Source organism: Pedobacter sp. ISL-64 (assembly GCF_018613605.1).
Taxonomy (GTDB): Bacteria; Bacteroidota; Bacteroidia; order Sphingobacteriales; family Sphingobacteriaceae; genus Pedobacter.
On record NZ_JAGGPU010000021.1, the window covers coordinates 1 to 57,671 of the forward strand.

50 protein-coding genes, 1 tRNA gene and 1 pseudogene (1 of these 52 running past the window's edge) are annotated in these 57,671 nt (G+C 38.2%); 32 read left to right on the forward strand and 20 right to left on the reverse strand.

Going from position 1 to position 57,671, the window contains the following annotated elements; genetic code table 11:
- Nucleotides 1-61: 61 nt before the first annotated feature.
- From J7E57_RS22625 to J7E57_RS22645, 5 genes are all read left to right on the forward strand, one after another.
- Entirely contained in the window at nt 62-892 is an 831-nt protein-coding gene (locus J7E57_RS22625) for a universal stress protein (RefSeq protein ID WP_215125760.1), read from the forward strand.
- Nucleotides 893-996: 104 nt separating this feature from the next.
- Nucleotides 997-1,386, forward strand: a complete 390-nt coding sequence (locus tag J7E57_RS22630; protein ID WP_086545265.1) for a Spy/CpxP family protein refolding chaperone — start codon at nt 997-999, stop codon at nt 1,384-1,386.
- A gap of 69 nt (nt 1,387-1,455) precedes the next feature.
- On the forward strand, nt 1,456-2,022 hold the full coding sequence (locus J7E57_RS22635; protein ID WP_215125759.1) for a Maf family protein: 567 nt from the start codon (nt 1,456-1,458) through the stop codon (nt 2,020-2,022).
- Between the two features lie 94 nt (nt 2,023-2,116).
- On the forward strand, nt 2,117-3,595 hold the full coding sequence (locus tag J7E57_RS22640) for a hypothetical protein (protein WP_215125758.1): 1,479 nt from the start codon (nt 2,117-2,119) through the stop codon (nt 3,593-3,595).
- A gap of 56 nt (nt 3,596-3,651) precedes the next feature.
- Nucleotides 3,652-4,332, forward strand: coding sequence for a hypothetical protein (locus tag J7E57_RS22645; RefSeq protein WP_215125757.1), 681 nt, complete (start codon nt 3,652-3,654; stop codon nt 4,330-4,332).
- A 36-nt stretch (nt 4,333-4,368) separates the two neighbouring features.
- Here J7E57_RS22645 and J7E57_RS22650 read toward each other — a convergent pair whose 3' ends face one another.
- The 9 genes from J7E57_RS22650 to J7E57_RS22690 form a co-directional block, all read right to left on the reverse strand.
- On the reverse strand, nt 4,369-5,283 hold the full coding sequence (locus J7E57_RS22650; protein WP_215125756.1) for an exopolyphosphatase: 915 nt from the start codon (nt 5,281-5,283) through the stop codon (nt 4,369-4,371).
- A gap of 358 nt (nt 5,284-5,641) precedes the next feature.
- Nucleotides 5,642-6,358, reverse strand: a complete 717-nt coding sequence (locus tag J7E57_RS22655) for a DUF72 domain-containing protein (protein WP_215125755.1) — start codon at nt 6,356-6,358, stop codon at nt 5,642-5,644.
- 671 nt (nt 6,359-7,029) lie between these two features.
- The gene (dnaJ, locus tag J7E57_RS22660) at nt 7,030-8,193 is read right to left on the reverse strand and encodes a molecular chaperone DnaJ (RefSeq protein ID WP_215125754.1); all 1,164 of its coding nucleotides are present in this window, start codon (nt 8,191-8,193) and stop codon (nt 7,030-7,032) included.
- A gap of 89 nt (nt 8,194-8,282) precedes the next feature.
- On the reverse strand, nt 8,283-8,864 hold the full coding sequence (locus J7E57_RS22665; protein WP_215125753.1) for a nucleotide exchange factor GrpE: 582 nt from the start codon (nt 8,862-8,864) through the stop codon (nt 8,283-8,285).
- Between the two features lie 128 nt (nt 8,865-8,992).
- Complete coding sequence (locus J7E57_RS22670; protein ID WP_190327992.1) at nt 8,993-9,676, reverse strand: cell division ATP-binding protein FtsE; 684 nt, start codon at nt 9,674-9,676, stop codon at nt 8,993-8,995.
- Between the two features lies 1 nt (nt 9,677).
- Nucleotides 9,678-9,881, reverse strand: coding sequence for a fructose-6-phosphate aldolase (locus tag J7E57_RS22675; protein ID WP_215125752.1), 204 nt, complete (start codon nt 9,879-9,881; stop codon nt 9,678-9,680).
- A gap of 51 nt (nt 9,882-9,932) precedes the next feature.
- The gene (locus tag J7E57_RS22680) at nt 9,933-11,549 is read right to left on the reverse strand and encodes a gliding motility-associated C-terminal domain-containing protein (protein ID WP_215125751.1); all 1,617 of its coding nucleotides are present in this window, start codon (nt 11,547-11,549) and stop codon (nt 9,933-9,935) included.
- Nucleotides 11,550-11,605: 56 nt separating this feature from the next.
- The gene (locus tag J7E57_RS22685; protein WP_215125750.1) at nt 11,606-11,833 is read right to left on the reverse strand and encodes a hypothetical protein; all 228 of its coding nucleotides are present in this window, start codon (nt 11,831-11,833) and stop codon (nt 11,606-11,608) included.
- Nucleotides 11,834-11,892: 59 nt separating this feature from the next.
- Nucleotides 11,893-12,909: an acyl-CoA reductase gene (locus J7E57_RS22690; protein WP_215125749.1), complete on the reverse strand. Its 1,017-nt coding sequence runs from the start codon at nt 12,907-12,909 to the stop codon at nt 11,893-11,895.
- Between the two features lie 78 nt (nt 12,910-12,987).
- Between J7E57_RS22690 and J7E57_RS22695 the strand changes: the two genes are divergently transcribed.
- Entirely contained in the window at nt 12,988-13,338 is a 351-nt protein-coding gene (locus J7E57_RS22695; protein ID WP_025143125.1) for a 4Fe-4S dicluster domain-containing protein, read from the forward strand.
- A 92-nt stretch (nt 13,339-13,430) separates the two neighbouring features.
- On the forward strand, nt 13,431-13,646 hold the full coding sequence (locus J7E57_RS27525; RefSeq protein WP_215125848.1) for a GNAT family N-acetyltransferase: 216 nt from the start codon (nt 13,431-13,433) through the stop codon (nt 13,644-13,646).
- 76 nt (nt 13,647-13,722) lie between these two features.
- Here the strand turns inward: J7E57_RS27525 and J7E57_RS22705 are convergent, their stop codons facing one another.
- Nucleotides 13,723-14,175: a universal stress protein gene (locus J7E57_RS22705; protein WP_108200692.1), complete on the reverse strand. Its 453-nt coding sequence runs from the start codon at nt 14,173-14,175 to the stop codon at nt 13,723-13,725.
- Between the two features lie 110 nt (nt 14,176-14,285).
- On the opposite strand from J7E57_RS22705, the gene J7E57_RS22710 reads away from it, so the two are divergent.
- Nucleotides 14,286-15,071 carry a C40 family peptidase gene (locus J7E57_RS22710; RefSeq protein WP_215125748.1) on the forward strand — a complete coding sequence of 262 codons (786 nt, stop codon included), beginning with the start codon at nt 14,286-14,288 and terminating at the stop codon, nt 15,069-15,071.
- Between the two features lie 149 nt (nt 15,072-15,220).
- On the opposite strand, the gene J7E57_RS22715 is transcribed toward J7E57_RS22710, so the two are convergent.
- The 10 genes and pseudogenes from J7E57_RS22715 to hisG all read right to left on the reverse strand — a co-directional run bounded on the left by J7E57_RS22715 (nt 15,221) and on the right by hisG (nt 24,148).
- The gene (locus J7E57_RS22715) at nt 15,221-16,120 is read right to left on the reverse strand and encodes a WD40 repeat domain-containing protein (protein ID WP_215125747.1); all 900 of its coding nucleotides are present in this window, start codon (nt 16,118-16,120) and stop codon (nt 15,221-15,223) included.
- 74 nt (nt 16,121-16,194) lie between these two features.
- Nucleotides 16,195-16,797, reverse strand: a complete 603-nt coding sequence (gene hisIE / locus J7E57_RS22720; protein ID WP_215125746.1) for a bifunctional phosphoribosyl-AMP cyclohydrolase/phosphoribosyl-ATP diphosphatase HisIE — start codon at nt 16,795-16,797, stop codon at nt 16,195-16,197.
- A 109-nt stretch (nt 16,798-16,906) separates the two neighbouring features.
- Entirely contained in the window at nt 16,907-17,704 is a 798-nt protein-coding gene (gene hisF, locus J7E57_RS22725) for an imidazole glycerol phosphate synthase subunit HisF (RefSeq protein ID WP_317196570.1), read from the reverse strand.
- A 9-nt stretch (nt 17,705-17,713) separates the two neighbouring features.
- A pseudogene (locus J7E57_RS27185) lies at nt 17,714-18,103 on the reverse strand (endonuclease domain-containing protein); the annotation flags it as partial.
- 42 nt (nt 18,104-18,145) lie between these two features.
- Entirely contained in the window at nt 18,146-18,895 is a 750-nt protein-coding gene (gene hisA / locus J7E57_RS22730; RefSeq protein ID WP_215125745.1) for a 1-(5-phosphoribosyl)-5-[(5-phosphoribosylamino)methylideneamino]imidazole-4-carboxamide isomerase, read from the reverse strand.
- Between the two features lies 1 nt (nt 18,896).
- A complete protein-coding gene (gene hisH / locus J7E57_RS22735) occupies nt 18,897-19,490 on the reverse strand; it encodes an imidazole glycerol phosphate synthase subunit HisH (RefSeq protein WP_215125744.1) in 594 nt (197 codons plus the stop codon).
- Between the two features lie 193 nt (nt 19,491-19,683).
- Nucleotides 19,684-20,817 carry a bifunctional histidinol-phosphatase/imidazoleglycerol-phosphate dehydratase HisB gene (hisB, locus tag J7E57_RS22740; protein ID WP_215125743.1) on the reverse strand — a complete coding sequence of 378 codons (1,134 nt, stop codon included), beginning with the start codon at nt 20,815-20,817 and terminating at the stop codon, nt 19,684-19,686.
- A gap of 1 nt (nt 20,818) precedes the next feature.
- Entirely contained in the window at nt 20,819-21,859 is a 1,041-nt protein-coding gene (hisC, locus tag J7E57_RS22745; RefSeq protein ID WP_215125742.1) for a histidinol-phosphate transaminase, read from the reverse strand.
- Nucleotides 21,860-21,909: 50 nt separating this feature from the next.
- Nucleotides 21,910-23,247, reverse strand: coding sequence for a histidinol dehydrogenase (gene hisD / locus J7E57_RS22750; RefSeq protein ID WP_215125741.1), 1,338 nt, complete (start codon nt 23,245-23,247; stop codon nt 21,910-21,912).
- A 49-nt stretch (nt 23,248-23,296) separates the two neighbouring features.
- Nucleotides 23,297-24,148: an ATP phosphoribosyltransferase gene (gene hisG / locus J7E57_RS22755; protein WP_029278663.1), complete on the reverse strand. Its 852-nt coding sequence runs from the start codon at nt 24,146-24,148 to the stop codon at nt 23,297-23,299.
- A 274-nt stretch (nt 24,149-24,422) separates the two neighbouring features.
- Here hisG and J7E57_RS22760 point away from each other — a divergent pair, with 274 nt between their 5' ends.
- The 24 genes from J7E57_RS22760 to J7E57_RS22875 form a co-directional block, all read left to right on the forward strand.
- Nucleotides 24,423-25,985: a L,D-transpeptidase family protein gene (locus J7E57_RS22760; protein WP_215125740.1), complete on the forward strand. Its 1,563-nt coding sequence runs from the start codon at nt 24,423-24,425 to the stop codon at nt 25,983-25,985.
- Between the two features lie 226 nt (nt 25,986-26,211).
- Entirely contained in the window at nt 26,212-26,754 is a 543-nt protein-coding gene (locus J7E57_RS22765; protein WP_215125739.1) for an RNA 2'-phosphotransferase, read from the forward strand.
- Nucleotide 26,755: 1 nt separating this feature from the next.
- Entirely contained in the window at nt 26,756-27,487 is a 732-nt protein-coding gene (locus tag J7E57_RS22770) for a metallophosphoesterase family protein (RefSeq protein ID WP_215125738.1), read from the forward strand.
- A 231-nt stretch (nt 27,488-27,718) separates the two neighbouring features.
- Nucleotides 27,719-28,135, forward strand: coding sequence for a hypothetical protein (locus tag J7E57_RS22775; RefSeq protein WP_215125737.1), 417 nt, complete (start codon nt 27,719-27,721; stop codon nt 28,133-28,135).
- Between the two features lie 60 nt (nt 28,136-28,195).
- On the forward strand, nt 28,196-30,235 hold the full coding sequence (locus J7E57_RS22780) for a BatA domain-containing protein (protein ID WP_215125736.1): 2,040 nt from the start codon (nt 28,196-28,198) through the stop codon (nt 30,233-30,235).
- Nucleotides 30,232-31,488 carry a dihydroorotase gene (locus J7E57_RS22785; protein ID WP_215125735.1) on the forward strand — a complete coding sequence of 419 codons (1,257 nt, stop codon included), beginning with the start codon at nt 30,232-30,234 and terminating at the stop codon, nt 31,486-31,488. The genes J7E57_RS22780 and J7E57_RS22785 overlap by 4 nt, the downstream gene beginning before the upstream one ends.
- A gap of 90 nt (nt 31,489-31,578) precedes the next feature.
- Complete coding sequence (locus J7E57_RS22790) at nt 31,579-32,247, forward strand: hypothetical protein (protein WP_215125734.1); 669 nt, start codon at nt 31,579-31,581, stop codon at nt 32,245-32,247.
- 11 nt (nt 32,248-32,258) lie between these two features.
- Complete coding sequence (locus tag J7E57_RS22795; protein WP_215125733.1) at nt 32,259-32,795, forward strand: DUF4199 domain-containing protein; 537 nt, start codon at nt 32,259-32,261, stop codon at nt 32,793-32,795.
- A gap of 183 nt (nt 32,796-32,978) precedes the next feature.
- On the forward strand, nt 32,979-33,929 hold the full coding sequence (locus J7E57_RS22800; protein ID WP_215125732.1) for a glycosyltransferase family 2 protein: 951 nt from the start codon (nt 32,979-32,981) through the stop codon (nt 33,927-33,929).
- Between the two features lie 78 nt (nt 33,930-34,007).
- Nucleotides 34,008-34,976 carry a glycosyltransferase gene (locus tag J7E57_RS22805; RefSeq protein ID WP_215125731.1) on the forward strand — a complete coding sequence of 323 codons (969 nt, stop codon included), beginning with the start codon at nt 34,008-34,010 and terminating at the stop codon, nt 34,974-34,976.
- On the forward strand, nt 34,973-35,761 hold the full coding sequence (locus tag J7E57_RS22810) for a hypothetical protein (RefSeq protein ID WP_215125730.1): 789 nt from the start codon (nt 34,973-34,975) through the stop codon (nt 35,759-35,761). Before J7E57_RS22805 ends, J7E57_RS22810 begins: the two co-directional genes overlap by 4 nt.
- Nucleotides 35,762-35,771: 10 nt before the next feature.
- Nucleotides 35,772-35,999 (forward strand): hypothetical protein, encoded by a 228-nt coding sequence (locus J7E57_RS22815; RefSeq protein ID WP_215125729.1) that lies wholly within the window; start codon nt 35,772-35,774, stop codon nt 35,997-35,999.
- Between the two features lie 98 nt (nt 36,000-36,097).
- Nucleotides 36,098-37,597, forward strand: coding sequence for a GH3 auxin-responsive promoter family protein (locus tag J7E57_RS22820; RefSeq protein WP_215125728.1), 1,500 nt, complete (start codon nt 36,098-36,100; stop codon nt 37,595-37,597).
- Nucleotides 37,598-37,861: 264 nt separating this feature from the next.
- Nucleotides 37,862-39,022, forward strand: a complete 1,161-nt coding sequence (locus J7E57_RS22825) for a 1-deoxy-D-xylulose-5-phosphate reductoisomerase (protein WP_215125727.1) — start codon at nt 37,862-37,864, stop codon at nt 39,020-39,022.
- 28 nt (nt 39,023-39,050) lie between these two features.
- Entirely contained in the window at nt 39,051-40,439 is a 1,389-nt protein-coding gene (locus tag J7E57_RS22830; RefSeq protein WP_215125726.1) for a site-2 protease family protein, read from the forward strand.
- Between the two features lie 83 nt (nt 40,440-40,522).
- On the forward strand, nt 40,523-41,059 hold the full coding sequence (gene hscB / locus J7E57_RS22835) for a Fe-S protein assembly co-chaperone HscB (RefSeq protein ID WP_215125725.1): 537 nt from the start codon (nt 40,523-40,525) through the stop codon (nt 41,057-41,059).
- A 270-nt stretch (nt 41,060-41,329) separates the two neighbouring features.
- Nucleotides 41,330-41,626: a DUF3817 domain-containing protein gene (locus J7E57_RS22840; RefSeq protein WP_215125724.1), complete on the forward strand. Its 297-nt coding sequence runs from the start codon at nt 41,330-41,332 to the stop codon at nt 41,624-41,626.
- A gap of 47 nt (nt 41,627-41,673) precedes the next feature.
- Nucleotides 41,674-42,873 carry an aminotransferase class V-fold PLP-dependent enzyme gene (locus J7E57_RS22845; protein WP_215125723.1) on the forward strand — a complete coding sequence of 400 codons (1,200 nt, stop codon included), beginning with the start codon at nt 41,674-41,676 and terminating at the stop codon, nt 42,871-42,873.
- A 69-nt stretch (nt 42,874-42,942) separates the two neighbouring features.
- Nucleotides 42,943-43,022 (forward strand) — tRNA-Leu (locus J7E57_RS22850).
- Nucleotides 43,023-43,409: 387 nt separating this feature from the next.
- Nucleotides 43,410-44,828, forward strand: coding sequence for a glycoside hydrolase family 28 protein (locus J7E57_RS22855; protein ID WP_215125722.1), 1,419 nt, complete (start codon nt 43,410-43,412; stop codon nt 44,826-44,828).
- Nucleotides 44,829-44,840: 12 nt separating this feature from the next.
- The gene (locus J7E57_RS22860; protein ID WP_215125721.1) at nt 44,841-48,236 is read left to right on the forward strand and encodes a DUF4450 domain-containing protein; all 3,396 of its coding nucleotides are present in this window, start codon (nt 44,841-44,843) and stop codon (nt 48,234-48,236) included.
- Nucleotides 48,237-48,331: 95 nt separating this feature from the next.
- The gene (locus tag J7E57_RS22865; RefSeq protein ID WP_215125720.1) at nt 48,332-52,654 is read left to right on the forward strand and encodes a hybrid sensor histidine kinase/response regulator transcription factor; all 4,323 of its coding nucleotides are present in this window, start codon (nt 48,332-48,334) and stop codon (nt 52,652-52,654) included.
- Between the two features lie 382 nt (nt 52,655-53,036).
- Entirely contained in the window at nt 53,037-55,316 is a 2,280-nt protein-coding gene (locus tag J7E57_RS22870; RefSeq protein ID WP_215125719.1) for a fasciclin domain-containing protein, read from the forward strand.
- Between the two features lie 83 nt (nt 55,317-55,399).
- Nucleotides 55,400-57,671 carry the 5' portion of a SusC/RagA family TonB-linked outer membrane protein gene (locus tag J7E57_RS22875; protein ID WP_251030012.1) on the forward strand. 953 nt of this gene lie beyond the right edge of the window, so the window shows 2,272 of its 3,225 coding nt (coding positions 1-2,272); its start codon is at nt 55,400-55,402; its stop codon lies off the right edge, out of view.

Sequence of the window (57,671 nt, forward strand, 5' to 3'; positions counted from 1 at the left end):
TTAACAAATTAATCAATCGATTGATTAATTTGTTAACGTAAAAAATGTTAAATTTAATCATATGAGCACATACCTTGTACCAGTAGATTTTTCGAACACAGCAGATCACGCAGCCCAATATGCCGCCAGGCTGAGTTTTGCGATGACGAACTCAAAAATTATACTGCTTAATGCCTATTATGTTTCAGAATACGAAAGCATTTTACCAACACCCGATTTAATTATTACCACGGATGTTCATATCGCGGATGAAATTACGAGAAGGTTCGAAGCACTGGAAAAACTTAAGGTAAAAATGCTCGGGATCAATCCCAATGCTGAAATAGAAATTTACCTCACTAGAGAAACACTCCTGCGTTCTATCATCGATCGGGTAAATAGGGAAGAGATCGAACTCATTATTATCGGTAGTAACGGTAAAAAAGCGAAAGACGAAAGTGATATCGGCTCTAATGCGATCAAAATTTCTAAATCAAGCCCGGTTCCGGTTTTGGTTGTTCCGCCTAAGGCCGATTATCAATCAATCCGTAAAGCCATTTTGGCCTGCGATTTTAAAAAGGTTAAAGAGGTGATTCCCATGCACGCACTTAAAAATATTTTAAGCAAACATGCTTTAGAACTTTTGGTGCTTAATATTAATTCTGGCCATGTAATTGATTCGCAGGAAGAACACTTTTTGCAAGAAATGCTCAAAGATTTTTCTCCCGCTTATCACTATGCTGATCATCCTGATACGATTAAAGGAATAGTAAAATTTGCTAAAAGTGAAGAAGCGCAGCTGATTATCGCATTGCCCAAAAAATATAGTTTTTTCGAAAGCTTGTTGCATGAAAGTGTATCTCAAAAATTGACTATTAAATCGCATGTGCCCGTGTTATTGTTGAAAGATTAATATATTGGAATTTGCAACAGCTAAGTTACATACGACGCGTTAAACTTTTATTTTCTTTTGCACTCCAACTAGCTCAATTTTCAACCAAAAACAACAAAAACAACATGAAAAAATTAATGATGATTTGCGGATTAATGCTAGGTATAGCTGGTTTCGCTAACGCGCAACAAGGTGGTGGGCAAGGCAGAATGATGATGAAACCTGAAGAAAGAGTAAAACAGTTAGACGAAAAATTAAAGTTATCTGATGATCAAAAAACAAAGTTAACCACTGTTTTTACTGAGCAGGCAGAAACCATGAAAAAAATGCGTGAAGAAATGCAAGGTGGTGGCGATCGAGATGCAATGAGAGAGAAAATGCAAAAAATGCGTGCTGATAATGATGCAAAAGTAACTGCAGTATTAACAGACGATCAGAAAAAAACTTACGAAGCTTGGCAAAAAGAGCAACGTGCTGAAATGGAAAAACGTAGACAAGGTGGTGGAAATAACTAATCTTGGTAAAATATCAAATAAGAAAAGCGGCTTTATGTCGCTTTTCTTATTTTAGCAGAAAAATAAAATATGCCTGCCAATTTCCCTCCCATTATTTTAGCATCTAAATCGCCACGTAGACAAGAGCTTTTAACGCTTATGGGCTTAAATTTTAAAGTCGAACTAAAAGATGTAGACGAAAGCTACCCATCAGATTTATGCCCCGCAGAAATTGCCGTTTACATTTCAGAACAGAAAGCTAAGGCTTTTACTGCTAATGGTGAAATAGTGATTACAGCTGATACCATTGTAGCCTTAAACGGAGAAATTTTAGGTAAACCTGAAGATAGGGCGCATGCTCAAGAAATGTTAAAAAAGCTATCTGGAAGCAGGCATGAAGTTTTTACAGGTGTAACACTTGTTAAAGGCAATAAAATTCATTCGTTTTACGATAGGACAGAGGTTTACTGTAAATCTGTTACAGCCGAGGAAATTGATTTCTACATTGATAATTATAAACCCTTTGATAAGGCCGGGAGTTATGGCGTGCAAGATTGGTGGGGTATCGTAGTGGTACAACGCATTGAGGGTTCTTATACTAACGTAATGGGCTTGCCAACAGAAAAGCTATATAATGAACTGTTGAAGTTCTCCTAAAAAAATAATCAACATCATTTATTGAGGTTATTTATGGAAAATAACTGAGTCATTCATCATCTGTTTCAAATGCCTAACCCAAAATATAGCCATTATGAAACAGATATTTATCTTATTTATTTCTATTTGTTCAATTAACTGCTTTGCCCAAAATGAATTTGGTAAACAAAGTAATGAACTTATTTATTCAGATCAGACTGTAAAACAACTAAAGTTTATCGTTGATTCACTAAATCTTAAATTTAAGTCTTGTGATCTTAATAAAATTTATAAAGCCAAATCTCAGACAATAGGCAACTATATTTCTCTTTCTGGTAAACAGGCAGAAGCAGCAAAAAGAGATCTTGATGCAAATATTTCATTTGATAATTTTATTGAAAAATATCCTGCTTCTGAAAAGCAAAAAGATTTGCTGGTTGTGAGATTTAAATACAAGAATTATAAAGATGTACCGGTATTAGAATTCAATAGTGTCGAATTGAATGGTAAATACAATCATCGTATCACTTTCACTGGTGATTATATCAAATATGAAGAACCGTTAAAACAGTCATGGGTTATAAATTACGAATCTGGTTCCAAATCTAATGAAGCGTTTCTAAATGCCTTCTACATCAAAGATTCATTTAAACAAAACCCACTTCCTGCAATTTATGCCAAAATGATTCAATATTCAGATTGTATGGTAGATACTTCCACTCAGGTGTTTTTTCAGAAAGCAGCAAAAACAGGTGTAAGGTTTTCTAATAAAAAGCAAAAAAAAATGGAGGAATTAGAAAATTATATTGCTCAAAAAACATTGAGACCTGCCTATAATAAAGGTGAAGATGATGAGGTTTTTTATAAAAAAGTGGAAGAGTGGAGAATAATTAGAGGAATAAAAATAGATAGTTTGTATAAAAAGGACTCATACTTTGTTTTGCTCTTTAATGAAGCAGTGAAAGAAGCAATGGAAAATGGTGGAGGAGACGATGATTTTGAGGAACTGGTAGGATTGTATTATGCTAAGAAAACAGCGCTTGAATTAAAACGGAACAGAATTGTAGTTGGCGGATGCAGTATGGATGATAGTCCTAGGATCCATGCAATGAATATAGCAAAACTATCTGCCGAAACCGCTAACTGGGAAATTTTTCTACGTTCCCATCTGGATATCATGAACGATAGATTTGATCGGATGAGTGATGGCAGTTACGCACAATCAGGACGGAAGACTTATATCAAAGAATTAGAAGTTTTAGATATAAATGTTTTAGACCTACTATTGGGGATCAGTTTAAGGGTAGAAAATGCAAGTAATAACCATTATTACGGTAATATTGGTAGACTTGGCAGGGCACTAGCTGAAACAAAAAATGCAAGTTTAATTGAAGAGAAGATGTTGAATATGATCATCGATCATGATTTGGACGATTACAATCGGATACTGATTTACTATTTGTTCTTAAACTACAATTACAATTTAAGCGACAAAGAGATTCAAAGCGATAATGTTGAAAAGCTAAATAAAGCAGTTAAAACTTTGCCTAATTATTTGGTCAGTAAGTTGGTTCCTGAAGAAAAAGGCAAATAACAGCCTTGGTGTTATGGAATTTTTCATGTGTTGTCATCATTTTTAAAACTACTACCATGAAAAACAAAATTAACGAAGTTACCATAGCCGAGCCATGTTTGCAGAACTGGGATGAAATGGATAAAGGAGAAGGCTCTAATTTCTGTAAAGCCTGCAGCAAGAATGTAATTGATTTCTCAGGTTATACCAATGCCGAAATCATCAGCGTATTGGCTGGCGCCAGTTCTTCTGTATGTGGCCGCCTAAGCAATACTCAATTAAATCAGCTTAACTACCATTTAGCTATTGTGCCAACAACAAATAGGAATTGGATGAAATATTTGGGCGTACTGGCTATAGGAGTAAGTGTTTTTACCCATAATGCGAGTGCCGTGTCCATTAAAAAATCTGTGGAGATTGTTCACGCAAAGGAAATTCATCAATTAAATAAAGCAGATGAACCAATAATTTTGAGAACATTTTATGGCTATATGTTCTTAAGGAATAATAAAGTGCCAATGGCCGGTTTAAAACTTAGGTTAAAAGGCACAAATATTACGGCTGTAACTGATAAAAATGGACGTTATGAATTCAAAATAGATGATAAACTAAATTGGAAATACAATGAGCTAATTGCTGATGACAGCAATTATGTAGTATCATTTAGATTAGATGCAAAAACAGTTAAGCAAAAAGACTATTATCCTTACAGGGCAGAAGATACAATTTTAGGTAAGATTGCGGTTTCATTCAAATAAACTTCTATTTATCAACCCTATTAAATAACTACTATTTTATAATTTACTGGCCAAAACACCCATTTTCAAATCATAGGTAGAGAGTGTTAACCGGTTTATTTTTGCTCTGCCCAATACATAGTTGGTAATTAGGGCCGCAATCACAATCATATCTATCCTTAAAGGGATCATTCCTGGCATTTCGGCCCGTTCTTTATGCGTAGCATTGAGTAGTTTGATCGAAGTTGCAATGTAGTCGTCGAAATTGAATGCGAAGGTTTTGACCGTATTAATATCTGCTTTTAAGTTGTTTTTTCTAATAATGAGCTCGGCAAATGTTTCGAATGCTCCGGCAGATCCGATTAAAATTTCAGGGCGGTATTTTTCACAGATATCAAAAAGATCGCCCAGTTGATTTTGAATGTGAAATAAAATGGCATTCTTCTCCTCGTCGGCTATGGGATCTGATTTGAAGAACTGTTGCATTAAACGCGCTGCCCCAATGTTATAACTTTTCTTCCAGATCAGTTTTTCGGGATCGCACAGGATAAATTCTACACTGCCACCACCGATATCTATAATCAAAGATATCTCTTTAATTGCGCCGCTCAGTTTTACACCTTGGTAAATTAATTCAGCCTCTTCGTCACCGCTAATCGTTTCGATGCTTATTCCGGTTCTTTCTTTTACAGCATCAACAAAATCTTGCCCGTTTTCTGCGCTTCTAACTGCCGAAGTGGCCATAGCCCTTACCTCACTAACCTGATATTCAGCAATTGTATGGCTAAACGTTTCAAGGCAGTTCACACCTCTTTCAAAGGCTGCAGGAATAATAATATTATCGTTAATTCTTCCTTCGCCCAATTTAACAGGCACATTGGTTTTGTATAAAATTTCCGGCTGGTTTGCCTTTGTTTCAGCAATAAGTAAATGGAAGGTGTTCGTACCCAGGTCGATAACTGCAATGCGCATAGTTTATATTTTTGTGTTTTGGAAAGCTTTGCAGTGGTTCTTTGGTAACTGTTTCCTGCTATCCATTAAATTTCGTTATTGTGAGTGCTAAATTAAGGGTAGTAGAGCGAAATACCATCGCCATCAGGTTTTTTTAGTTCGGGTTTGTGTTTTTTGCCAAATAGTAAGGCGCTTAGGTTTCCCCCATAAATCGTAGTAGTAGCCACTGTTAATAAACGGGATAGCAGCGGCAGCCTCAGATTTAAGCACTATTTTTTGCTTTTTTTTATGGTGTGCTTGCTTGTTTCACAGGTTTTCATCTAAGCTATAGCGTATAGCCCGACTAACTTTAATATGTGCACTAAATTGCTTTCCAAACCTATTTTACTAAATCTTGTAATTGTTTTGCATTATGCAATGCCCCAACTCCCCAGGTATTGTTAAAATAAACAAATACCTCACTAACATCATCTTTAATCTGATTTTTGAAAGCTTTAATAACATTGATATCGTATTCTGATTTGTAAAGCACAGGTTTCCCGTGAAAACGGTAATAAACGGTTGATGTATTCTGGATCACCTCATCAGGTAAGGAAGAAGGATAGCTTTGACCGCTAAATATGATGTTGTTTTGAGCGAGGTTTTTATAAATTTCTTCATCAAACCAACTGATGTGACGAAACTCTACCACATTTTTAAAATCAGATCTTAAATTTTCGATCAACAGATTTAACCGTTCTACACTATAATCGAACTTTGGTGGAAACTGAAACAATACACAGCCCAATTTCTCTTTTAACCCGATTTGAATGGCCTCGTAAAAATCGTTTATGAGTTGCTCGCATTCATTGAACTGTTTGTAATGTGTAATTAACCGTGGTGCCTTGACCGTAAATAAAAAATCATCCGGACTTTCATCGTACCATTTATCGAACGATTTTTGAGTTGGCATTTTATAAAAGGTAGAATTGATCTCTATTGTATTAAAATGTTTGCAATAATATTTAAACCAATCTTTTTGTACCAAACCTTTTGGGTAGAAAATCTCTTTCCATTCGCGATAATAGAAGCCTGAGCAACCAATTCTCCATTTCATGTATAGAAAACAGGTTGTAGAGGGAAAGGTTTACTATCCGTTATAGATTGCGGCGAAAATAATCAATGTGATACCAATGTAGCCAGATAGCTTTAAATAAATATTACTTTTCTTATTTAGAAATCCTAATGTCACCATCGTTAATAAATAAAGGATTGAGAGTGTTAAAAATCCGGTAAATGGTGATTGATGGTTTTTTAATTGCGACTCATTTTTTGTCGACACAAAGAAAACCTCAATTAAGACTGGTGAAATCCAACCGATTAAATACAATGCAAATATTACTGATGCTATTGGGTACTTTCTGAAAGCGGTAGTGAGTTCGTCCATATTTTGAAATTAATACCGGTTTTATTGATATGGTAACCCCAAAAACAAACTAAAATACCAGTGGTGTCAGATGTTACCATCTGATACGGCGAAAAATCAATTATCCAAGTTTATGGTATAGTTCTAATAGTCAGATGGTAACATCTGACTTCACTAAAATAATGCATGCTTAGCTGATCTCAGGTGACTGAGGTGGTCAATATTTTATGGGAAAGAATTTACGGTTATAAATGAATGATCGATTGGCTAATAGTTGTAAACTTGGGATTTATACGATGAAGCATTATAAAACAAAAAAACCGATGCTTGCGACATCGGTTTTTCAATTTATATTTAATTAATTACTCGAAGTATTCTTTCATTCTTTCGAAGAAACTCTTATCATTTTTACCCGGTTGAGGCTTAAAGTTAGGCGATTCACGTAATTTCTCTAAAGCATCACGTTCGTCGCTACTTAAAGCTTTTGGTGTCCAGATGTTGATGTGGATAATCTCATCACCTCTATGGTAAGAATTCACTTCTGGTAAACCTTTACCTTTTAAGCGCAATAATTTTCCGCTTTGGGTACCTGGTTCGATTTTTATTTTTGCTTTACCATCAATAGTTGGTACTTCAATGCTCATCCCTAAAGCAGCATCAACAAAACTTAAGTGTAAATCATATACAATGTTATTGCCTTCACGTTTAAGTGTTTCGTGTGGGGTTTCTTCAATTAAGATAATTAAATCGCCTGGAATACCGCCATTAGGTGCAGCATTTCCTTTTCCACTCATGCTTAACTGCATACCTTCACTTACGCCTGCAGGAATATTGATGGTAATGGTTTCTTCGCCACGTACAACACCATCTCCATGACAAACTGTACATTTAGAAGTAATTTGCTGGCCGCTACCGTTACAAGTAGGGCAGGTAGATGCCGTTTGCATCTGGCCCAAAATGGTATTGGTTACTCTACGCACCTGGCCGCTGCCACCGCAGGTACCACAGGTACTTACCGATGATTTATCTTTTGCGCCAGAGCCATCGCAGGTTTTACAAACGATTAGTTTATTAACCTTGATTTTCTTTTCTGCACCATGTGCAATTTCCTCTAGTGTTAATTTAACTTTTATGCGCAGGTTAGAACCTTTGGCTACCCGACGGCCACCGCGTTGCTGGCCACCACCACCGCCACCAAAAAAGCTTTCGAAAGGATTGTGACCGCCAAATACATCGCCGAAATTGCTAAAAATATCGTCCATGTTCATGCCGCCACCGCCGTAGCCACCGCCACTAGCGCCACCAACACCCGCATGACCGTATTGATCATAACGTTGTTTTTTATCGGCACTGCTTAAAACTTCGTAAGCTTCGGCAGCTTCCTTAAATTTATCTTCAGCGGCTTTATCTCCTGGGTTTTTATCTGGATGATATTTAATCGCCATCTTGCGATAAGCTTTCTTTATCTCATCAGCGGCTGCGCCCCTAGTTACGCCTAATACGTCGTAATAATCTCTTTTACTCATCTTCTTTATAAAATGATTGAATGATTGAGTGATTGAATGAGAGAATGTTAATTCAATCATTCAAAATTCAATCATTCAATAATTATTTTTTACGCTCCAACTACAACTTTAGCAAAGCGGATTACATTATCATTTAAGGTATAACCTTTTTCAACTTCGTCTATCACTTTCCCTTTAAGATCATCGCTAGGAGCAGGGATATTGGTAATTGCTTCGTGGAAATCGGTATTGAAAGGTTGACTGATGCTTTCTACATCTTTCAATCCTTTTTGTGCTAAAGTGTTTTTTAGCTTTGTGCTTACCAATAAAATGCCTTCTTTAACCGGGGCAACATCAGCAGCAGTTTCCATTGCTTTTAATGCACGGTCGAAATCATCTAAAACAGGTAAAAGCGAAACAATTACATCTTTACCAGCCGTTTGCAATAATTCTACGCGTTCTTTTTGTGTACGACGTTTATAATTATCGAACTCAGCGTATAAACGTAAATATTTGTCATTAAGTTGTTGAACTTCCGCTTGCAATTTTTCTTCTGCAGATAATTCGGGCGCCTGCTCAGCTTCAGCGATAGGAGCATCAGTATTCTCTACATTCTCAGCAGTATTTTCTGATGTATTTTCAGGATTCATTATATTTTCTTCTTTATCGTTATTTTTCTTCTTATTAAACATAATACTGGGCTGAATTTTTTTGTGTTGATCTCAACTATTTTGCCATAAACGGAAATCAGCCAAGCTGTCAGATTTATTTGTATTTATCTGAACAGATTGGCTGATTAGCTGACGGATGTCAGAATTTTTTATACGATTTGTGCATCTTCGTGCACAATTCCATTTTCACATTTAATAATGCGCGAAGGGAAAGTACGGATGATATGGTAATCGTGTGTGGCCATTAAAACCGCAGTTCCGGCCTGGCTAATTTGTTTTAAAAGGGTTACAATTTCTTCTGATGTTTCCGGATCTAAATTCCCTGTAGGCTCATCAGCAAGAATAATTTCTGGATCATTTAACAAAGCTCTTGCAATAACAATACGCTGCTGCTCGCCACCAGAAATTTCATGCGGCATTTTTTTGATTTTAGAACGCAAACCAACTTTGTCTAAAACATCTTTAATGCGTTCGTTAATTAGTTTTTCGTCTTTCCAGCCTGTTGCCTTAAGCACAAATTCAAGGTTTTTTTCAATCGTTCTATCGGTAAGCAATTGAAAATCCTGAAAAACTACACCCAATTTACGGCGTAAAAACGGCACCTGACTTTCTTTTAGGTTTTTAAGGTCAAAACCAGCAATATTGCCTTCGCCATTACCAATATGTAAGTCGCCATATAATATTTTAAGCAAACTGCTCTTTCCCGAACCTGTTTGACCGATCAGGAAGACAAATTCGTCCTTTTCGATGTGTAAATTTACGTTTGAGAGGACTAGATGTTTCTGTTGAAAAACATCAACATTGCTTAAATGAATTACTGAGTTGCCTGCCATATTATATTTCTAATTTTGCAATCTGCCCGAAAGGCAAATCTTTAACCATTTCCATAATGTATTCTTGCTTATCTCCAAGTCCGATTTTTTCCAGCGATTTATCAGGTCTGTCAACCCTAAAATAAGCTAAAAGTGTAAACTTGTCATCTCTTAACTGTACGTAATCTGGAATTTTGGCTATGCCTTTAACTTTAACGATATACATTGTGTCCAAAAATAGCATTTCCAAATGATAAGCGGAAGTAAGAAGTCCTTTTTATCTTATTAGCATTACCCAGCCAGTATAGGTTTTAAAATCTTTGTTTAAATAAATGCTGTAATAATATATTGCTGGTGGAAGATCTTTCCCATTCATTTTTCCGTCCCAGGCTTTAAAAGTTCCGGTACTCTGGTAAACAAGCTGGCCATATCGGTTGGTTACTTTCACAATTGAATTTGGGAAAGATGTAATAGATGGAATATTCCAGCTATCGTTTACATTATCACCATTTGGCGTGAAGGTATTGGGGATTATCACTTTTGGATAAACCTTGATGAAAACCTCATCAATGCTACTGTTACAGCCTAAATTTGAGCTGGCATGTAACGTATAGGTAATGTCTTCAGTTGGTGTAACAATGGGATTGAGTTTGGTGGGGTCATCGAGATAATCTGATGGTGTCCAGAAATAGGTAAAATCATCTCCACTCACTTTACCGTTTAAAATTGCTGATTGTCCGGTAACGATTGTTTGATCCGCACCTGCATCGGCCATTACATTTTTATTCACATTGACGGTGATTTCTGTTTCGGCCGAACATCTTCCGTCCGAAACCTGAACAGTATACGTCGTGGTTTCAGTTGGTGTGGCGATTGGATTAGCGATTTGAGGATCTGACAAACCTTTTGATGGACGCCAAAGATAGGTAGAGCCACCCGATGCTGCTAATTGAACAGACTTGCCTTCACAAATGATTGCCCTTTGGACGTTGATTATTGGGATCACTGGATCTAAAACCGCAACCGTTGTTGTAGCTGACGATGTACATCCATTTGCAGTCACCTGAACAGTATAAGTGCCTTCCATCGCTTTAGTTGCATTGGCAATAGTTGGGTTTTTCTCTGTTGATGTGAATTGATTTGGCCCTGACCATTTATAACTTGTTCCACCAGAAGCAATTAGTTGAATGGTGCTACCAACGCAGATAGGACCAAAGTTTTCAGCTATTGGGATGGGCTGCGGATTTACTGTAACCGTTAGTGGCGATCCTGCTATCCTACAATTTGCTGAGTTGATATTATTTCCATCTCCAACCAATAATCTGTATTGATACACACCTTTAACAGCGTTTTGGAATTGGACGTTAATTTCTGGCGTTTGTTCATTAGGCAGATCTGTAAAGCCATTACCTGTATTTAACTGCCATTGGTACCTTGGATTTTGATATATCCTAGGGCTAACATCAGTTTTAAAATGGAATGTTGCACTATTTCCTTCGCACAATTGCGCAGTTGTTAAGGCGTTGCCCACAATTGATGGTATAAGGGTTGGGCCACAGGCACTAAAAGTAATATCATCTAGTGCCAGATCATTTCCTCCTCCACCAGGGTTTTGATTGGTCATTTTTAAGGTGATAACACCTAAGTTAGTTGGTGTAACAAATGTTCGGGCATATTTAATCCAGCCTGTATTTTCTAAAATATCATTGGTTGAGAATTGGAGTATTTCTACGCCATTATTCTCTATAGTAAATCTAACATTTGGTTTGATTCCTGTATTTTTTAAAATATTAATAATCCATGCAGAAAACTCATATGTGGTGTTTGGGCAGAGATCGGTAATAGTGGCTTGATAAAATATTCCAGGACTATTTGACGCATTCACAACCATCATATAGCCGTTTAGATCATTAGGGGTATGATTTATAATATCTTGAATCCAACCAACATTTAATCCAGAGATTGTCTTGGTATGGTATATTGTCCATCATTTGGAGAACGGGTAGCATAGGTATAATTGGTAACACCATTGGGGAGAGAAGAACCGAAGGTGTTTATTCCTGATCCAAATGTTTCATTTTTGATTGGATCTCCTAGTGTTCCGTTACATTGAGCAAATAAGTGATCACCACAACAGAGGATAAAAAAGAGAATTAAAAATATTGGGAGATAACGCATTGCTTAAAGGGGCATTTAGCGAATATCTAAATAAAAAACTGTAATTCAATTTGTTGAAATTAATTCAATTCATTCAAAAACTCAATGGTATTTACATTATCTGCATAGTCCCAAAGTTTGGGGTGCTGGCTTTGGCCAAAACCGAAAGTGTTTAAACTTAAAGGCGATTTGCTAATCACACATTGAATGTTTTCTGATTGGTTTTTCAGTTTATCTTCAAGCGCTTGCAGCTGCTCGTATTCTTCATAAAAAAGAACAGCCAAAGGCGATGTCAGGCGCTCATCTTCTTTTAATAACAGGAAACCATTGTCGAAGTGTTTAGCAGCATTAACCAGATAAATAGATTTATTGTAATCGTAATTGTTATTGTATTTAAAGTGGTTGATAATAGGTTGAAAACTTTCTACGCCTTCGTAAAAATTTGCAATATCATATCCTTTTGGAAAATAGATTTTAGATACATTTCTACAGCCTAAGCCAAAATAATCGAAAATATCGGCACCTAGCTTTTGGATATCCTCGAAACTTTCAGAACCATCTAAAACCGCTACACTGTTCCTGTTTTTTCTGATAATGTTGGGCACTTTACTAAAATAATAGTCGAAATAACGGGATGAATTGTTGCTCCCGGTTGCAATAACAGCATCAAAATCTTTTAAGCGCTCTACATATTCTATTTTATCCTCAAAAGCAGGTTCTATTTTAACGAGTTCTGCAATTACGGCTTTAACTAATTTATCATCAGCCGAAGAAAGTTTGATTAAAGCAATATTACCTGTGGCCAGTACACTTAAAACATCATGTAAACCCACCAATGGGATATTCCCTGCCAGGATTAAACCAACCTTTTTTGGAGCGGTACTAAACTTGATCGATTTGAACCAAATGGCCAAATCGGCCTCATTTAACATCTCAGCAAAAGATAAAATAGATTTTTTTATGTTTTCTGCAGTAAACCATGCATTAGTGCTTTCAGCGGTATAAAATGCATTTCCTAGTATGTCAGTAGGGTTTGTAAGCAATTTACCTAGTTTGTTGAACGCGATTATTACTTTTTCTTGAGTTAATGCTGACATATTTAGAATTATTATTAAGTGATTATATCTTATATTTGCAGCGCAAAGGTAAACTAAGCAAAAGAATTAGACGAAAACATGGCGATTAAAATAACAGATGAGTGTATAAATTGTGGGGCTTGCGAACCAGAATGTCCTAATAACGCAATTTACGATGCCGGTACTGCATGGCGTTTTTCTGATGGTACAAATTTAAATGGTATCATTGATTTTGGTAATCAACAAATTGAAGCTGATGCAGCTCAAGAAGCAGTTTCGGATGAAGTTTATTATATTGTATCCGATAAGTGTACAGAGTGTAAGGGCTTTCATGATGAGCCTCAGTGTGCGGCAGTTTGCCCGGTTGATTGTTGCGTAGATGATGAAGATATCCGCGAAACAGAAGAAGAATTATTAGCGAAGAAAGCTTGGTTACACCAGGAAGGATAAGCTTTATTAGATATTTACAAAAAAGTCCCGCTTAAAGTGGGACTTTTTTAGTTATAGGAAGTTTTTTATAGATCAAAATATAATCATGACCAATAGATGAGTATAGAAAGGAAGGAATAGGTACCCAGAGTTTAAAATATATTGAAGACGTTGCAAAATCAAAAGGAGTAACAGTTGCTATGCTTGATACTTTTGACTTTCAGTCAGAAAAGTTTTATCTAAAGAACGGATATGTGGCAATCGGAGAGATACAAAACTTTCCTAAAGGGCACAAAAGAATTTACTTTTCGAAAACATTAGACCTTTAAATTAGTGTCTGATATCTTCTGAAAACTATTATTACGTTCTTCAGTTTCCCCTAAACCCTAAACCCTAAACCCTAAACTAATCTACATCACATTTATTAGGAATAATCAAAACCGGACAAGCAGATTTTCTCGCCACGTGTTCGGCAACGCTTCCCATTAAAAAATGGTACAAGCCTGTACGTCCGTAAGTGCCTATAACAATTAAATCAGATCCCCACTCGTCCGATTGTTGGATAATACCATGCGCTGCGGTATCGACAACACTTAAATAAGTGGTTTTTGCACCTTTGCTATATTTCGTCTCCATTTCTTTAAGCAAAATGTGGCTGTTTTCTTCGCTATTGTCATATGTTTCTAAAAACACTGGTGCCAAGGTTAAATCGGGGTTTACATTAGCCGGAATAGGCTCGATAATGTTAACCAATGCTACTTCTGCTCCAAATTTTTCAGCCATGTCGTAACCGGCTTTTGCCGCTTTTTCTGAGCAGGTACTATTATCAACGGCAATTAATATTTTTTTAAAATTCATGGCGAGCATATTTAAAGGGTGATCATCATAAAAATAACAAATTTGTACGTAAAATGTTAGGCAATGGATGTATTTTATTAGTTTTACAATAGTTTCACGAGCATATTTAAATGGAAAATCAATACGGTATTTGTAGAGTTGCGGTGGCACCCTTAAGAGCTGATGCAACAGATAAAGCAGAAATTGTTTCGCAGCTTTTATTCGGCGATCATGTAGAAATTATTCAGAAGGAAGACCGCTGGTGGCTCATTAAAAATGGCTACGATGGTTACGAAGGCTGGATGGATTTCAGACAATTGGCCCCGATTAGCCAAAGCCAGTTTGCAAAAATGCACGATTGTAAATTGCTTGCTCCATTAAGTTTCAATAATGTGCTAACAGCAGCCGATGGAAGTTCGTATCATTTGAGTCCGGCAAGTAATCTTCCTTTTTTAAAAGACGGTTTTTGTTATGCTGGCGAGGAAAAATTTAAACTGAATTTCGAAGCATACAACAATATTGCAGTGGATTTTACCGATAGAGTTACCGAAACGGCAAAATTTTTTCAAAATATCCCGTACTTATGGGGCGGAAGACATTTGTTTGGCTTAGATTGTTCTGGTTTTGTACAAACCGTATTTAAAATGTTAGGTATTAAGTTAAATCGTGATGCCTCACAGCAGGCCGAACAAGGCGAATTGGTCGGCTTTTTGGCAGAATGCAGGGCTGGTGATGTTGCTTTTTTTGATAACGACGAAGGCAGAATTACTCACGTAGGCATTATGCTCAGTCCAAATGAAATTATCCATTCCTCAGCCAAAGTAAAAATTGATCCAATTGATGACCAAGGGATTTTTAATAAGGAATTGGGTAAATATTCGCACAAATTGAGAATTATCAAACGTTTTGTGGAATAGTAGCCGGGAAAGCGAGCGTCACCCTGAATTTATTTCAGGGTCGTTTATATTAAGAAAGATGCTGACCACGTAGTAGCTACAAGACAAGTGAAAATACTATTTCTACTTGTAAAATAAATTCAGCATGACGAAGCTTAATTACAATAAAATTAATCTCCCATCTCCCAAACCATCACCTGCCGATCATCTCCTGTAGAAATGAGGTATTTACCATCGTGGCTCCAGATAATCTTATTAATGGAGTGGGTATGGCCGGTTCCAAGTTTCTCTAAGCTTAATATTTTATACAGTTTAAAGTTTTCTGCATCCCAGAGTTTAATGCTTTTATCCTGACTGCTTGTAGCAAAATAAGGCAGGCTAGGGTGAAAGGCAATATCATATACGGTAAACATGTGTGCCGGAACCGTTTCCCTAAGCTCATAATTTGGCAGATTCCATATTTTTAACTGTGCATCCCTACTGCCCGAGATTAAGTATTTACCAATAGGATGATATGCCAAAGAGGTAACAGGTAATGAATGCCCTTCCAGAGATTGTTTGAGGCTATAATCAGCCAGGTTATAAATCCTGATCAGGTGATCTTTACAACCAAAGGCCACTTCACTTTCGTTAGGTGCAATTGCAATAGCCCTAACCGTATCGTAAGCCACCTGAAAACGGTAAATCTCTGTAAAGTCTACCAACGACCAAACCGCAACCGTTCCATCTTCGCCAGTGGTTAAAAGCTCATTTTTGCCTTTTACCGTTTGTATGTTGAAAATCGGCTTGGTATGTGCATTTATTCTGGTAATTACTTTCTGATCATTAAAGTCGTAAACACTAAACGCACCACTCCTTTCCCCAACAAATAATTGATTGTTGTAATAATGCAGACAATAAACTGAACTTTGTACCGGCATTTTAACCTTTACAAAAGCCATCGTATGTAACGACCATTCTACAACACCTTTATCATTTCCTGCACTGAAAAATATACCATCTTCATCTGAGTTGGCAAGCGCATAAACAGGGTTTTGGTGTCCGGGAAGAGTTTGTAGGTGTTTGAGCATTTCTTGAGGTTTTGGGTTTAGGGTTAGGGGTGTAAGGTTAGGCATCTGGCACCTTACGCCTTTTACCTCAAACCTTATTGATGTCTTTTCTCTAAATTCTTCGCTATATCCTGAATCGATAACCCTTTTTCTTTCAATAAAAACAATAGGTGAAAAACAAGATCCGATGCTTCTCCAATTAACTCTTCTTCTGTTTCGGCAAGCGCTGCGATTACCGTTTCTACACCTTCTTCACCAACTTTTTGAGCAATCTTATTTAATCCCTTGTTACGCATTTTGTTGATATAAGAACCCTCAACCGGGTTTTCATATCGATCATTAATGATGTTTTCGAGCTCGAAAATAAAGTTTTGGTTAAAATCTGTTTTAAAACAGCTACGGCTACCGGTATGGCAGGTTGGACCAACGGCATCCGCTTTGATTAGAATGGTGTCGTTATCACAGTCTACAAAAAGTTCTTTAACAAACAAAAAGTTATTGCTGGTTTCACCTTTTGTCCAAAGGCGGTTTTTAGCGCGCGAAAAGAAAGTTACCTTGCCTTCGGCCTGCGTTTTCTCGAGTGCTTCAGCATTCATATAGCCTAGCATCAAAACCTCTAAAGTTTTGTAATCCTGAATGATTACTGGAAGTAAGCCAGCTGTTTTATCCCAATCAAGGGAGTTGGTATCGATTGTCATTTTTATGATGTTTCCGTCATTGCGAGGCACGAAGCAATCTTACTACTTTTGCAGGTTTCGAACCCGTAGCATTAGGATTGCTTCGTGCCTCGCAATGACGAGTTAACTATTATATTCTAACAGGAATATTGTTTCTTTTTAGTTCTTGTTTTAAATCAGGTATCAAAATTTCGCCATAATGAAATACCGAAGCTGCCAGTGCGGCATCAACATTGGCCTTTTGAAAAACCTCAGTAAAATGCGCCATACTACCCGCTCCGCCTGATGCTATAATCGGGATATTAATCATTTGGTTTACTTTACTGAGCAACCCACAATCAAAACCTGCTTTGGTGCCATCGTGGTCCATCGAAGTTAATAAAATCTCTCCCGCACCTAAATCTTCGGCCTGTTTAATCCAGTTTTCGGTTTCCAGTTCGGTAATTAGTCTTCCTCCATTTAAGTGGACCATATTTTTACCGTTTACATATTTGGTGTCGACTGCCAAAACCACAAACTGCACCCCAAAGGTTTTAGCCAGGTCTTCAATTAGCTTTGGATTTCGGACAGCTGCAGAATTGATACTGATTTTATCTGCACCTGCATTTAATAATGCTTCGGCATCAGCAATTTCTGTTATTCCCCCGCCAATGGTAAAAGGAATATTTAATTGACGAGCAACCGATTTAACCATTTCAATCATCGTTTTACGACGCTCGTGAGTAGCCGTAATATCCAGGAAAACCAATTCGTCGGCACCTTGTTGTGCGTATTGGGCGGCCAGTTCAACAGGGTCACCCGCATCACGTAAATCAACAAAGTTTACACCTTTTACCGTACGGCCGTCTTTAACGTCTAAACAAGGGATTATTCTTTTACTTAGCCCCCCGCCCCCTAAAGGGGGAGATGCAAATTGCTTAGCTTGTATGGTTTCTTTTATTTTTTTCAAAACTGAGTCTAAATTATTGTAAAGGTCAGCGTTTTTAAATCTAATTACCTTAATCCCAAATTCTTCGATAGCTTTTTGTCTTTCAATATCGTTATTCATAACCTCTGGTAGATCATGAATACTTCCATCTAATTCGATTATTAATTTCGCTTCATGACAGTAAAAATCAGCTATAAAGTATGAAATTGGGTGTTGTCTTCTAAATTTAACACCTAGTTGCTTGTTACTGATTACTTGCCACAGTAAATTTTCTGCTTCAGTGACATTGTTTCTTAAGCGTTTCGCATTCTCAAAAATTATATTTGATGCACCATAAAACATATTGGGTTCATTGACGTGTAAAAAATCAAAATCATCCTCATTTATTTTATAGGTCATTTTTAACTATGCTATTAACTCCCCCTTTAGGGGGCTGGGGGGTTAGATACTGGACAAGGCTTTCAAATTCCACTCTTTAATTTCTTCGATGGTAATGCGGTCTTCGTAAATCGCTTTTCCAACCACCACACTTCTAATTGGATATTTAGCCAGATCATAAATATCCTGCATCGAACTTACACCACCTGAAGCAATCAGTTTGATCATAGGAGAGTGTTCAAGCAGTTTTTGGTATAAATCGACCGCTGCGCCACCCAATTTTCCATCCTTACTGATATCGGTACATAAGAAACGGAAAAACCCCAGTGAAAGACATTTGTCAACGTAGTCCATCAGTTTAATCGGCGAGCTTTCCATCCAGCCCGAATATTTGATTACTTCATCTAAAACATCAATTGCAATTACTATGCGGTTAGCGTAATCGTCTTTTTTAGCAAAAGCTTCGCTTAATTGAGGTAAGAAATCAGGGTTGGTAATGGCCTGTGTACCTACAATTACACGATGAATGCCGGCATCAAGCAAATTGGTCACCTGCTCAATGGTTCTGATGCCACCACCGTACTGCACTTTCATTTCGGTTTTTTTGATGATCTCGAAAAGTGCTTTTTGATTGCCAAAATCGCCTTTGGCTCCATTTAAATCAATAATATGGATGAAATCTGTACCATTTGAACGGTATTTTTCTATCATTTCGGGGATTGAAACATCATATTCCGTTTTTTGGTTGTAATCGCCTTCACGAAGACGGACAACTTTTCCATCCAAAATATCAATAGCAGGTATTATGTACATTTTATAAGCTTAAGTTTGAAAAATTTTTTAATACTAGTTCGCCGGCTTTGCCCGATTTTTCGGGGTGAAATTGAACGCCGTAAAAATTATCTTTTTGCACTGCTGCCGAAAACTTTAAACCATAATCAGCAGATGCGATGTCAAAAGTAGGGTTATATTCAATAAAGTACGAATGCACAAAGTAAAATTGTGTATTATCTTCAACACCTTCAAATAGTGAATTGTTTTTTGGGTTCACTGCATTCCAACCCATATGTGGTATTTTGATATTCAGCGACTTATCGAATTTTTTTGTTTTAACCGGAACAATATCCAATAGTGCAGCATCACCCTCTTCTGAGTGTTCGGTAATGAGCTGCATGCCCACACAAATCCCGAGGACTGGTTTTGTTAGTTTTTTAATCGCCTCAACCAAACCCGTTCCTTTTAGTTTTTCCATGGCAGCACCGGCGTGGCCAACGCCAGGGATGATGATGTGACTATATTTTTCGAGATCATTTTCAGTATTTACCATACCATAGGTTACGTTTAAACGATCTAAAGCTGCGGTAAGGGAGAAGATGTTGCCTGCTCCGTAATTTATAATTCCAACCATAATTTTATATTTCAGATTCTTTATTTATAAGGTTTGAAAATGAATATCAGTTTTTCATGGGTACTGAAGTCCCGCTATCGCTTATAGCCCTTTCCCGATGAAGAATCGGGATGCGGGCTATTCCGCTCTATCGGGTTTATTAACAGCGGATTGGCGTCAAACCCCTCCGCCTTAGACCTTTCAACCCTCCGCCTTACAACATACCCTTTGTGCTCGGCAATACCATTTTCTCGGCATCGCGCTTAATTGCCATTTTGATTGCTTTGGCGAATGCTTTAAAAATAGCCTCAATTTTATGGTGTTCGTTATCGCCTTCTGCTTTTACGTTTAAATTGCATTTTGCAGCATCGCTAAACGATTTAAAGAAGTGATAAAACATCTCTGTAGGCATATCGCCCACTTTTTCACGTTTAAATTCAGCATCCCAAACAATCCAGTTCCTTCCTCCAAAATCAATGGCCACCTGTGCCAGGCAATCATCCATTGGTAAGCAAAAACCATACCTTTCGATGCCTAATTTGTTGCCTAAACCTTTGGCAAAGGCTTCTCCAAGCGCAATACCAGTATCTTCTATCGTGTGGTGTTCATCAATATGTAAATCGCCTTTTGCAATTACTTCCAGATCTACACTTCCATGTCTGGCAATCTGATCAAGCATATGATCGAAAAAGTTTAAACCGGTTTCAATCTTGGCCTTTCCTATTCCATCCAGATCAAGGTTAATGGTGATATCGGTTTCATTGGTTTTGCGTTCGTGGTGAATTTTTCTGCTTCCTGCTTTTAACAGGTTGTAGATATCTTCCCACTTCTTGGTTTCTAAAATAATAATATCTAAAAGCGTTTCGTGTTTATCCAAAGCTTCGGTAGAGCCCAATGCATCATTCTGACGAAGAAAGATGGCTTTAGCACCTAAATTTTTAGCTAAAACAACATCATTCAAGCGATCGCCGATAACATAGGAATTTTTGAGGTCGTAATCTTCGCTGAAATATTTAGTTAATAAAGCTGTTCCTGGTTTGCGGGTAGGGGCATTGTCTTTCGCAAAAGTCCTGTCGATAATAATCTCACTAAAATGAACGCCCTCACCTTCAAAAGTATCCAGCATAAAATTATGAATCGGCCAGAAATTTTCTTCAGGATTAGACAATGTTCCCAATCCATCCTGGTTGGTCACCATTACCAGTTCGTAATCCAGTTCGGCAACAATTTTAGATAAATAATATAATGAGCGTGGATAAAATTTAAGCTTTGCAAAACTATCTACCTGTTCATCATCAGGCTCGATATTTAATGTCCCATCACGGTCTATAAACAATACTTTTTTCATCTTAAAAATTTTCTAGAACAGTTAATAGTTTGTCGTTTTCTTCTTTTGTACCTACTGTAATCCTTAAACATCCTTCGCATAAAGTTACTTTAGAACGGTCGCGGACAATGATGCCCTGATCTACCAAAGTATCGTAGATTTTTAAGGCATCGGTAACTTCCGTCAGGATAAAATTAGCATCAGAAGGATAGACTTTTTTAACAATATTTAATGCATTTAATGCCATGCTTAAACGGTCTCTTTCTGCCACAGATTCTTTAATCCAATCGTTCACCTGGGCGATGTTTTTTAGCGCTTCAAAAGCTAAATCCTGCGTGGCCTGATTGATGTTGTAAGGTGGTTTAATTTTGTTCAGAACATCGATCACTTTTGTCGAAGAAAAAGCCATGCCTAAACGCAATGCGGCAAGCCCCCAAGCTTTCGAAAAAGTTTGCAAAACCACCAGGTTTCCGTATTCGGTTAGCTCTTGAATAAAGGTCTTCTGACGGGCGTAATTAATGTACGCTTCATCAACCACAACGATGCCATTAAAGTTGGCTAAAATTGTTTCAATATCTTCGCGATTTATCGAATTTCCAGTCGGATTATTTGGCGAACAAATGAAGATTAATTTTGTGTTTTTATCGATCGTTTCTGCGATCTTTTCCATATCCAATTGGAAGTTTGGAAGCAGGTTAACTTTGCGTATTTCTACATCGTTTATGTTGGCCGAAACCTCGTACATTCCATAGGTTGGTGGCAGCACAATTACGTTGTCTTTTCCAGGATTACAAAAAGCACGGAACAATAAATCTATCGCCTCGTCGCTGCCGTTGCCTAAAAAAGTATTCTCGATTGGCACACCTTTTATTTTGCTGATTGCATCTTTCAGATCAAGCTGCAATGGATCAGGATAACGGTTGTAATTTGCCGGAAGTGGCGAACCATAACTGTTTTCATTCGCATCTAAAAAAACTGATGCCTGACCTTTAAATTCATCCCTAGCGGTAGAGTAGGGACGAAGGTTTTTTATATTTTCTCTTACTAAATCGTTAATGTCCATTTTAATGGTTTGTTGGTTTCCTTCGGTTTGATTACACAGATTAGGTGATTTCACCGATTGTTAGTTCTTATTTTATGCTCTGCTATCTTTGGACTTCCGACCTCGGACTCAAAGTTCAATCTAATACTCACCGCATTCTTGTGCGCGTGTAACCCTTCTGCTTCTGCAAGTATTTCAACCGTATTGCCAATGTTGCTCAACCCTTCGTGGGATAAATGCTGGAAAGTGATTTTTTTCAGAAAAGCATCTGTTGAAACGCCCGAATAAGCCTTAGCAAAACCACTGGTTGGTAAAGTATGATTGGTTCCAGAGGCATAATCGCCAACACTTTCTGGTGTAAAGTTGCCTAAAAACACCGATCCAGCGTTGATAATCGATGGAATAAGGCTTTGGAAATGTTCGGTAGTCAATATTAGGTGTTCTGGTGCATATTCATTTGAAAATTGCATCGCCTCATCCAGGTTTTCAGCAAAAACTGCATAAGAATTGGCTATTGCTTTTGCTGCAATGTCCTTCCGTGGGAGGATATTGAGCTGATTTTCAATTTCTTTTAACGTATCAGCAATGATCTGATTTGAAGTAGCCACTAAAATAGCCTGACTATCAGTTCCATGTTCCGCCTGTGCGAGTAGATCTGCAGCAATAAATGACGGATTGGCAGTCTCATCAGCAATAACCAATACCTCTGATGGTCCTGCAGGCATATCAATGGCTACTTTGTTTTGAACCATTGTTTTTGCCGTAGTTACATAACGGTTACCTGGACCAAAAATCTTATATACCTGTGGTACACTTTCCGTTCCGAAAGCCATTGCTGCAACAGCTTGTGCGCCCCCAATCAGGAATACTTTTTCGATGCCCAGAAGCACCGCACAGTAGGCCAGATAACAATTAGTTCTGCCATCACTTTGCGGGGGAGAACACACCACAATTTCTTTACAGCCTGCGATGATCGCGGGAGTGGCAAGCATTAAAAAAGTACTCGGTAAAACGGCTGTTCCTCCTGGGATATAAAGTCCCACTTTTTCAATTGCCCTCGATTCGCGCCAGCACACAACGCCTGGCATCGTTTCGATTTTATCTTCAGTTTTTAACTGCGACTGGTGAAAAGTTTTGATGTTTTGGTAAGCTGTATCAATCGCCTTTTTTGCTTCTGCGGGAATGGTAGATGCAATCGCTTTTAATTCTTCAGTATCCAAAAACAGTTTCTCTAAATCAACTTTATCAAATGCTTTTGCAAAGTTAAAAAGTGCTTGGTCGCCATCTTTTTTTACGGTGCTGATGATGTCGGTCACCCGTTCTTCAACCAGTTTATCGTCTTCAATCTGCCTCGAACAAAGTTCTTCAATTTTTGATTTAGATAAATCTGTATAATTGTAGATTTTCAATGTTTTATAATTTTAAATTAACTAATAGTTAATGTGAATTTAAACGATTTTACTTGATTATTTTCTCGATTGGCATTACCAAAATACCTTCAGCACCTGCTGCTTTTAAACTATTTATTTTATCCCAGAAATCTTCCTCGGCAATTACAGAGTGAACAGCCACCCAGTTCGGTTCGAAGAGTGGAACTACTGTTGGACTTTTAACACCCGGCAATAAATCGACTACTTTTTGAAGGTTATCTTTTGATACATTTAGTACCACGTATTTATTAGATTTTGCGCTAAGTACAGAGCGGATGCGTTGAAGCAATTCTGCAACTTCAGGATTATCAGCTATTGATTTATTTCCGATTAAAACGGCTTCCGATTGCATCACATCAGCGAAAGGTTTTAGTCCATTGCTTTTTAGTGTTCCACCTGTTGATACGATATCAAAAATAGCATCACTTAAGCCTAAGCCCGGACCAATTTCTACCGATCCTGAAATGGTTCTGATATCAGATTTTATGCCTTTTTCCTGTAAGAATTTTTCGAGGATTACCGGGTAAGAAGTAGCAATCGCTTTGCCATTTAACTCTTCCAGTTTTTGGATATTACTGGTGGCCTGAACAGCGATTTTTAAGGTGCATTTTCCGAAGCCTAATTTTTGTAGATAATCTACTTCGGCTTTGGTTTCTACAATTACGTTTTCTCCAACTATACCTAAATCTGCAATGCCATCCTGTACATATTCAGGAATATCATCATCCCGGAGGAAAAGAATTTCTAAAGGAAAATTGGTAACGGTTGAGATGAGTGAGCTTTTGTAGTTTTCGAAAGATAAACCACAGTTTTTAAGTATTTCTACAGATTTTTCGTTTAACCTACCCGACTTCTGGATAGCGATTTTAAGTGTTTTCAAAGTATTGAATATAGAGTGAACAAGAAATTATTTACGGAAAAAAGTTTTGAAGTACAAAACAAACATATCATATCGCCTATCGGCGATGGTGTAAATGTAAGTGATGGTTCAAAGTTAAATTCATAAATTATTTCTGCCAGTATCAATGCTTTAGCTGATAAGCGCTGGCAAATATAGTGTTTGAAATGGTAAAACAAAAAATAATGGCACTTAATTTGCCATTATGCTGTTTTTATTGTCAATAACCCTTATTTTGTATTAAAATTTTACTCTTTTGAAAAAGTTTCGCTTTCTAATTCTGCCCTTTATTTTGTTCATTTCTGCCTGTGGATGGTTTAAAAGCCCACCTGAGATCGGGAAAGTGCTGTCTGAACATTTCAAGAATAAAATTTATAAAGATTTCGATACTGTAGCTTATGATAGCATTTTTGTAAAGACTTTGGATAGTCTTTCAGACAAATTTGTAAATCCGAAAACAATTAAAGGTTATTATGCCGATAATCATCGTCAGCCTGTGCTCGTTACCAGATTTTATATTAATGGAAACTTAGATTCGCTGGTAAGCTATTTAAACGAAAGTAAGGTTCATGGCTTCAATCCGAAGATTTTTAAAGGAGATGAGATTAAAAGCTTATTAGATGAATTAACGGCAAACAAGTTTAAAAAGGTAGAGGAAAGTTATCCGGTTATAGCGAAACTAGAATTACTATCGGCCAATGCCTATTTAAATTATACAAACTATTTAAAATTTGGGGTAGTAAATCCCCGCAATATATTTTCGCGCTACTACATTAAAGTTAAACGTCCGGACAGCGCTGGGATGACCAATCTTTTGAATAGTGTAAGCCTATTGGACACACTCAGATCTGTTCAGCCCAAATCGGCTCAATATAAAGCTTTGCAGGCTGCATATTTGAATGCAGATGCAGAGGATGAGAAACGGATTTTACTGCTAAATATGGAGCGATTCCGTTGGAAAATGCCAGAGACTGGCGATAATTATGTGCAGGTAAATATCCCTGATTTTAGGTTAACCTGGCTGGATAAACAAGATACGGTAATTACAATGAAAGTTTGCGTTGGTGGGAGGCGGGAAAACGGTTACGAAGAGAAGCTTAAGGCCTTTGCAAAATCAGGCAATTTGGATGATAAACCGAAGAACCATGAGACACCTTTATTGTTCAGTAAAATCAATTCCATTCAGGCCAATCCAATCTGGAATATTCCGGTAAGTATTGCGCAAAGTGAGATCTATTGGATGGCCAGAAAAGATCCTTTTTATTTGTCGAACAGTAACATCAAAGTTTACTATAAAGATAAGCTGATTGGTGAGCCTGATACCATCAATTGGAATAGGTATTCGCGTGATAAATTACCCTTTAAATTTAAACAAGGATCTGGCGGTGGAAACGCTTTAGGAAAGTTCAAATTCATCTTCGATAATAGCTCGAGTATTTACCTACACGATACCAATAATAAGAACGGATTTAACCTGACCAACCGGGCTATAAGTCATGGTTGCGTACGTATCGAAAAACCATTAGAATTTGCCGAACTTTTGGTTAAAGATACTTATACTTATGATAAACTTAGGGCTGAAGTAGATTTGCCGCCGATTGATAGTACACATGTAAAATGGTATAAAAAACGCATGGCCCAAAAGGCAGATACCACCAGAGCATTTCAATTAAAACCAGCTTGGTTTGCCCCAAAGAAAAATGTTCCATTAATTATCACCTACATTACGGCCTGGTCGCAAAACGATAAGATTGAATACAGACCTGATGTTTACGGTATGGACGAAAAACTTTGGGCTGCGATGAAGAAATTCAGGTAGAATTTAATCAATAGTTTAGCGCTTGCAGTTGTAAATAATGTTAAGGTTTCCCCTAACAGCAGCACAGCTATTTAATCATTTTCCTGAAGGTAAAGCAGCAGATACTGGCATTGTCATCTTAATTTCGTTGACAAAGAAAAAATTGAAAAGGTAATTTTTGTGTGTTTCGAAAATGAAAATTATGAACGCTACCTACAAAAGTCAATGAATTAATATTAAGATCATCATGGACAATAAAATAACCAAAGGAATCAGTAAGCTGCTAAGTTATATTTTGAGACATTCGCCAGAAACCATAGGCTTAAAGCTCGATGAAAATGGCTGGGCTGATGTAAATGAACTGATTACCAAATTCGACCTCTATGATAAGAGAATAGATTTTGAACAACTTGAATTCATCGTTGAAAATAACGATAAAAAGAGATTTGCCTTCAATGATGATAAAACTAGAATAAGGGCAAGCCAAGGACATTCTATTGCTGTTGAATTAAACTTAAATCAAGCCGAACCCTTAGCATACCTGTATCATGGTACAGTTGAAAAGTTCCTGTCGGATATTAAATCGCAGGGACTTCAAAAAATGACCCGGCAGCATGTGCATTTAAGTGCCGATAGAGAAACGGCCAATAAAGTAGGTGGCAGGAGGGGAAAACCGGTTATCCTCACCATTAATAGTAGAGAGATGCACAGGGCAGGCTATAAATTTTATTTATCAGCTAACAATGTGTGGCTTACAGATGTTGTGCCCGTTGAATATATAACTTTTTAACATGGGCAGAACATTAGTAATAGGTGATATACACGGAGGATTAAAAGGTTTAACTCAGCTATTCGAGCGTGCAGAAGTAACAAAAGATGACAAACTGATTTTCCTTGGCGATTATGTGGATGGATGGAGTGAATCGGCGCAGGTAATCAATTACCTGATACAATTAGAAGAAAACCAGCAGTGCATTTTTATCAAAGGAAATCACGATGCCTGGTGTATCGATTGGTTAGAAAAAGATATTGTAGATGATGTTTGGTTTGTTCATGGTGGTAAATTAACCATCGAAAGCTACCAAAACATGCCTGATTCAGTGAGGCAAAAACATTTAAATTTCTTTGAGCACATGAAAGACTACTACGTGGATGAGCAGAACAATCTCTTTATCCACGCGGGTTTTTCTTCTATGCACGGTCCTGAGAAAGAACGTTATTCTTCCAATTATTCGTGGGATAGAACGCTTTGGGAAATGGCCCTGACTATGGATAAGAGGATCAAAAAAGATTCAGCGATTTATCCGAAACGTTTATTGCTTTATCACGAAATCTACATTGGCCATACCCCAACGCTCTATTATAACATGAACGTGCCCATGCAGGGTTGTAACGTTTGGAATATTGATACTGGTGCTGCATTTACTGGGAAATTGACCTGCCTGGATATCGAAACAAAAGAATTTTGGCAAAGCGATACCTTGCAAAGCTTGTACCCAACCGAAAAAGGAAGATGTAAATAGTTAAGTTATTGATCGATTATTCTCTTGCTGAAATTAGAGAAAGGCTAAAGAATAGTTAACTTCGCCAAGTTTTTGGAGTGGTATCATTAATATGGAATTGTCATCCTGTCCAAAGGACTCCTACGGAGGGCCGTCCGATAAAAGGCGGGACAAGTAGTCGAAGGAGCATAATAAAGCGTTCGACGTGCTCAACGTGGCAGATTTAGATTTATTTATGATACACCTCATTTAATGAAAGATACAATGCAGCAAAACCCCACATTTAACCATCAAGCCGATATCGTAAATAGTGCCATTAGGTTTATAAACGCATGGTTTAAGCAATCTAAGTCTATTACCATTGAACTGAATGATTTTTTTATTCTTCCTGGTAATAAAATTATTGGAAAAGATGTAATTGTTGGTCGTTTGAAAGGTATCTTCGGTAAATCTGATGAATATGTTGGTGGCAGATACGATATTATTGATGTTAATTTCGAGCTTTTGAATGATGATAAGGGTATGGGCTTTGTTGAAGGGGTTGCAGGTTATAGAGATGTTATTCAAAAACAATCAAAAATTGTAAGCGGACCTTTTAAACTGTATTTCGCATTGCAAAACGGTGGCTGGAAAATTGTAAATATCGAATTTCCGGGTTTTAGTTATTAAAACGACTTTATTACAATAGTAATTCGCCACTTTCCATAATTTTTCTATCTTTGGTTTTTAATGAATTTCCTTTATCCGGGCTTTCTTTTTGCACTAATATCGGTTGCCATCCCGGTTATCATTCATTTATTCAATTTCAGGAAGTTTAAGAAGGTTTATTTTTCTAATGTTCAGCTTTTAAAAGAAGTAGAACAGCAAAATTCTTCTAAAGAAAAACTTAAAAACCTGCTTATTCTGTTGTCACGGATTTTGGCAATCGTCTTTTTGGTCTTGGCATTTGCCCAGCCTTATATTCCAGCGCACAACCAAAAAACAACTGCTTTAAACAATGTAGTAAGCATTTATATCGATAATTCTTACAGCATGGAAGCCATTAATAAAGATGGCAACCTGCTTGATGAAGCCAAGCGGAAGGCAAAAGAACTGGTAAAAGGTTTTGGAATGAACGATCGTTTTCAACTCCTGACCAATAATTTCGAAGGAAAACACCAACGATTGTTAAACGAGGAAGAGTTTTTAAAAGCATTAGATGATGTTAAGATCTCTGCAGCAAACCGTAATCTCCAACAGATACTAAACCGGCAGGGGAATGTTTTAACGGGTTCTGCAAATAAGTATAGCTTTCTGATCTCCGATTTTCAAAAAAATATCTCCACCACCAATAAACTCGATACAAAAGCAGATATTCAATATTCATTTTTGAAACTGAATGCCAATACGCTTCCGAATGTTGCAATAGATAGCGTTTGGGCGCTTTCGCCAAATCATCAGCCGGGAGCAAATGAGCGGTTGGTTGTACAGTTGAAAAATTACTCTGAAGAGGAAGCGAAAAATATCCCTTTAAAGCTCAGCATCAACAACCAACAGAAAGGTTTGGGTGCTGTAACGATCCCTGCAGGTAAAACGGTTAAAGATACCCTGAATTTCTCTGGACTGAACGCAGGATGGCAAAAAGGTTTAATCAGTATTAAAGATTTTCCGGTAACCTTTGATGATACACTTTCCTTCAGTTTTAAGGTAGATGAAAGTTTTCCTGTTCTGAGTATTAACGGAGCCAATACGGGCAATTACATTAAAGCACTGTTTGCTGCCGATCGTTATTATAAACTCACCGAGAATGCCGAAAGCAATGTGAATTATAGCAGTTTTGCCAGTTACGGCCTGATTGTGTTGAACGGTTTGAAAAATCCATCAACAGGATTGGCACAACAGCTAAAAACCTACCTGAATGCAGGTGGTACGGTGGTGCTTTTTCCTGATTTAGATGCCAATATTCAAACTTATAACTCATTTTTAAGCGGATTGTCGCTTCCTGCCATTCAAGGTTTAAATACCACACCAAGCAAGGTTGATCAGATTGATCTGCAAAACCCCATTTTCAGGACTGTTTTTGAGGAAATCCCTAAAAATCTTGATCTTCCAACAGTTTCCCGCTATTATTCTTTTGTAGAGAAAAATACTTCCAATAAAGAAGATGTTATGTTATTGCCTGGCAGAAAACCATTTTTCTCAAAGTATGGTGTAGGTAACGGGCAGGTGTATTTATCTGCTTCAGGGCTTAATACAAGTGACGGGAATTTAGCCCGTCATCCGGTTTTTGTGCCACTGATTTATCGTTTGGCATTGAGTGGAGGAAACGAAACACCTTTATATTACAACCTCGGTAATGATAATGCCTTGGCGGGTAAAAAGATTACGCTGGGTAAAAACCAAAGCTTAAAAATTACTGCGGATGGTTTTGAGGCGATTCCAGAAATCCGTCAGGCAAATGGGAAAACGTTGATTTACATTGCCGATCAGATAAAAAATGCAGGCTTTTATAACCTGAAACTTGCAGATTCGCTACTTGCTGTTTATAGTTTCAACAATGGCCGAACAGAATCTGATATGCACTATTTAAGCAAAATAGAACTCGATCAGTTAGCTGGTAAAAGTAACCTGAAAATATTCGATACCGATAAAGATGCCGTTAAATTAATTGCCGGCACTAATAAAATCGGGCAGACTTTATGGAAACTTTGTCTAATTTTGTCGCTGATTTTTATTGCAGCAGAAATTTTGCTCATCCGATTTTTTAACAACACAAAAAAAACAATATGAATCTCCTGGTTAAAAATGTAGCCATTGCCGATCCGCAAAGTAAATTCAATAATCAACAATGCGATGTTCGGGTAGAAAATGGCAAAATTAAAAACATAGGTAAATTAACTGCCGATAAAAACGAAACTGTTTTTGATGCTCAGGGTGCTTTCTTAACGCCAGGTTTTTTCGATCTAAACTGCGTAGCTGGCGATCCTGGTTTCGAAACCAAGGAAGATATTCAAACATTAACCGCAACCGCAAAAGCTGGAGGTTTTACAGGCTTAGCTTTATTGCCGCAAACCAGTCCGGTTGTGCAGTCAAAATCTCAGGTAGAATACATTATCAATAGGGCCAAAAACAATTTGGTTGATGTGTTGCCAGTTGGTGCCATAAGTCAGAACCGCGAAGCAAAGGAGCTTGCCGAACTGTTCGATATGCAGCAGGCAGGTGCGGTAGCTTTTTCAGATGGCGATAAGGCCTTGCAAGACGATGGTTTTATGAGCCGCGCATTACAATATGCAAAAGGTTTTGATGCACTATTAATGGTTTATCCTGAAAATAAATCCATAGCTGGCAAATCGCAGATTAACGAGAGCAAAAACTCTGTGCTGTTGGGCATGAAAGGTTTACCCGCATTGGCTGAAGAAATGCATATTGCGCGCGATATTTTCCTGGCAGCTTATAATGAAACCAAAATCCACATCAGCAATATTTCAACTGCAGGTTCTGTAGCTTTGATTCGTAAAGCAAAAAAAGATGGCGTTCAGGTTTCGTGCGATGTAACCGCGCATCACCTGGTGTTTACAGAAGAACTTTTAAGTGATTTTGATAGCAACTATAAGGTTAAGCCGCCCTTGCGTGGAAAAGCAGATGTAAAGGCGCTAATTGCCGGTTTAAAAGATGGAACCATCGATGCCATTACTTCCCAGCACCGTCCGGAAGAAATCGAATTTAAAAATGTAGAGTTCGAAATTGCGCACTACGGCATCATCGCTTTACAAACCGTATTACCACTATTATTAAAGGCTGGATTGGATATTGCTTTAATTGTAGAGAAATTGGTCATTAATCCACGTAAATTATTAAATTTAGCTATTCCGGTAATCGAAGAAGGTGCTGAAGCCAACTTTACGGTTTTAAACACTGCAGAAAAATGGCTGTATAATGCGGCCAGTAACTATTCAAAATCGGCAAACAGTCCATTGTTGGGTACTGAGCTTACCGGGAAAGTAAAATTGGTTTATAATAATAATCAGTACTGGGAGAGTTAGTTGAAAATAACTTATATAGATGCTGAAATAAATTCAGCATGACGATCAATATAATGATCTTACAATCCTTAAATCCAAAAAATCTTAATCATGGATAATAGAGTAAAAAAAGCGCTTAGCGCCACCATTAATAAATATGCTGAGGTTTCAGCTACCAATGTAGACGGTTTTGAAACTGAATTGTTAGCTGCTTTTGAGCTTGATGTTAACTTTTTAGATAAAGCAACTGCTTTTGATGCCGTTTTCGATTCTTACCCGAAATTTGAAGAATTACGCGAAGTATTTTTCGATTTATTAATGGTGAATTTCTTTAGCAGTGACGTACAGAAACTGGAAGACGACTATTTAGAAAGTGATGAATGGGCGAACATCGAAGAAGAAACCATAGATAGAGGAACAGAATTGTTAAACCTTCTGCTTTACATTAAAGAGTGTAAGGATGAAGATTTAGATCCTGAATTGGGCGATTTCCTGAAAGAATTTTTATTGGTAGAAGACGATGAGTTTCAGGATGAATTTGAGATTTACGAAGAACTGATCAGTAATCAACAATTAGCAGAAACCAGTGTAGAAGAGATTTGTAAAACAGCTGCAAATTTAAATATCAGTGAAGAAATGCAAGAATTGTTTGTTCCATTTATGACTTTTTTCCTCGATGTTGAGGGAAGTGCAGAAACAACGAAAGAAATAATTCAGTATAGCAGTAACAAATCGTTCGATTCTGCTACTTATATATTAATTACAACAATTAATAATTAAATTAACTTATCATGGAACAACAATTACTTCAAGAAGAAAAGAAGCCAAATGCGTTGGCATTTAAAGTTGCAATAAGCTTTGCCGTTTATTCGATTGTTTTAATTTTTATTCTGAAATTTTTAGGCATCGATTCGGTAGATCCTGATTTACCAATAGCAGAAAAAGTCATTGCGATGGTTTTATCTTATGGAGTTTTTATCCTGGCAATATTTTATACTCAGGTGACTTATAGAAAGATGCTTGGTGGTTATATTACCTATGCTAAAGCTTTTTCTACAGGATTTAAAGTAGCTGCCTATGCAGGATTATTTGTAGGATTGCTGTTTATTTTATATTATAAAGTTCTAGATCCTTCAGCTTTGGATAGAGTAGCTGATTCAGCCATTGAAAAAGCGAACGGCAATGAGCAACAAATTAAAGGAATAGAAATGATGCGTGGTTACATGTGGGCCTTTACAGCATTTGGAGCTGCGATTGTTTACACCATACTAGGTTTGATAATCAGTCTGATTACAGCTGCAATAGTTAAAAAAGAGCCTAGTTTATAAGCTGCTTAAGACAAGAATTAAATATCAAAAATTTTGAACGTGCAGGTTTTATCATTTAATTTGATGAAATTTGCACGTTTTACTTTAAACAAACCTCGCAGGTTTTTAAACGGCGTAGCCCTCAATGAGGCAACGGAAAACGTAGATACCCCGAATTAAACCTGCGAGGTTTATGCTTAAAAAATGGATATATCAGTTGTAGTACCCTTATTTAATGAAGATGAATCTTTGCCAGAATTGACGGCTTGGATTGATAAAGTGATGATCGACAATAATTTCAGTTACGAAATTATTTTGGTTGATGATGGTAGTACCGATAGATCATGGGAGGTGATTGAAGAATTAAGATTTCAAAACCCTGCCATTAAAGGCATTAAGTTTAGAAGGAACTACGGTAAATCTGCAGCCTTAAATGTTGGTTTCGAAGCTACTCAGGGCGATGTGGTCATTACCATGGATGCTGATCTGCAGGATAGTCCGGATGAAATCCCTGAATTGTACCGCCGCATTAAAGAAGAAAAACTCGATCTTATTTCGGGCTGGAAGAAGAAACGTTACGATCCGATTACTAAAACTATCCCTACAAAATTATTCAACGCCGCTACCCGTAAAATGAGCGGTATAGAGCTGAACGATTTTAACTGTGGCTTAAAAGCTTACCGTAGCGATGTAATCAAAACCATCGAAGTTTACGGCGAAATGCACCGTTATATCCCGGTAATTGCCAAATGGGCAGGATTTAGTAAAATATCCGAACAGGTGGTAGAACACCGTGCCCGCAAATATGGCACAACAAAATTCGGCTTCAGTAGGTTTATAAACGGCTTTTTAGATTTACTTTCTATATTCTTTGTGGGTAAATTCGGCAAGCGCCCAATGCACTTTTTTGGTTCATTAGGCGTTTTAAGTTTCTTGCTTGGAACATTTATGGCCCTTTGGATGATTGGTGTAAAACTTTATCATATTGCAGCAGAAATTCCTTATAAAAGAGAAATCACCGATCAGCCTTTATTTTATATTTCCCTGGTTGCAATAATTGTAGGGTCTCAAATGTTTTTAACTGGTTTTGTAGCCGAATTGGTTACTCGTAATGCACCAGAAAGAAACCAATATTTAATAGAGAAGAGGGTATAAGGCAAAAGGTTTAAGGCGTAAGGTTTTATACGCCATAAACCTTCAACCCTTTACCTTCTGCCTTTTACCTTTAAAAGCATGTTTTTCTCCATCATCATTCCACTTTACAATCGTCCTCAAGAAATTGACGAACTTTTAAACACCCTAACTAAACAGACTTATTTGCAGTTTGAAGTTTTGGTCATAGAAGATGGTTCGAAAAACGATGCAAAAGCAATTGTAGCTTCTTATGCAGATAAACTGGACATTAAATATTACTTTAAAGAAAATGCCGGACAGGGGTTTGCCCGTAATTTTGGTTTCGAAAGGGCAACAGGCGATTATTTTGTTATTTTCGATTCAGATTGTTTAATTCCTGCAAATTACCTCGAAACGGTTAAAAACTATTTGTATGAGCATCATTTAGATGCCTATGGCGGTCCGGATGCTGCACATGATAGCTTTACGCCTGTACAAAAAGCAATTAGTTATGCCATGACTTCGCCTTTCACCACTGGTGGAATCCGCGGAAACAAACAGCACGTAGGACAATTTCACCCACGCAGTTTTAATATGGGTGTTTCACGTCAGGCCTGGGAGACTGTAGGTGGTTTTATCCTGACCCGATTGGGCGAAGATATCGAATATAGTATCCGTATTCACGAAAACGGTTTTAAAATCGGGTTGATCCCGGATGCAAAGGTTTACCATAAACGCCGGACAAGCTTTAGCCAGTTTTACAAGCAGTTACACTTTTTCGGGAGAGCAAGAATCAATATTTACAAACATTTCCCAAAAGAATTAAAACTTGTACATTTTTTTCCAGCGTTGTTTACATTGGGTTTTGGTTTCACCATTTTGTGTAACTTTATATATCCTCCACTGGCATATGTTTGTAACTTCTTCTTATTGATTTACTTTATGTTGATATTTTTTCATTCATGGTCTGTAAATAAATCGTTAAAAGTTGCATTTTTGAGCATTATATCTTCATTTATCCAATTAACCGCTTATGGTTTAGGATTTATACAGGATTTATTTAAACGAGTGGTATTCAAACAACAATGATAAATTATCTAAAAGAAAGTACGTTCGCCGTTAATGATGTAATTCAAAAGGCGTGGAGCATTACCAAGAAACACTATTTCTCGATTGCTACACTATGTTTTCTGATGTTTATCACCGCAAGCGCTTCGAGCTTAATGGCCTTTTTTATTAAGGATGTAAGTAAGGCCTTGAGTGTAATCATGGTGATTATTTTTGTGCTGCTTTATTTTACCATCAATCTTTCGCTGTTCAAATACATTTTCCATTTAATGGACGATGAAGAAAACGATGTGAAAATTGTAGATACGCTTCCAACCAGGCAACAAATTATCCGGTTCTTGGTAGCTACCCTTTATTTTGTAGGTTGTATCCTTGGTGTTTATCTGGTTGTAATTTTGGTTGCTTTTCCTTTTATTTACACAGGAATTAATGTGGCAATTGTTAAAAACGTGGCCATTTCAGTTGGCATTATTGCCATCTTTATCACCTGGTTAAGAATTTCTTTCTTTCCGTTTTTTATTATTGATAAAGGTGCAACGCCTTTCGATTCGATCAAATTGAGTTTGGCTACTACTAAAGGAAATTTCACGAAGATTTTATTGCTATTGGTGGTTTTAGGCGGAGGATATTTAATTTATCTGTTGTTAAATTACCTGCAATGGCCATTGGTGGCTTTTATTGTAAATATTTTAAGTTCATTTATCATCGTTCCACTTTCTAGTGTAGCCTTAACTGTTGCATATCGCAAAATTTCGAGCGAATATAAAGGCGACGAACACCCGGATATTTTACATAATATCGTTTAAAACTAAGAATATGCTGATTGATAAAATCCTTAGTAATCTTAATAATTTTGCCGACTTGGGTAGGCAAAGGGCATTTGAACTTGGTAATCCGTATTATTATCAAGCAGCTAATGACAATGAGTATTGGAGAAAGGAAATGCCCACTGGGGAAATTTTTTTAGTGCTCTTTGAGGTTAAGTACGATCAAGACGGGCATCCAATTAAAATCGTAGATACTTTTCAGGAAAGGATTTCTTAAATATGCTTCAGCCTGAATTTTTTGTAATTACTGGCCCAAATGCAGGCGGCATATCAGATTATTATTAAAAATATCAACTTTAAAACTAGTAACTAGAAATGGGATTAAAAGCAGCATTAAGTAAACCCTTTGCGGCATTTGCAATTTGGCAGATTAACAAATGGAAGCATAATGCCCTAAATGCTCAGCATAATATCCTGAAAAAGCTGATTGAAGAGGCAAAAAATACTGCATTTGGAAAAGATCATCATTTCGCTGAGATTAAAACCTATGCTGATTTTAAAAAACATGTTCCCGTTCAAGATTACGAAGGATTAAAACCCTATGTAGATCGTGTAGTAGCAGGTGAAGCCGATGTGCTTTGGAAAGGTAAACCACTTTATTTTGCTAAAACATCAGGCACCACATCAGGTGTAAAATATATTCCACTATCGAAAGAATCGATGCCTGAGCACATCAAAGCTGCCCGTAATGCCATTTTAACTTATATTAACGAAACAGGTAAGGCCGATTTTGTAAACGGAAAGATGATTTTTTTGCAAGGGAGTCCGGTTTTAAGTGTAAAACATGGAATTAATGTTGGGCGTTTATCGGGAATAGTGGCACACCATGTGCCAGCCTATTTGCAAAAGAACCGATTGCCTTCTTACGAAACCAATATTATCGAAGATTGGGAACAAAAAGTTGATGCCATTGTTGAGGAAACCATTAATGAAAATATGACATTGATTTCTGGTATTCCACCTTGGGTACAGATGTATTTCGATAAACTTTCAGAGAAATCAGGAGGGAAGAAAATCGCCGAAATATTCAAGAATTTTAGCCTGTTTATTTATGGCGGTGTAAATTTTGAGCCTTATCGGGCAAAAATTGAACAAAGCATCGGGAAGAAAATTGATGCTATAGAAACTTACCCAGCTTCGGAGGGGTTTATTGCCTACCAGGATTCGCAAAAAGATAAAGGTTTATTATTATTGGCCGATGCAGGGATTTTTTACGAATTTGTTCCTGCTGATGAATATTACAATGATAATCCAACACGGTTATCGCTTGGTGAGGTTGAACTAGATACCAACTATGCGTTAATTTTAAATACCAATGCAGGTTTATGGGGTTACAGCATAGGCGATACGGTGAAGTTTGTTTCTAAAAATCCTTATAAAATAGTTGTAACCGGACGGATTAAACACTTTATATCTGCCTTTGGTGAACATGTAATAGGAGAAGAAGTAGAACAGGCAATTTTGAGTGTGGCCAATGAAGAACAGGTAGAAATTACAGAATTTACAGTTGCGCCCCAGGTTAATCCAGAAGCTGGTCAATTGCCTTATCACGAGTGGTTTATAGAATTTTCGTCTGCACCAAAAGACATGACAGCTTTCAGCAAAAAGGTTGATGAGGCTTTGCAAAAGAAAAATATTTATTACTTTGACCTGATTGAAGGGAACATCCTTCAGCCATTGATTATACGTACTTTGCAAAAAGATGCTTTTGTTAACTACATGAAAAGTGAAGGGAAGTTAGGCGGACAGAATAAAGTGCCACGCTTGAGTAATGATCGAAATTTGGCAGATGGGTTGGAGAGGTATATTGTTTAACTAATCTTCCTCGGTTCGTGTCCTCACGAAACGAAATGAGGAAAAGTAGGTCGTGGAGACACGAACCACAGCATTGGAGCGAAGTGCAACGCAGTCGAGAAATCTGTCTAGATAGATCTCTCTCCCGAATATTCGGGACTTCACTCCAGTCGAGATGACGATTGACTCAACAGATGCCTTTCAGAATGACAAAAACTGGTGAAACAACAAATAATTAGATAAAATGCTTAATTTAACCGTAAGCGTTACGATATTAAAAACGATTTGAAAAGAATAACCATATTAGGTTCTACAGGAAGTATAGGTACACAAGCACTAGAAGTGGTAAGGGATCATCCCGCAACATTTAAGGTTGTTGTATTATCTGCATTAAAGAATTCAGCATTACTTATTCAGCAGGCAATAGAATTTAAGCCAGCCATTGTTGTAATCTGTGATGAAAGCAAGTACGGCGAAGTTAAAACTGCTTTGTCTGCGCTAAATATTAAAGTTTTGGCAGGTGAAGCCGCATTGTCAGAAGTTGCGGCCTACGACGATAGTGATGTGGTATTAACGGCATTAATGGGATCGGTAGGATTAAAACCTACTATTGCTGCTATTAAGGCTGGAAAAAATATTGCTTTGGCCAACAAAGAAACCTTGGTGGTAGCCGGCGAACTGATTACACAACTGGCAACGGAACACCATGTTAAAATTTTACCGGTCGATTCAGAGCATTCAGCAATATTTCAATGTTTGGTGGGCGAGGAGCAGAATGAAATCGAAAAAATTTATTTAACAGCTTCGGGCGGACCATTCTTAGGCAAAACAAAAGATTTTTTATCTACAGTAAAGAAAGAGCAGGCTTTAAAACATCCCAACTGGGTGATGGGCGCAAAAATCACGATCGATTCCGCATCCCTAATGAATAAAGGTCTGGAGGTAATTGAAGCAAAATGGTTGTTTAACCTTGATGTAGATCAGATTGATGTAATTGTTCACCCTCAATCTATCATTCATTCAATTGTTCAGTTTACCGATGGATCTATGAAAGCACAAATGGGTGTTCCGGACATGAAACTGCCTATTCAGTACGCTTTAAATTATCCCGATAGGCTAAAAAACAATTTTAAACGTTTTAACTTCCTAGATTATCCAAACTTTAGCTTTCAAAAAGCCGACATGGAAACATTCAGGAATTTAGACCTGGCATTCACTTCTTTACGAAAAGGCGGGAATATGCCTTGTATTTTAAATGCTGCGAATGAAATTGTTGTTGAAGCATTTTTGAAAGATAAAATCGGTTTTCTGCAGATGAGCGAGGTTATTGAACAGTGTATGGAAGAAATCAGTTTTGTTGAAAAACCACAATTGTGTGATTATTTAGAAACTGACAAACATAGCCGTATCTTAGCCGGCGAATTAGTAACAAAAAGTATAGTTTAACATCTAACATAAAATTTTATAAGAGAATATGAATGGATTGATTATGGCGGGGCAGCTGCTGCTCGGATTGTCTTTATTGGTAATATTACACGAATTAGGGCATTTCTTGGCAGCCAGGGCATTTGGTATTAAAGTAGAAAAGTTTTATTTATTTTTTGATGCTTGGGGTTTCAAGCTTTTTAGTTTTAAAAGAGGTGATGTTGAATATGGAGTGGGATGGTTGCCACTTGGTGGTTATGTAAAAATTGCCGGAATGATTGATGAGAGTATGGATACTGAGCAAATGGCTCAACCTGCTCAGCCATGGGAATTCCGTTCTAAACCAGCCTGGCAACGTTTAATCGTAATGCTTGGTGGTATTATCGTAAACGTAATTGTCGGTATTTTTATCTTCTGGATGTTAACCTTCAACGTCGGGCAAAATTATACCGTTAACAGCAAACTGAACGATGGTATTTCTGTAGGTGCAATTGGGAAAGAAATCGGTTTAAAAAATGGAGATAAGATTTTAGCCATCAACGGCAACAAGTTAATCCGTTTTGAAGATGCTATATCGAGCAAAGTATTGTTTGATGGAGCCCAGTTGACCATTTTAAGGGAGAATAAAACACTTTACATTTCTGTTCCGGATATTATTTTAAATAAAATATCGAAAAACGATAAAGAGAATTTTATCTCGCCCAGATACAAGATGGAAAGCGTAGAAAAGGTAAGCGCACCTGATGAAAAAGCAGATAAACCATCTTTTTTTGATAAACTGTTTGGCCGAAAGTTCGAGAAACCCGTATATCCAGCTTATGCTGCAGGGATTAAACCGGGCGATAGTATTTTATCGGTTAATGGAAAACAGATTACTTTCTTCGATCAGTTTAAAGAAGAGGTTTCTAAAAACAAATTAAAACCAATTGCCATTAATGCCCTACGCAAAGGCAAAGAAGTAAAGTTCGATCTTAAAGTAAGCAAAGATGGAACGATTGGAATTATCCCTAATTTAAAAATGCCTGAAACTGCTCATGTAGATTTTGGCTTTATAGAGTCGTTACCAGTTGGTGCAACCATGGCATGGAGCACTTTTGTAGATAATGCAAAAGGCATTGGCAAAATGATAACCGGAAAGTTAAGTGCGCGTAATATCAGCAGCCCGATTGGGATTGCAAAGGTGTATGGCAGTACTTTCGACTGGGTTAAATTCTGGACTTTAACAGGATTAATTTCGATGGCACTGGCATTTATGAATTTATTACCTATTCCTGGCTTAGATGGAGGCCACGTAGTATTTCTTTTGATCGAAATGGTGCAACGTAAGCCGGTAAGTGAAAAAGTACTGGAAAAGGCGCAAATTGTGGGTTTTGTGATCTTGATCTGTTTAATGGTGTTTGCTTTTGGTAATGATATTTTAAAATCTTTCGGTAAGTAAAACCAAATTTATATCATTGCCGCAGATGCGCAGATTTGACGAATCAATCTGAACATCTGCGGCTTTTTAATTTAAGATGCACCATGAGCGCAGCAACAACAGATATTAATTATTTCGATTTTTACGAGCTACCGATCCAGTTTAATCCAGATCAAAATGCAGTTAAAATAAAATTTTATGCATTTAGCAAGCAGTTTCATCCCGATTTTTATGCCAATGAAAGCGAAGAGAAGCAGCAAGAAGTACTCGATCTGTCAACTTTGAACAACAAGGCTTACCAGACACTGACCAATGCTAAAAAACGCTTAAAATATGTGCTGGAATTAAAAGGGATTGTAGAAACAGATGAAGGTTATCAACTGCCACAATCTTTTTTAATGGAAATGATGGATGTAAATGAGGCTTTAATGGATTTGGAGTTTGATCCAGATGCCGAAAAGCTTGCGCAGGTAAAACGCGATGTTGATGCCATAGAAAAAGACCTGGCTAACGAACTGAATGATCTAATAGGCCGTTTTGATAGCAACCCAATAGCATCCGATGCACTACTGCCCTCGATTAAGGATAATTTTTACCGGCAGAAATACGTTGATCGGATTAGGGAACGCTTGGAGAAATAGGAGTGGATGGAAGATCTCTGATGGAAAATGGATGAGGGCGTTAGTCCGTAAAGTCAGGTGTCAGAGGTACGAAGACAAAAGTTCGAGGTTGTCAATCTGATCGGAGTCGAAGGCTAACTTCGTGTGCTTTGCGCCTTCACTCTGTGCTCTTTGCGGTTAAGCCCTAAACCTTCCGCCTTCGACCTTTATAAAACACCCGATTGTAAAATCATTTTTTAGTTTTTGATAGGCAAAAGCTTTGTTTTACTTTCGGAGCAAACAATCAGATCAATGAATAGTTCTCTTTCAATTTTTCGTAAAGTAGCCGTAGCGGAAGGCATATCCTATTTGCTTTTATTATTTGTAGCTATGCCGTTAAAGTATTTTGCAGATCTTCCTTTGTATGTAAAATATACAGGATGGGCACACGGATTATTATTTGTATTATATGCAGCCACCTTAGTTTTGGCTTGGCAGGAACAAAAATGGAAGTTTGGTAAAGCCGTTTTCATCTTTTTAGCATCACTTTTACCCTTTATGCCCTTTGTAGTCGATCGCAAATTGAAAGATGAAAGAGCGCTAAATTAATTGCCATTATACAAATTACTTACCTTAGTGTTATATGCGTTTAACAAATGATCGCCAGAGGTAGGTTAGATATCCGTTTTACCGAACTTTTTAAGGGTGCATTATACTGTATTGGTAGTGCTTGCGGCTTTAAAAAAGAACAGCCTCAGTTTCCGGAAGGGCAGTTGCCCTGTCTTTCTGTTCGTACAGGTTTACATCTCGTATTAGAAGCACTAAATCTTGAACCTGGTGATGAAATACTGGTTGCAGATATTAACATCCCGGATATGTTTGCAATCATTGCTGCGTATCATTTAGAAGTTGTACCATTACCTATAGATAAAAATACACTAGGTATATCTGCCGGACAGATAGCGGCAGCTATTACACCCAAAACAAAGCTGCTGCTCATTACCCATTTATTTGGTGCCGTAATGGATACCGAAGCACTGCTTAATATAGCCAAATTGCATAATCTGATTGTAATGGAAGATTGTGCGCAAGCTTATGATGGAATTTATGAAGGTAATTTAAAATCGGACGTGGTATTGTTCAGTTTTGGACTAATTAAAACGAATACAGCTTTAACCGGAGCAATACTTTGTATTCGAAACGAGCAATTACTGGCTGCGGTAAAAATATTGAACAATAGACTGCCGGTGCAAAAAGGTAATCGATACTTCAAAAAAATAATTAATGCTACCCTGATTAACATTCTTGTCGCAAGATGGCCATTTACCATAGCTTATTGGCTTTGCAAGCAATTTGGTAAAGACTTTGATACGCTTATTACTGGTTTTACAAGAGGTTTTCCTGGTGCAGACGTAATGGAGAAAATCAAATACAGACCATGTTATGCTAATTTGTGTATGTTGCAGCATAGAGTGAGTAATTTTGATCAATCTCGTATTCATAAAAGGAAGGCACTAGCAACCCTATTGTTACAGGATGTAGACCCACAAAATATTAGTGGTAATGCAAACTTAAGGCATACCCACTGGGTAATTCCGATAGTAGCGGCTAATCCATCACTGTTAATCGATAAATTAAGAGAAAAAGGATTCGATGCCACTTCAAAAGCCTCCAGTTTAGTTAAGAAAGGTTTCACGGGTTTGCCGCCAAAAACCTCAAATGAGCTAATACTTCAAAATTTAGTTTATCTGCCAATGGATATGAAAATGAGTAAAAAAGAAGTTAAACAATTGAACCAGTTGTTATTAGATAATGTGTTAAAAGGTGAAGGTTTTAGTAAATCAAATCAGACATAAAAAGAAGCAAATAAAATTTGCGAATTAAGTGCTTAATTTATACATTTGCATCCCGCTGAATAAGCAAATGCCCAGCTGGCGGAATTGGTAGACGCGCTGGTCTCAAACACCTGTGGGAAACCGTGCCGGTTCGACTCCGGCGCTGGGTACTGAGCCGGAAAGATAGTTTTTCGAAACATTCTTTCCGGTTTTTTTATGCTCTAAATCGTTGTTTATTAGGCGCATAAACTACTTTCTCTGAACTTCGCCAAATTTTTAGTTCTAAAATAATCCGATAAAAATTCATTTTTTACAATACACCTCTCCGAACTACAGAAATTATTTATCCTTCTTATGGCTGTCTGCTGATAAACTAAAAGAACTTGCCCGATTGTTTGGCAGAATGAATAAAAGCACAAACGAACAACATCTTTAGGCGTCTCTATGCAGGATGAAGCAGGATGGTTGGGCGCGCCGCGTTTTATATATTAACCGGAAATAAACCAGCAGCTATATAACGCTTGCTGTAATGTATAACCAAATATATTCCGGAATTTATGAAAAGCATCCATTCTTTTATGCTTGCAGCCTTTATGCTCGTTAGTATTACCGTTTTTGCCCAACCCAAAACACCAGATTGGGTAAGCAAGGCGGGTGCGAGGACATTCAGTTTTAAACAGAATAATTACCTTGTAAACAAATATGGCGCGATAAACGATGGTAAAACTTTGGCTACAAATGCCATTCAAAAGGCCATTGATGATTGTGCGGCAAAAGGTGGAGGCATAGTTTCTTTTGAAGCGGGCAAATACCTAACAGGCTCAATATTTATTAAAAATGGAGTCAATTTAAAGATCGATGAAGGTGTTGAAATTTTAGGTAGCCAAAACATTAAAGATTATCCTGAAATTGATACACGTGTGGCTGGCATCGAAATGAAATGGCCAGCAGCGTTGATCAACATTCTAAAACAAGATAAAGCTTCTATTTCGGGCAAGGGATTGATTAATGCCCAAGGCAAACCATTCTGGCAATATTACTGGAATTTAAGAAAAGAATATGACCCGAAAGGGTTAAGGTGGATTGTAGATTATGATGCCAAACGCCCAAGAACGATACTGGTCGAATCGGCTAAGGATGTGGTCATCAAAGATATTCATGTGCAACAGGCTGGATTTTGGACCGTGCAGATTTTGTACTCTTCTTATGTAACGGTAGATCATATTACCATTCGGAACAACGTAGATGGCAGCGGCCCGAGTACTGATGGAATTGATGTCGATTCTTCGCTATGGACACTGATTGAAAATTGCGATATCGATTGTAACGATGATAATTTCTGCCTTAAAGCCGGTCGCGATTGGGATGGTCTAAGGGTAAACCGACCAACCGAGTACGTGGTAATCCGCAATTGTGTGGCGCGTAAAGGCGCAGGCTTACTTACTTTGGGTAGCGAAACATCAGGCAGTATCCGCCATGTGTGGGCCACCGATCTGGTAGGCTATGGAACGGGTAACGCGATTAATATTAAATCGGCCAAAACAAGGGGAGGTACAGTAGAAGACGTGTATTTCGGTAACATTACCATGCATGGTGTGGGCAATGTGATTCAGGTAAATCCAAACTGGAACCCTTCTTACAGTTATTCTACTTTACCAGCTGGGTACCATCCAGATTCTATCCCCGCACATTGGACCAAACTTTTAACCCATGTAGAACCAGCAAGCAAGGGTATTCCTAAAATACAGAACATCAACGTGTTTAATGTTACCGCTACCGGTGCTAAAAAGGCAATCAATGCCATTGGTTTTTCAGAAACCATATTAAAAAACTTTAACCTCTCAAACCTGAAAATAGAAGCAGCTACTGCCGGAACGATCGATTTTGGACAAAACTGGACCTTTGATCGGGTAAATATTACAACTACAGACCAAAGTACGTTGAAAGTAAGTAATTCAGTAAGTGTAAATCCTTAGCTGTTTCGAAAAATGAAAAGATTTTACAGTTTATGTTTCTACCTCGGTTTATCGGTGAATACACTTTTTGCACAAGAACTTTATCCGCCAACGTTAAAATCAGGAACCTGGCACAATGAAGATGCAAGTTTACGTTACCGTCCGGAGGGAAGAGATTTTGTTATCCATAACGGTACAAGAAGGTTTACAAGAGCATTATATGGAACCAATACAGCATTTCGGGTCGAAGCTGGCGATCTGCCTGAGTTTGCATTATATATGCCAGCTATGGGTGGTAACCTACAGTTTGGCTTACTTGATGGAAAAAATAGCAAATGGTTGATTAAGGCAACGGATATTACCGCCAGGTACCGCCCGGGATCGATGATTTACAGGATAAAGGATCCATTACTGGGAAATGGGACGCTTCATTTAACGCTTCTTGCCTTGAGCAATGGCGATGGTATGGTGTTAAAAGCCCGTTTTGAAAACGTGAAAAAAGGAGTAGAACTGCTTTGGGTTTTCGGTGGAGCAAGTGATAAAAAGTTTAGCCGGAGTGGCGATATGGGGGTAGATCCCGAATCTTCTTTTTACCTCGAAAAACAAAACTGCAAGGATAATTTTTTTACGGTTACAAAAAACAGTTTCGAGCTCCAATATGCTAAAATAAAAAAAATAAGCGGGATTTTCCCTGCCGAAATCAGGATTGCGGATGCTGCTGATTTATCTTCTCCGTTAATTTTAGATCAATCTAAAACACAGCAAAATCCAGTGATTACCGGAAAACTAAACATAGAAAATGGTAAAGATTTCTATGTTTTGATCCAAAATCCTGAAAAAGATAGTGCACCTAAAAACTGGGATAATGCCACCCGATTTATAGAATCAGAAAAGAAACGTAAAATTTTAGCCGATCGGGTACAGGTTGATACACCAGATCCTTTTTTCAATACCATTGGTGGTGCTTTGGCCATGGCTTCGGATGGGATTTGGGAAGCGCCATCTTATATGCACGGTGCCATAGGCTGGCGGATGCGTTTGCCAGGTTGGCGTGGACCTTATACTGCCGATCCACTAGGTTGGCACGATCGGGCACGAACACATTTTAATGCCTACGCCAAATCGCAGGTGCTCAATCCCGAGAGTGGTCCTGTTTTGGCCGATACTGCTTTTAATCTTTCGCGATCAAAAGAGGCCATGGGAACTGCAATGTTCAGCAATGGTTACATCAGCCGGGAACCGGATGGGAAATCGATCAGACCGCACCATTATGATATGAATCTTGTGTACATCGATCAACTGCTCTGGCATTTTAACTGGACTGGCGATTTAGCTTATGTGAAAGAAATGTGGCCGGTAATTAAACGGCACCTGGCTTGGGAAAAAAGAGTTTTTGATGCAGATGATAACGGGCTTTACGATGCCTATGCGGCCATCTGGGCAAGCGATGCATTGCAATATAGCGGAGGAAGCGGAACGCATAGCTCGGCTTATAATTACCGCGCTAATTTAATTGCAGCCAAACTTGCCCGCTTGATTAATGAAGATCCAGGTGTTTATCAAAAAGAGGCCGACAAAATATTAAAAGCCATGAATGCCCAGCTCTGGATGCCAGAAAAAGGCTGGTTTGCAGAATATAAAGATGCTTTAGGCCTACAGCAATTGCATCCGGCTGCGGGTTTATGGACGATTTATCACAGTATAGATTCGGAGGTTCCGGATGCTTTTCAGGCCTGGCAGAGCTTAAGGTATGTTGATACACATATCCCGCACATCCCGGTAAGGGCTAAAGGACTTGAAGATAAAGGTTATTATACTTTATCAACCACAAACTGGATGCCTTACGAATGGTCGTTAAACAATGTGGTTTTAGCTGAAGTTACCCATACGGCATTGGCCAACTGGCAAGCTGGCAGGACTGAAGAAGCTTTTAAACTTTGGAAAAGTGAACTATTGGCCAGCATGTATATTGGTGGAAGTCCGGGTAATTTTGCCCAGGTTTCCCGTTATGATGCCATTTTAGGCGAATCGTACCGCGATTTTGGTGATCCTGTAGGCATTAATTCAAGAACACTCGTTGAAGGGCTTTTTGGTGTGGTGCCTGATGCGCTGAATAAAACTTTGCTCATCAGACCAGGTTTACCGCAAGAATGGGATCACGCGGCCCTAAACATTCCTGATCTTTCATTTTCTTTTAAACGGAAAGGATTAGTTGACACCTATGAGCTATTGCCGAGATTTGCCATTAGGCTCGGACTTAAAATGCGCATTAAAGCCAGAAGCAATCAATTAAAATCGGTTAAGATCAATGGAAAAGCAGTAAAATGGGAAAATGTAGCCGACGCAATTGGCTTACCCGAAATCGAGATTGAAAGTGCAATAGCAAAAGATTATTTGGTTGAATTGATTTGGGGAGGCGAAACCTTAAATCCACCCAAAATTAACGTAGCCCATACTCTTGGTTCGAAAATGGAAGTTGATTTTGGTAAGGCTAAAATTGTTAAAGTATTCGATCCCCAAAAGGTGCTTAACAATATAAATACAAGTGAAAGTAAACTTAGTGCAAATCTTCAGGGCGAACCAGGCGACCGTACCTTCTTTGCCCAGGTTACAAATGGTCAGTTTACCTATTGGTTTCCTGTTTGTTTCAAACTAAAGGAGGTGGTGAAAAAGCCAGATCAAATTTTAGATTTAACTGCTAAAGAATGGGCAGGTAAAAAGCTCGAAACACAAGATTTATCTACTTATTTTAACGATCAGGTCGGTCAGATTTTTAACCATAAATACCTGTCTCCACGGCCACAAACCACAACCTTACAGCTGGCCTGGCAAGGCATTGGCGATTGGACACATCCCAAATTAAAACCCGAAATTAATGATATGGGCTTGCGTAAACTGGCAGGCAATAAAGGCGAATTTTCATTGGCTTCTGGAGTGGTTTTTAAAACACCATCAGATAGCACTTCAAAAAATATCATTTACACCGCTCAGTGGGATAATTTTCCCCGAAAAGCAGAAATTTCACTTTCTGGTAAAGCAAGCGGGGTATTTTTCCTTTTGGCCGGAACAACTAACCCCATGCAAAGCAGAATGGATAACGGCGAAATTACGGTTCAGTATACCGATGGATCTACCAAAAAACTGCACTTACGTAATCCCGAAAATTGGTGGCCAATTGAGCAGGATCTTTTTACCGATGGTTTCGCTTTCGATACTGGCACAGAACGGCCTGTACGTGTACACCTCAAAACGGGTAAAATTGTAACCGCACAAGATGGCGATAGCTGGAACGGAAAAGACATAAAAGGAGGTACAGCAACAGCTCTGGGATTAAAGCTTGATCCTAACAAAACACTGGCTAAGCTTACCTTATCTGCACTTTGTAATGATGTAATTATTGGTTTAATGGCTGTAACCCTGGTTCGTTAGTTTTTTTAATAATGTACTATAAAAGCTGGATATCGAAAAAAATAATATTGCCGATCATAACGATTTGCTTATCTTTTTTTTCCTCTTTTTCACAATTGAAAAGCAATATCGCGCATTATTCTACCGAAGATGGGCTTTCGCATGATGGTGTGCTCTGCATTACCCAAGACCGCGACGGTTTTATGTGGTTTGGTACTTTTGATGGCCTAAACCGTTTCGACGGGACAAATTTTGTGGTTTACAAAAGCAGGCCTGGCGATAATTCTAACTTACGGACCAATAAAATAAGGGAAATTGTAGAAGATAAATCGGGTTACCTGTGGGTAAAAACCTACGATTTTAAGATTTATCGTTTCGATAAGCGTACTGAGCAGTTTTTACCGGTTTCTGATGGCCCTTTTAAAGCATTTTTTAAAGATCAGGTAATTATCGACCATATGGTGCCTGATACTAAAAATGGCGTTTGGTTGTTAACTGAAAATCAAGGGCTTTTATATGTTGTAAATAATTTTAAAGGGCAACCCGGCATCATACAGTTTGCTAAAGAGCAACAGCCTGGCAGACAAATTAAAGGAAACGCTGTGAAATTCAGGTACCGCGATGAAAAGCAAAGGATCTGGATAGGCACCGAAGGCGGATTGAACTGTCTACAAGGGAATAACAATGGTAACTATCAAGTGCTTAGGTTTTCTGCGCCTATAGAAAAAATGCTTTCTTCTTATGCTGTTAACTGTGTTGCTCAGAGCAAAGAATCACTTTATTTTGGTACTGGTGATGGGAATTTATTAATCTACGACCTAAGGACGCAATCTTTTCAGGTTAAACAGATTAGTAAGGGAATTGCGTTTAATTCCATTTGTTATTCAAAAGCAGGTCTGATTTATATTTCTACCATGGGGAAGGGAATGCTCACAGTTGATCCAATCAGTTTTAAAGTAAGCCAATCTGGAAGCAAAGAAAATTATTTATCACTTAACGAAGACCATTCAGGATTAATCTGGATTGAGCCACAAGAAAACGGAATTATAAAGTACGATCCTAAAACACAACAATATAAATATTTCAGCCAAAAAAGAGATTTCAATTTCTCGAGCCGCGATTATAGCGTAGTTGCCGATGCAAACGGGATATTATGGGTAAGCATGAAAGGTGGCGGTTTTGGCTACTATAACCGGCTGCGCGATGAGATTGATTATTTTTATGATCAGCCTGGCTCTTCAGACCAAAAGTTTTCCAATATTATTACGAGTTTATATGTAGATCGAATGGGTACCCTTTGGATGAGCGCACGCGATGGTGGGATTAATAAAGTGGTTTCGCTTACTGATAAATTTAATTACCACCGTTTGGTTAATGAACCCAATAACCGTTCAGAAAATGAAGTAAGGGCCATGATGCACGATCAGAAAGGGCGCTTATGGGTTTGCAGTAAGGATGGCAGGATTCGGGTTTATGAAAATGATAAAGAAGTTGATGTTTTTGGAAGAGGAAATAAACAGATTGGTACCGTTTACAGCATTATAGAAGATAGCAAGGGCAATGTTTGGTTGGGAACAAAAGGCGATGGCCTGTTTAAAGCCACACCAACCGATCAAAAACGTAATCTTTATACACTTAAGAATTTTAGAAACAACCCAACAGATGTAAACAGTTTGAGCAGCGATCTGGTATATTCGGTTATTGAAGATTCGAGAGGGCGCATTTGGGTAGGCACGCTGGGTGGTGGTATTAATTTGTTGAGCAATATCGATGGCAAAGAAGGTTTTAAAAATTTTTACAATGCTTTTCATAATTATCCATTTGGCTGGGCCAAGGTTATCCGATATTTATTAGAAGACAATAGTGGCAGGATATGGATTGGAACAAGCAATGGTTTGCTGCGCTTTGATCCGAACAGGCCTGTTGCCAATGGTTACCGGTTTTTAGCTTACCGTAAAATCCGCGGAGACCATGCCAGTTTGGGGAATAATAGCGTACAGTATATTTACAAAGATAAAGCTGGGGGAATCTGGATTGCTACTTTTGGTGGCGGATTAAACAAAGTAATTGCCGATCCGAAAAATCCTGATGTATTACGCTTTGAGGTTTTTACTACACAAAATGGACTGGCGAATGATGTGCTGCTAAGCATGAGTGGCGACAAAGAAGGTAACTTCTGGATTGCTACCGAACGCGGTTTATCCAGGTTTAACCCAAAGCATAAAACATTCAAAAACTACGATTCTTTCGACGGATTGCCAAAAGTTGGCTTTTCTGAAGCTACCTGTTTTACGGCAAACAATGGGCAGCTTTATTTTGGTCTTACTGATGGTTATATCAGATTTAATCCTTCAAAAATTGCCGATCAGCGTACTTCAGCGAAAATGGCGCTGACCAAAATTCAACTGTATTATAAGGATATTGATCCCGGAGATAAGGATTCTCCTTTAAAATTTACCATCAACGAAACCAAGTCGCTATTGCTCAACTACGATCAGAATGTAATCAGTATTGATTACACGGTGCTCGATTATCGTGCTTCCAACAAAATAACCTATGCCTATAAACTCGAAGGTTTCGATAAAACCTGGCACCAGGTAAACGACCTACGCAGGGCAACCTATACCAACATTCCTCCGGGCACCTATACCTTTAAAGTGCGGGCTACAAATGATGATCTTTTTTTAACCCTGCCCGAAAAAACGTTAGAAATCATTGTCCATCCACCTTTTTATTTAAGCTGGCCTGCCTATCTGGTTTATTTTTTGCTGGCTATTGTCATCGCTGTTTTAGCAAGGCGGATTATTGTAACCATGATCAGGTTACGCAATAAAGTTTTGGTAGAACAGAAATTAACGGAGGTTAAACTCTCTTTTTTTACCAATATCTCGCACGAACTCAGAACACCACTTACCCTGATTGTAAATCCATTAGAAGAAATATCACGTAACGAAAAGTTATCAGACAGGGGAAGGGAATTTATAAATGTGATCCGCCGAAATGCGAACCGGATGATCAGGTTTACCAATCAGCTACTTGATTTTAGAAAACTGCAGAACGGAAAACTGCAGCTTAATGTTGCTGAAATTGATTTGGTGGCTTTATCAAAAGAGGTGGCCAGCCATTTTTCTGCCATGGCCGACGAAAAGCAGATTAAATTCGATGTTTTTGCCGATCAGCAACCGGTTTTGGCCTGGGTAGATGGAGAAAAGATTGAAATTATTCTTTATAATTTGCTCTCCAACGCATTTAAATTTACACCACCTCATCGAAAAATCCGGATCGAGATTAAAACAGAAGAAGAAACCAGCGACATACTGATTCACATTATTGATGAGGGCAAAGGTATTTCAACAGATAAACTGGAGGAAATATTTGAAATCTATCACGAAGAAAGTATTACTGCAGATACCAATTTAAAGGGGACGGGAATTGGTTTGGCACTGGCCCGTGGATTGGCTTTAAGTCACCATGGCAAACTGTGGGCCGAACAGCACAGCAGTGGCGGCATGATTTTTACCCTGCAGCTAAAATCTGGATATGGACATTTTGATACTTCGGAAGTGAACTTTACTGAAAAGAGCAGCCTGGAAGAACCGTTAAGTTTAAGCGTGCCTGCGGGAAACCAGGTGTCACCAATCAATTCGAATACCAATGGCCAACACCCGCAATTGTTGATTGTAGAGGATAACCCTGACCTTCGACACTTTCTGGAGCTTAGGTTTAAAGATCATTATCGTGTTAGCACAGCTGGCGACGGCGCTGAAGGTTTTGAAATAGCATTAGCCATACTGCCCGACTTGATTATCAGCGACGTAATGATGCCTAAAATGGACGGCATCCAAATGCTCGATCAGTTAAAAAATGATGCTGCTACCAGCCACATTCCCGTAATTTTACTCACCGCTAAATCGTCTATCGAAAGTCGGATTGAAGGCTTAAAATATGGCGCAGATATTTATTTAACCAAACCTTTTAATACTGATTTTCTCTTTGTGGCAATTGATAATTTGATCCGGTCGAGGAAAAAACTCTTCGAGCAACTCTCCAATAGACAAGAGCAACGTATTGTATCCCTTCAGCCCGATGAAATTGTAATTACCTCAAAGGACGAAACCTTTTTGAAAGAAATTATCAAAATTGTGGAAGAGGGGATGATCCAATCTGATTTTAACATTGATGAGGTTGCGGCAGCAATTGGTATGGGAAGAACAACTTTCTATAAAAAGCTAAAGAGTTTGACCTCATTGAGTCCGGTGGAGTTTGTACGCGACATGCGCCTTAAACGCAGTAAACAACTGTTAGATTCAGGCAAGTGCTCCGTTTCGGAAGCGGGTTATCTATCCGGTTTTAACAGTTTGCCTTATTTCAGTACCTGCTTTAAAGAGAAATATAGTGTTTCGCCATCGGCCTATCTAAAAGCAATGGTGAATATCTAGATTGAAATTGGTTCTGGTTTTCTCCTGCGGATTTAAGATGATATACACAGATTAGATTGTCTTCCCCCTGTGTTAATCTGCGAAATCAGCGGGAAAAACCTCCAAAACCACTCTTTTTACCAAATAACGAAAGCAATTCGTCAATTTCTGAAAACTCATTTTAGCGGTTTGAGATAGATTTGTATTGAATAACCAAATATATAACTGAACAAGTAAGCCGATAGCTTAAAGATTTACATTGAATTTTATTAGAAGGATATCCATCTATAATGTCCTGGGTTTAGCGCAGAAATGAAAAGCAATTTTATTTCTCAACCGCTTTGTTGTATTCAATTTTTCTCTTCCGCCACTGCTTACTAAACCTGTACTAACCAAATAATCTATGACCAGACTTTTTACAAGTTCGTGTTGTTTTCTGTTTTTTCTGGCCGTTTTATCAGGATGCCAGAAAAAAGAATTTGATGCATTTTATGAGCGCCCAGCAGGTTTGGGAGATCCAATTTACCAACAGCTTGAAGCACGGGGCAATTTTAAACACTTAACCGCGGTAATTGACAAAGCGGGTTATAAAGATATTTTAAGCAAAACAGGCTGGTGGACTTTCTTTGCACCGAATGATGCGGCTTTCGAACGTTTTTTTAAAGATCAGAATATTAAAGGTACTGCCGAGATCAGCGATTCGATGGCTACCTCAATTGTAAAGTATGCCTTGGTATACAATGCTTACCGCAAAGATCAGTTGAGTAACTACCAAATGGCAGGCGGGGCCGAAACGGGTCTTGGTTTTGCCTTTAAAAGAAAAACTGCTTATTATGATTGGGTACAACAAAAAGGTGATGCTGCACACGGAAAACTTATTGCCACCAATAGGAATGTGCAATCAGTTAGGGGCGTAAATACTTCTGCTTATGTAGATGGCGATAACAACAATAAATACATTCCTTATTTTACCACCGCATTTATGACAACAGGTGGCATGAGCCCTGCAGATTATAATGTGTTTTATCCAGGTTCTACCTATAATGGGTTTAATGTGGCAGCAGCAGCAGTGGTAAATATGGATATCAGTGCCGAAAATGGCATGATTCATGAAGTAGACCGTGTTACCCTGCCTTTAAAAAGCATCGACCAATATATCAGTAGCAATGCCAATTACAGCGAGTTTAAAGCACTGCTTGATTCGTTAAGGTTTTATGTCTCCAATGCATACCAAACCCACCGCAACTTTGTAGCTACAGGCAGTTCCGATTCGGTATATGTAAAAGGCTATAACGGTTTGTTGGCCTATTCAATCAATAATGAGAATTATCAGCAGCCTGGGGTAAACAGCTATCTGGCTAACGAATCTCAAAAATCAAGCTGGACCATCATGGCGCCAACCAACGAGGCTTTTAGGGCTTACCGAAAAAAAATATTGGCCAAGTATGGCAATTCATTCTTTAAAAGTACTCCACCAAGCATTGTTATCGATTTTATCAATTCGCACATGTGGCCAACAGTTTTATGGCCAGGTAAATTTGCTCAAGGTCAAAATTACCTGCTCGAAACAACCACGTTGAGCTTAGATAATGCCGTGGATAAACAGATATTGAGCAATGCTGTTTTTTATGGGGTAAACCAGGCACACAGCTCAAATGTATTCAGAACAGTTTATGGTGTACCTTATCTTGATCCCACAACCAATCTTACTTTATTGGCCTATGCTGATGGAGGCTCAGGCGTTAAAATATACACCACACAACCAGGCGTAAGGCAAACCTTATTGGTAATGCCCGATGCCGTGGTAACAGCTGCAGGTTACCGCTACAATGAAGGCAGTATTGGTACCACAACTACTGCCTGGGGTTATCGTACTTCGCCAACAGCAAGTTATTCGCATAATCAGATTTACCGTGATAATGCTTTCCGTTTATTTAAAACAGGTGTTTTGCTTACCCCAACTGGCGAATTAAGCAGTTTGAGCGGTTCAGGTATTGTTGAAAGTCAAAGTGGCGATTATGTTCGCTACCGCAATGGAAAAATCCAGACCAGCGGAACAGTTGATACCGGTAACGATATCAACATTACCAAAACAGATGCAACTTCGATAAACGGCATTGTATATTATGTTGATGCGCCATTGGCTTTTACCGATAAAAATGTAGGTCAGCACCTGCAAAATCTGGCCATCAGCGATCCCACACGTTTTTCGTCTTTTTATTGGTTTGTTTCTACCTCTTCACTCTACAATGCTACAACCAAAGCCATTTCGGGTATGAATACAGGTATTGATAATAAATATACCATGCTGGTACCTGATAATGCTGCTATTACACAAGCCATTAAAGATGGTTTATTACCTGGAACAAAAGCTACCGGCGCCTTACCTACAGCGGCACCTACATCTGAAGCGCAGAAAGATCAGGTAAGAAAATTTATCCTTTACCACATCATCAATGGCGAATCTGTAGCAGTGGACGGGAAAAAAGCCGATAACTACTTAACCCTATTGCAAACAGAGTCTGGAGACAATACTTTGCTGAATATCTTGAATCAGCCAAACAACCTGATCATCACCGATCGGGCGGGGCGCACTACGCAGGTAAATTTCAGTTCGAGTAACCAGCTCTCTAACCGTACCCTTATCCATTCCATTTCCAATTATCTCAATTACAATAAGTAACACTTACAGACAAAACTAGATTATATAAGATGAAAATATTTCTATATAGAATTTTCTGTCTATCTGTTATGATTTTAACAATCATGGGATATTCAGGAACCCTCCGTGCACAGCAGCCCGTTACCGTGCGTGGAAAAGTAACCGACAAAAAAGACAAACTCGAAATTATAGGTGCCTCGGTTATTGAGGTAGATCAGAATAAAAGAACCATTACCGGAGTAAGTACCGATATCAATGGGAATTTCGCCCTGCGGGTAACCAACACCAAAAACCAGTTGGTGGTATCATTTATTGGCTATAACAGCCATAATGCAGGTGTGATTGGTAACCGCACAACCATAAATGTAACGTTAGAGCCAAGTTCGAACAGTTTGCAAGAAGTGGTGTTAACCGCCAAAAAAATGGTGAATAACGGAACAGGCTTAAACATAGCCGAACGTAACTCTACCATTGCATCAGCAACTGTTAGCGGGAAAGCTTTGGAAGAATTGGCGGTAACCTCCATCGATCAGGCCCTGGCCGGACGTTTATCAGGAGTAGATTTTGGTACCACTTCAGGAGATCCGGGAGCAGGAATGTCGATCAGGATACGTGGTACTTCATCCATCAACGGTTCTGCCGAGCCGCTTATTGTACTCGATGGTATGCCTTATGAAACGGAAATTCCTTCTGATTTTAATTTTGGAACAGCCGATGAGCAGGGATATGCGCAGCTTTTAAATATTGCACCATCCGATATTAAAGATATCACCGTTTTAAAAGATGCAGCCTCTACTGCAGTTTGGGGATCGAGGGCGGCCAACGGCGTACTCCTGATCAATACCAAACGTGGCGAAAGGGGAAGGCCTGTGGTATCGTACAATTTTAAGGGTTCGATGGCGCAGCAGCCTAATCCTATTCCTTTTTTAACGGGCGATCAATACTCAATGCTCATTCCAGAAGCGGTAATGAATGCTACAGGTTTACCCCTCGACTTTTTAGGCAACAACGGACAGAATAAAGCTTTTCAATACGATCCATCTGATGCCTATTACTACTACAATTATAGTAATAACACCGATTGGGTAAAACTGATTACCCGCAATGGTTATACACAAGATCACAACGTTTCGATGAGTGGGGGTGGTGAAAAAGCACGTTATTATGCATCGGTTGGTTATTTAGGTCAAACCGGAACTACTTTGGGAACCGATTTATCTAGGATTACGGCTAAGATTAATTTGGATTATATCGTATCGAGCAAGCTGAGGTTCAGGACAGATGTAACCTATACACATGTGGATAATAACCTCAACTACGATAAATCTTTGCGTAGTACTGCGATTAATAAAATGCCGAATATGTCTGATTATGAGTATGATGAATATGGAAATAAAACTTCCGCATATTTCTCGCCAATTTCCAATATCCAGGGCCGTTATAGTGCAACCTATAATCCTTTGGCCATGGCAAATGAAGGCGCAAGTCATTTAATAGGCGAGCGTATTACACCAAAATTTAATCTTCAATACGATATTTCTCCGGTTTTATTTTCGACGGTAGATGTTCAGTTTGATATCAACAATACCAAATCCAAAACCTTTTTACCTCAAATTGCCACTGGGCAACCAAGTACCGAACCAACCGTAAACCGGGCTTCTGATGCTGATGGCGATTCATACAACATTCAGTCGAAAATTAACCTGATTTACCGTCCGCATTTAAGCGAGAAGCATAATCTTCAGGGTTTGCTTTCTTTTCAAACCAACGATACTAAATCGGCCTCTTATACAGTTGCCACAGCAAATACAGCTTCTTCTGAATTTCAAGACCCATCCAATCCATCCATTACCAATGGATCTGGTTTGGACTTAAACTCCAGTCAGGCGCAATCCAGAAGCGTTGGGGTGTTGTTGCAGGCACAATATGAATTTTTAGACCGTTACATCATCAACATGAATGGCAGGGTAGATGGTAACTCCAAGTTCTCGCCAGATAACCGTTTTGGTCTTTTTCCAGGGATTTCTACCCGATGGAGAATTTCGGGCGAACCATTTATGAAAAACCTCAAGTTCATTGACGATTTAAGTTTACGCTTAAGTTATGGCGCAAGTGGAAAAGCACCAGGCAGTAACTATGCTTATTTTAACAATTATACGCCGTTTTCATGGTCATATGCCGGTCGTGCAGCAGTTTATCCTTCTAATATCGAACTTTCCAGGTTAAAATGGGAAACTGTAGTAGGTAAGAACCTGGGTTTCAATTTATGGCTGTTCGATAGTCGCGTTAAAATCGACGCGGAAATTTATCAGAACACCACTAAAAACATGTTTTACAACGATTTGAGGATCGCTGCTACCACTGGTTACAATGCCA

Bases quoted from the DNA above. Each gene is read 5' to 3' on its own strand.
- hisA (WP_215125745.1), bottom strand. From the start codon at position 18,895: ATGTACATAATACCTGCTATTGATATTTTGGATGGAAAAGTTGTCCGT.
- J7E57_RS22820 (WP_215125728.1), top strand. From the start codon at position 36,098: ATGGGATTAAAAGCAGCATTAAGTAAACCCTTTGCGGCATTTGCAATT.
- J7E57_RS22845 (WP_215125723.1), top strand. From the start codon at position 41,674: ATGATCGCCAGAGGTAGGTTAGATATCCGTTTTACCGAACTTTTTAAG.
- J7E57_RS22855 (WP_215125722.1), top strand. From the start codon at position 43,410: ATGAAAAGCATCCATTCTTTTATGCTTGCAGCCTTTATGCTCGTTAGT.
- J7E57_RS22655 (WP_215125755.1), bottom strand. From the start codon at position 6,358: ATGAAATGGAGAATTGGTTGCTCAGGCTTCTATTATCGCGAATGGAAA.
- J7E57_RS22690 (WP_215125749.1), bottom strand. From the start codon at position 12,909: ATGTCAGCATTAACTCAAGAAAAAGTAATAATCGCGTTCAACAAACTA.
- J7E57_RS22770 (WP_215125738.1), top strand. From the start codon at position 26,756: ATGGGCAGAACATTAGTAATAGGTGATATACACGGAGGATTAAAAGGT.
- J7E57_RS22675 (WP_215125752.1), bottom strand. From the start codon at position 9,881: ATGTATATCGTTAAAGTTAAAGGCATAGCCAAAATTCCAGATTACGTA.
- J7E57_RS22860 (WP_215125721.1), top strand. From the start codon at position 44,841: ATGAAAAGATTTTACAGTTTATGTTTCTACCTCGGTTTATCGGTGAAT.
- J7E57_RS22790 (WP_215125734.1), top strand. From the start codon at position 31,579: ATGGATAATAGAGTAAAAAAAGCGCTTAGCGCCACCATTAATAAATAT.
- J7E57_RS22625 (WP_215125760.1), top strand. From the start codon at position 62: ATGAGCACATACCTTGTACCAGTAGATTTTTCGAACACAGCAGATCAC.
- J7E57_RS22780 (WP_215125736.1), top strand. From the start codon at position 28,196: ATGAATTTCCTTTATCCGGGCTTTCTTTTTGCACTAATATCGGTTGCC.
- J7E57_RS22645 (WP_215125757.1), top strand. From the start codon at position 3,652: ATGAAAAACAAAATTAACGAAGTTACCATAGCCGAGCCATGTTTGCAG.
- J7E57_RS22775 (WP_215125737.1), top strand. From the start codon at position 27,719: ATGAAAGATACAATGCAGCAAAACCCCACATTTAACCATCAAGCCGAT.
- J7E57_RS22680 (WP_215125751.1), bottom strand. From the start codon at position 11,549: ATGATGGTTGTGAATGCGTCAAATAGTCCTGGAATATTTTATCAAGCC.
- hscB (WP_215125725.1), top strand. From the start codon at position 40,523: ATGAGCGCAGCAACAACAGATATTAATTATTTCGATTTTTACGAGCTA.
- J7E57_RS22785 (WP_215125735.1), top strand. From the start codon at position 30,232: ATGAATCTCCTGGTTAAAAATGTAGCCATTGCCGATCCGCAAAGTAAA.
- J7E57_RS22650 (WP_215125756.1), bottom strand. From the start codon at position 5,283: ATGCGCATTGCAGTTATCGACCTGGGTACGAACACCTTCCATTTACTT.
- J7E57_RS22840 (WP_215125724.1), top strand. From the start codon at position 41,330: ATGAATAGTTCTCTTTCAATTTTTCGTAAAGTAGCCGTAGCGGAAGGC.
- J7E57_RS22830 (WP_215125726.1), top strand. From the start codon at position 39,051: ATGAATGGATTGATTATGGCGGGGCAGCTGCTGCTCGGATTGTCTTTA.
- J7E57_RS22710 (WP_215125748.1), top strand. From the start codon at position 14,286: ATGGAAAATCAATACGGTATTTGTAGAGTTGCGGTGGCACCCTTAAGA.
- dnaJ (WP_215125754.1), bottom strand. From the start codon at position 8,193: ATGAGTAAAAGAGATTATTACGACGTATTAGGCGTAACTAGGGGCGCA.
- J7E57_RS22705 (WP_108200692.1), bottom strand. From the start codon at position 14,175: ATGAATTTTAAAAAAATATTAATTGCCGTTGATAATAGTACCTGCTCA.
- J7E57_RS22715 (WP_215125747.1), bottom strand. From the start codon at position 16,120: ATGCTCAAACACCTACAAACTCTTCCCGGACACCAAAACCCTGTTTAT.
- J7E57_RS22635 (WP_215125759.1), top strand. From the start codon at position 1,456: ATGCCTGCCAATTTCCCTCCCATTATTTTAGCATCTAAATCGCCACGT.
- J7E57_RS22695 (WP_025143125.1), top strand. From the start codon at position 12,988: ATGGCGATTAAAATAACAGATGAGTGTATAAATTGTGGGGCTTGCGAA.
- J7E57_RS22765 (WP_215125739.1), top strand. From the start codon at position 26,212: ATGGACAATAAAATAACCAAAGGAATCAGTAAGCTGCTAAGTTATATT.
- J7E57_RS22815 (WP_215125729.1), top strand. From the start codon at position 35,772: ATGCTGATTGATAAAATCCTTAGTAATCTTAATAATTTTGCCGACTTG.
- hisB (WP_215125743.1), bottom strand. From the start codon at position 20,817: ATGAAAAAAGTATTGTTTATAGACCGTGATGGGACATTAAATATCGAG.
- J7E57_RS22795 (WP_215125733.1), top strand. From the start codon at position 32,259: ATGGAACAACAATTACTTCAAGAAGAAAAGAAGCCAAATGCGTTGGCA.
- J7E57_RS22665 (WP_215125753.1), bottom strand. From the start codon at position 8,864: ATGTTTAATAAGAAGAAAAATAACGATAAAGAAGAAAATATAATGAAT.
- J7E57_RS22810 (WP_215125730.1), top strand. From the start codon at position 34,973: ATGATAAATTATCTAAAAGAAAGTACGTTCGCCGTTAATGATGTAATT.
- J7E57_RS22870 (WP_215125719.1), top strand. From the start codon at position 53,037: ATGACCAGACTTTTTACAAGTTCGTGTTGTTTTCTGTTTTTTCTGGCC.
- hisC (WP_215125742.1), bottom strand. From the start codon at position 21,859: ATGGACATTAACGATTTAGTAAGAGAAAATATAAAAAACCTTCGTCCC.
- J7E57_RS22805 (WP_215125731.1), top strand. From the start codon at position 34,008: ATGTTTTTCTCCATCATCATTCCACTTTACAATCGTCCTCAAGAAATT.
- hisH (WP_215125744.1), bottom strand. From the start codon at position 19,490: ATGGTTGGAATTATAAATTACGGAGCAGGCAACATCTTCTCCCTTACC.
- J7E57_RS22685 (WP_215125750.1), bottom strand. From the start codon at position 11,833: ATGCGTTATCTCCCAATATTTTTAATTCTCTTTTTTATCCTCTGTTGT.
- J7E57_RS22800 (WP_215125732.1), top strand. From the start codon at position 32,979: ATGGATATATCAGTTGTAGTACCCTTATTTAATGAAGATGAATCTTTG.
- J7E57_RS22640 (WP_215125758.1), top strand. From the start codon at position 2,117: ATGAAACAGATATTTATCTTATTTATTTCTATTTGTTCAATTAACTGC.
- J7E57_RS22670 (WP_190327992.1), bottom strand. From the start codon at position 9,676: ATGGCAGGCAACTCAGTAATTCATTTAAGCAATGTTGATGTTTTTCAA.
- hisIE (WP_215125746.1), bottom strand. From the start codon at position 16,797: ATGACAATCGATACCAACTCCCTTGATTGGGATAAAACAGCTGGCTTA.
- J7E57_RS22630 (WP_086545265.1), top strand. From the start codon at position 997: ATGAAAAAATTAATGATGATTTGCGGATTAATGCTAGGTATAGCTGGT.